This window comes from Bacillus sp. TH25 (assembly GCF_016650935.1).
Classification (GTDB): Bacteria; Bacillota; Bacilli; order Bacillales; family Bacillaceae_G; genus Bacillus_A; species Bacillus_A mycoides.
The window spans coordinates 57,672-115,342 of sequence record NZ_JAEKEU010000002.1; the positions used below are offsets into that span (position 1 = coordinate 57,672).

The following is a 57,671-nucleotide window of genomic DNA, read 5'->3' on the forward strand; positions in this document are numbered from 1 at the left end:
GTGCACCGAAAAGTGTCTTTTCTTCACGATCCCAAATCATAAATGCGAACATACCACGAAGGTAGTCTACACATTTTTCTTTCATATGTGCATACAATGCAATGATAACTTCTGTATCAGATTGTGTAGCAAAAGTTGCACCTTTTTCAAGTAACATTTCACGTAGTTCTACATAATTGTAAATTTCACCATTAAAAATAATTACATATCGATCATTTTCATAAGTTAGCGGCTGATGTCCTGCCTCTAAGTCAATGATACTTAAACGGCGGAAGCCAAATTGTACATGTTCATCACGAAAATATCCTTCGTCATCTGGACCGCGGTGGAAAATCATCGTGTTCATATTTTCAAATTGATGTTTTTCTGTTTCTGAAAACTCTCTAGGGTTTTCACATAAACATCCTACAAAACCACACATACTTCTTACCCTCTTTCAGTTTTCATTCTGTCTCAATACTACTATATCAACCCTATTTATACTAGCATAATCAACTGAATATGGCGACCAAAAACTATAAAAAACTCACTCCATTTCACATTTTTAACATTTTTTTATGAAAACATGAAAACTAGGCACTCACCTTTCTCCGCTTTTGTCATATGATATTGCAAATTGATTTCTAGGAGGTAATACCATGAGTGAAGAAAAAAAAGATTCTTCTCGCCCACCGGTTCGTAATTATTTAAAACAAATTGATGATTTTTTCGAACAAACACCTCTTCGTGGCGTAATTGCTGATTTAAATCATTTTTTCCAAAAAGGAAACCGTTTATTAACATTCCCAGTAGATTTATACGAAGTTGGTGACGAACTCGTCGTTACAGCCGAACTACCAGGTATACAAAAAGAACAAATTCAAATTGAAATACAAAGCGAATACTTAAAAGTCTCTGTAAAAGAAGATATACTTGAAGAGACGGAAGAAGAACAGACATCTCATAACTATTATCGCCGGGAACGTTCCATTTCAGAAGCGTCACGAATTATTAAGTTACCATATTTAATTAATAAAAAAGCAACGAAAGCTTCTTATCAAAACGGTGTATTAGAAATTCGCGCACCGAAATTACCACAACAGCATGACATATTATCCATAGACTGAATACTAATAAAAGAAGGGTGCTTAGCACCCTTCTTTTTAATCAGCTAATCGCTTCATATCACGGATAATATCTTCGTATGGCGTATTGCTAATGCCGCTATATTTTTTCATTACTTTTCCATTTTGATCGACTAAGAAAAATGATGTACCGTGTATTACTTGCCCATTCTCTGGTTTATCTACAAGCGATTGGAAGTTATCTTTTGAAAACTTTGTAATATCCTCCAGTGAATAACCTGTTAACAAGTTCCAATTACTTGTATCCTCTGTAAACTTTTGAATGAATGCTTTCAAATTTTCTGGTTTATCAAGTTCAGGGTCTACACTAAACGAAACAAACTGAACGTCTAATTTCTCTTCCTTAGCCATTTTCTGTAATTTCGCCATATTAGCAGTCATTGGCGGACAAACCGTTTGACAGCTTGTAAACATGAAATCAGCTACCCAGACTTTCCCTTTTAAATCTTTTGTACCAAACGGCTTTCCTTCTTGATTTGTAAATTGGAAAGTTTCTAAATCCCAGTTTAACGGTTTACGTAATTTTGACCCTGAACTGCTACAACCTGCAAGTACAAAGAGACAAAATACAACCATAAGACCAATTAACTTTTGATAACGCTTCATTATTAAACCTCTCTTCTCTATCCTTAATTTATGTAAGTTATGTATATCATAACAAAAGTAAACACTATGAGAAAATTGTTTACATCATTTGTTCACGAAATCGTACGAATTTACGTATGTTACTTCTTTATTTCAAGCGAATTACTAGACAAAATATATTTTACTACTATTATTTCTCTAACCATTATTTGCGAAACGAAGTTCATTGTTAAATTTGTAAATAAATCCCCCTATTTTTTTACAATTGCTTAAACATTAATCCATGTTAAACACTGTATTCCTTAACAACATTTCGGTACAATACAACTACAACGATTTTAAATGAGGTGATGTTCATGGCAAAGCGCTATGAAAATATGGATAATGCAAGTACAAAAAAATCAATTCGCTCCTTCTTACGTTGGCGTAAAGAGAGAAAGCAAAACAAAAAAGACTTTTCTTTTCTAGTAGAACAATCACCTGTTAAACAAAGTAAATTTCTACTAAATAACTTTGAAAAAACGACTGTCACATGGATTGGTCATTCAACTTTTCTCATTCAAACGAACGGCTTAAATATTTTAACAGATCCAGTATGGGCAAATAAATTAAAGTTAGTTCCACGACTTACTGAGCCAGGGCTCACTATAAAAGAACTACCTAAAATCGATATCGTTCTTATTTCACACGGTCATTACGATCATTTAGACTTTTCATCTCTTCGTCAACTAAATGATGATGCCTTATACCTTGTTCCTATTGGGCTAAAAAAATTATTTACTCGTAAAAAATTCACCAATGTTGAAGAATACAACTGGTGGGAAAGTACAACAATTGATGAAGTCTCTTTTCACTTCGTACCTGCCCAGCACTGGACGAGAAGAACATTATTTGATATGAACACCTCTCACTGGGGAGGGTGGATCATTGATAATATGACTTCTTCAGAAACCATTTATTTTTGTGGTGATAGTGGTTATTTCCAAGGATTTAAAGAGATCGGCAAACGTTTTTCAATCGATATTGCACTTATGCCAATTGGTGCCTATGAACCAGAATGGTTTATGAAAGTGTCTCACGTTTCACCAGAAGAAGCTGTGCAAGCCTATCTAGATATAAAAGCTACACATTTCATTCCCATGCACTACGGTACTTTTGCTTTAGCAGATGAAACACCAAGGGAAGCAGTAACACGACTACGAAATAACTGGAATTTACGAATGCTACCGTGGGAACAGCTACATGTTCTCTTTTTAGGTCAAACTTTCACTTATAGCCCTATTGTCCCAGTTAAAGAACCAGTAAAAATCACAGAAACTTCTCATGTATAATAGTACTAATTTTTGCGAGTAATTTATCATATACTTTAAAAAATTGAAAAGGGTGTTTTCCATGAAAGATTATTTACAGACTCGCTATATAATTAGCGGTAGCGCCTGTATTGCCCTTCTCATTTCTTATTTTCTGTCCTGAAATAATAAAAAAGCTACTTGAAAATTCATTTCAAGTAGCTTTTTTATTACTCTGCTAAATACATAAAACCAATTGCTCCTGGTCCTGTATGAGTACTGATAACTGGTGTTGTATAGAAAATCTCTGATTGAGTGAATCCATTCACTTTTTCAACAGCAGCTTTTACACTTTCTGCTAAAGGAATTGCTTTAGCATGTGGAATCGCAACAGCTTTCACCACTTTTCCAGCAGTATCTTCCTCGAATAGTTTAGCCAACGTTTTTACAATCTGCCCTTGGCTACGTACTTTCGTTACCGGATTATATACGCCGCCTTCTAAACTTGCAATTGGTTTAATATTAAGTAAAGAACCAATAAGTGCCTTACCTTTACCGATGCGTCCACCTTTTACTAAGTTTTCTAATGTATCTACGACAACATATAAACGAGTATTCTTTCTTACTTCATCAATACGTTTTAAAATATCTTCTAGTGAGCATTCTTCTTTTGCCATTTTTGCCGCTTCAATTACTTGATATGCTAAAGCATGTGTAATAAATTGAGAATCAACAACTGTTACTTTTGTATCTGTCATTGATGCAGCGCTATTCGCTGTTGCGACAGTACCGCTCATTCCACCTGTCATATGAATGGAAAGTACTTCACTTCCATCTTCGCCTAGCTTGTCATACATTTCTACAAATGTACCCATAGCCGGTTGTGATGTTTTTGGTAATTCTTCTGATTTAATCATTTCTTCAATAAATTCATCCGGTTGCAAATCTACACGATCTAAGTATGTTTGTCCATTTACAGAAATAGATAATGGTAAAACATGAATATCATACTTCTCAATTATATCTTTTGATAAATCTGCCGTTGAATCTGTTACAATTTTAATTTTTTGCATATTATATTCTTCCCTTTCCAATACGCTCTCCCTGTTATTATACTAGCATTCCCGATGCTTTCAACAATTTCGAATGAATTTCACCAAATTAATTATATTTTTATACCTAAAATAAAAAAGACAGAGCCTATCTAACTCTGTCCCTGCTGTGTATTATGCATTCTTTTCAAGAGTATTTGTCTTATATACATTTGAATAATCATTCCACTTCAAACAACTTTGTAAATATTCACGGAAAGAGTACGAGAATCTTGGGTTTTTATGTTTTTGAATTTTCGCAATAAACAATTGAAGACGAGACTGAATTAGAAACGCTAATGGATGCTGTGTTTGTAGGACAGGGATTTCAAATATTTTAATACAATTCCCTGTTGCATGAGTGAAATAAAAACTTTTCGTAATCACAATATCAATCCTCTTTTTCGTTGGATTTTTGAACTTCCTCCACTTTATTCTTTAACACGTTTTTTAGTGTAGGTTTCCTATGAATACTAAAATATCCTTAAGCTGCCCCATTTAGAAGTTAATACTTCATTTATATCCACCTAATTCGAACCCTGTCCTATATATCCTTTGAGACGGGAGTCTTATTATCCATATATAGCTTGATAACTTCAGTATAAACTTATAAAAATGAAAAGTTTGTCTAAATTTTGGAGATTCTATAATTTTTTCCTTCTATATATTGTATACAATTATAGCTAGAGTATAACAAATAAATTAAAAAGTGCCTTTATAACGAGGCACTTTTCGACTGTATTTCTTCTCTTTTCTGTTTTCGTTTACTAACTATCTTTGATAAAGCGATACTGATTTCATAAATACAAATAAGCGGTACCGCTACTAAACTATGTGATAAAAAATCTGGCGGCGATATACATGATGCAATTATAATCAACACGACATAAGCATATCTTCTTATTTTCTGAAGAAATTCTGCCGTTAGAAGACCTATACTCGTTAAAAACATAACAACTACAGGTAATTCAAATATAACAGCAAACGGAACTGTTAAATTTAATACGAAATGAAAATATTTTTCCGTTGTAAACATCGTATTAAACATCTCATTACCAATTGTAGTTAGGAAATGAAATAAAAATGGCATGACGATAAAATAACCGAAAGATAGGCCTGCTATAAATAATATAGACAATACCGGTATATACATTAATGTCATTTTTTGTTCATTGGGATGTAAACCTGGTTTTACAAATAACCAAATTTGTATCGCAGCAAAAGGAATTGTACAAACGATAGCAAATACTGTAGCAATCGAGAAAAAAATCCACAACACATCACTTGGACCGAGAACAGTTAATTTCATTGGTAAATCTTTTACAAGCCAAAAATAAATATCCTTCGTAAAAGTAAATCCAATAATTAAAAATAATACAAAGGATAATACTGTATATATTACTCGTTTGCGAAGCTCAACAATATGTTCTACTACGCTCATTTCCCGATCTTCCATCTCGTTCACCACACTTTATTTATCCATTCCGAGAAAAACTTCAGCATATTCTTTTATTTATTTATTTATTTTTTTCTTTCTCTTGAAATGCCTCATCAGTCAATTCTTTTGTTGATTTTTTAAATTCTTTTAACGTTTCCCCTAAAGCTTTCCCAATTTCCGGTAACTTTTTTGGGCCAAATAAAATTAACACTGCTACTAAAATTAAAATTAACCCTGGAAAGCCAATATTTGAAAACATTTCCCCATCCCCTTCATAAGTAGATTCCTTGTCCTACTATTCCATAAGTTCATTTTGTCAAAAAATTTCGTAAACGTCAATGTATCCGTTGTCTTTTATCAAAAAAATTCGAAAATATAATCAATTGAATATCATTTTCTATTCCTTTTGTATATGATATGGTTAAGGAAAATATAACTTATCTCAATACAGTGAAAGGAATTAACATTATGACGCAAAAAATTAAAAGAATGACCCAATTTGTAAAAGAAGAAATTGCGAATGCAATTACCCATGGTATCGGTGCCATTTTAAGCATCCCTGCCTTAATCATATTAATTATTCATGCTTCCAAACATGGCACAGCATCTGCTGTTGTTGGTTTTACCGTTTATGGCGTAAGCATGTTCCTTCTATACTTATTTTCTACACTGCTACATAGTATCCATCATCCAAAAGTAGAAAAGTTATTTACCATTTTAGATCACTCCGCCATATATTTATTAATTGCCGGCACGTATACACCATTTCTACTCATTACACTGCGTGGCCCGCTCGGTTGGACTTTACTCGCAATTATTTGGACCCTTGCGATTGGTGGGATTATTTTCAAAATCTTCTTTGTTCGTCGCTTTATTAAAACATCAACATTATGTTATATCATTATGGGTTGGCTCATCATCGTTGCCATTAAACCCCTTTATGAAAATTTAACCGGTCACGGCTTCTCACTACTATTAATAGGCGGCATTTTGTATTCTGTCGGAGCTATATTCTTCCTTTGGGAAAAGCTTCCGTTCAATCATGCCATTTGGCATCTCTTCGTACTAGGCGGTAGTACAATGATGTTTTTCTGCGTACTGTTTTATGTCTTACCCGCAGCATAAAAAAAGTTTCAGCTTGTTTAAGCTGAAACTTTTTTTATTACTTATGTAATTGAGATGCAATAATATCTTTTGTATGCTGGGTTAACTCTTTAGCATCCATACTTGCATATTCTTCAGGTGTAATTGGCTTAGAAATCGTTACTGTTGCATGAGCTGGTTTCATACGATTTCCATTCGCTTCAAACATTTTATATGTACCATCTAACGTTACAGGTAAGATTGCTACACCAGATTTTACTGCTAGGTGAAAACTACCCGCTTTAAACTCTCCAATTTCGCCACCCTTACTTCTCGTTCCTTCAGGGAAAATTACGATAGAATGTCCATTCTTTAATAGTTCAATTCCATCTTTAATTGCCTTAAGAGATTGACGGCGATCGCTGCGGTCCATGAACACACAATTCATTAGTTCCATCCATGTTGGTACAACCGGAAACTTTTTAATTTCCGCTTTTGAAACGAATCCAATTGGCTTATTTAAGTAACCTAGTAAAACAGGAATATCCATATTACTTTGATGATTACTTACAACTAGCACCGGCTTGTCTTTTGGAACATTTTCAAGTCCCTTTACTTCTACAGTCGATCCAGTTACACCCACCATTTTCTTACCAAACCAGTTTGTTGTTTTATACACAACACTATCTTTTTCTTGCGGTGACATCGCATTTGCTTTTCTTTTTATACGCCACAACCTTGGTGTAATCGCAATTACGATTAAAATTAAATAAAAGATTTTAAAAAACGTTTGAATCATATAGAACCCCCACCTATTATCATTCCGACCTTCATTATACTAGACAAACGAAGGAAAAAGAAGAAAAAATGTCCAAACAACAAGTGTTTGGACATTTTGAAGTTTTCTATATTAGAAACGTTTTGCTAATTCGCGTGCATTTACAATTGCTGCTTCTTTAATGTCTTGTGCTTTTTCAGGATTTGCATTCATTCCTTCAACTGCAATATATTCAGTGTCTGATACACCCATGAATCCTAATACCGCATTTAAGTGATTGCGACCGAAGTCCATAGATGCGTATGCTCCTTCAGAGTAAACGCCGCCTGTAGCTTGAATATGAAGTGCTTTTTTGCCTTCTAGTAAGCCAACTGGACCATTTTCAGTATATTTGAATGTTTTACCTGCGATTGATAAGTTATCTAAGTATGCTTTCACTACTGCTGGGTAGCTGAAGTTCCACATTGGAGTCACGAATACATAACGATCTGCATGCATAAATGTTTCTAAGTTATTGTTCATTGCTGCAACTTTTTGTTGCTGATTTTCACTTAAAGTTTCGAATCCTTCGCCTGCTGCAAATTTCCCCCAAGCAGCGAATACGTCTGCATCGATTGCTGGTACAGTTGTATTGAATAAATCAATTGTTACAACTTCGTCTTGTGGATGTTCGTTTTTATATGCTTCGATGAAAGCTTCTCCTACTGCCATACCGAAAGAACCTTCTGCTGAATTTGGATTTGCTGTAATAAATAGTACTTTTGTCATTGTATTAGCTCCCTTTTATACATTTTATCTTTAATTTGAGATTTATAATTTTAAAGTAAATAACTTACCTTATGTAAGTATAATACAAAAAGTTATGTTTGATGTCAATAAAAAATAGCTACTTTTTTTCGTAAGTTAATGATTTATTTTGTTCCTTTAAAAATTCAGTATATAGATATTTAGAATTCCTCATGCAAAAAGGCTATCTCTATACACTATAGAGATAGCCTTTTATTACATATTATTTTTGAAAAACATGTTTCACTTTTTCAGCTGGAATGTTACTTCCGCCTCTACCTTTTACATCTTCAATCATCATTGTAATGACCATATCTGGTGAATTTAAATCAAATGCAGCGAACCAGCCTAGTTCTTTTCCTTCGGCCTCTTTGGATACTTTTAATTCCGCTGTACCTGTTTTGCCAGCAAGAGTCATACCATCAATTTTAGCAATTTTTCCAGTACCATCTGGATCGTTAATTACTTTCGTTAAAGCCGTTTTCAATATATCTTGATTTTCTTTAGAAATCACGTTTTCTTTCCAAACTTTTGGTTGTTTATCTGTTTTAATAAGATACGGTGACGGAATCTTTCCATCATTTACAATCGGTGCATACGTTAAAGCTAAATGAAGAGGAGTCATTAAGACTTGTCCTTGTCCATATCCTGTATCTGCCATTTGAATATCATTTTTTATGCCATCATTTGCGATTTTAGAAGCTGGGAATCCGTATTCAATTGGTAATTTCTCATCAAATCCGAATTTTTTCGCCTCAGCCATAAATTTATCTTTTCCAATTTTCAAAGCTTCTTGTGCGAAATAAATATTATCCGAGTATTTCATTGCCTTATCAAAATCAATCGGATTCGCATCTTTTACACGTGTTACGTAATAATTGCCCCAAGAAGAATCTTTCGTCCATTTCAGTCCTTCAATTTTCAATTCTTCTTTTGGATCGATTGTTTTCGTTTCAAGACCAATTGCACCTGTAATTGGCTTAAATACAGAACCTGGTACCGATAATTGTGTAAATCGATTCGTCATCGGTTTTTTCGGATCATTATTCCAAGCCTCGCGTTGTGCTTTTGATGTTCCTCGTGCAATTAAATTAGGATTATAAGCTGGACTACTTACAAGGGCAATTGTTTCTCCACTTTTCGGATTAATTGCCGCACTTGAACCAGCTTCTCCCTTCATTTCATTATACGTTTTTTCTTGAACAACACTATCGATAGTTAAAGTTACATTTTCTCCATCAACAGCATCTGTTTTCGCTAAATTTTTAGTTTCTTTTCCTTGTGCATCTTCCATGAAGACACGGCCACCTTTTTTCCCGCGTAGCTGTTCTTCCAATACTTGCTCTAATCCAGCCTTACCAACTGGTTCATCGGCTTGATAGCCTTTCTTTTGAAGCGTTTTTAAATCTTCTGCATTTACTTTTCCGATATAACCAGTAAGATGCGCTGCTGCTTCCCCTAACGGATATGTACGAACATTTACAGGTTTTGCTGCAACACCAGGTAAATCGATGTACGTATTTTGCGTTGCTCCCTCAGGCAAAATTCCAATTGGTACGAGATACCCTGGTTTTACCCATTTCGCAGCTAGTTTTTGATCAATCTCTTCTACAGACATATTTAACAACTTCGCTACTGCTTCTTTCGTTTGCGGAGCAGTTTCATCTAATTTTTCTGGAATAATTCCAATCTCAGAAGCTTTCCCATTCGTCGCAAGACCTTTTCCATTACGATCGTATATTTCACCACGTTTTGGTTGTGTTGTTTGCATACGCACTTTACTATCTTTTGTCATGCCAGGGAAAATGAAATCAGGTGTCCAATCTATTTTCCAAGATTCTTTATCTCCATCTTTTTCTTTCACCATTTTTGCTTCATGACCAAAAGTGATTTTACCACCAACTGTATCCATGCTTACTTTAAAAGGAACAGGGCCTTCATCTTTTTTATCTTCTTTGACTTCCCCTGTTTCTACCTTTAAGTCTTTCACTTCAATACCAGAATAAATTTTTTCATATTTCTCAGTAAACTCTTTCTTTGAAATATCTTTTTTTGCATTTTCTGATAATTGATCGTACATATCTGCAAATTTTTGTTTATTCCATGCTTTTACATATGTATCAAACGCTTCTTGTGGTTTTTCTTCTTTACCACATCCAACTAACATGAATGTTAAGCAAAGAAAAAGAATCCCCCATATTTTTCTCAACTGATTCTCCTCCTCTTTCTATATGAATACTTTTGAAAATTTTAGCATTTTTTACATGCTACCTTTCATTATAGCACTATTGAATATCCTCTATAAACTTACATTTATAAATACAAATAAAAAAATTGATGCGAATACTCACATCAATTTTTATTATTATTGTTGTTTCTCGTATACATGGTAATAATACGTATACGGATTTTTTTCATCCGTTAAACCTTTTTCTACAAAAATCTCTTTCCAATTTGTCATATCCATTTCTGGGAAGAATGTGTCCCCTTCAAATGCGTGGTGGATTTTTGTTATATATAACTTGTCTACATAAGGTAAAAAGAGATCATAAATTTGCGCTCCGCCAAAAATAAAAATCTCTTCTTCATTTTTACATAGTTCAAACACTTCTTCCGCAGAATGAGCAACTTCACAACCTTCAACATGATAATCACCGTTACGCGTTACAATAATATTACGTCTTCCAGGCAATGGTCTACCAATTGCTTCATAGTTCTTTCTTCCCATTATAAGTGGGTGACCCATCGTCGTTTTCTTCACGTACTGTAGTTCACTCGGTATATGCCAAGGTAATTTATTATCTTTACCAATTACTCTATTTTCGTCCATTGCGACCATAAATGAAACAATCATTTTGTCATCTCCTCTACAATTACACTGCAACCGGTGCTTTAATCGCTGGGTGTGGATCATATCCTTCAATCGTTAAATCTTCCATCTCAAAATCAAACACAGATTTCACATCTGGATTTAATGTAAGTTTAGGGAACGGGCGTGGTTCACGTGCCAACTGCTTTTCGACTTGTTCAAAATGATTCGTATAAATATGTGCATCACCAATTGTATGAACAAACTCTCCTACTTCAAGACCACATTCATGTGCTATTAAATGTGTTAGAAGTGAATAGCTTGCAATGTTAAATGGAATGCCAAGGAATATGTCACCGCTTCTCTGATATAACTGACAAGAAAGCTTTCCATCTGCTACATAAAACTGGAATAGCGTATGACAAGGCGGTAAAGCCATACTTGGTACATCTTCAGGATTCCAAGCAGAAACAATTAGCCGGCGTGAATCTGGTGTTTTCTTAATCATTTCAATTACATCTTTTAATTGATCAAGTGTCTCACCAGCTGTCGTTTTCCAAGCACGCCACTGCTTTCCGTATACGTCTCCTAAATATCCAAATTTCATTGAGAATTCATCGTCTTCTAAAACGTTCTTTTTAAACAATTCCATTTGCTCATCGTATCGCTTCTTAAATTCCTCATCTTGTTGTGAGCGAAGACCGAAATCTGTCATATCAGGGCCAGTATACTCATCGCTTTCTACCCAGCTCTTAAACGCCCATTCATTCCAAATATTATTATTATGTTGCAATAAATAGCGAATGTTTGTATCACCTTTCATAAACCAAAGCAGTTCACTTGCTACTAGGCGAAATGGCACTCTCTTTGTCGTTAATAAAGGAAATCCTTTACTCAGATCAAAACGCATTTGATATCCAAATACAGATACAGTTCCTGTCCCTGTACGATCTTCTTTCTTCGTACCGTGCTCCATTACATGACGGCATAAATTTAAGTATTCATATTCAGCATGTTTCATATGTAAGAAAACCTTCTTTCAATCTTATATGAGATTTATCATAACATGAAAAACAGCGAATTTAATAATCCAAATTAATAAAAATTCTTTCAATATTTCTTACAAAATTATTAACTTTCAATATTAAAAAAGGTTTTCACTTTTCTATTACAGAAAGTATAGTCCGGTAGGACAAAATTTAAATTTGGAGGTTAGAAGTATGTCTAAAATTGAAACTCCTGTTATGACTTCGTTACAAACAACGGTTGAAAAAATGATGAAAGATTTAAAAGTTCCTGGTGCTGCTGTAGCTGTTATAAAAGACGGTGAAGTTATTCTTTCAGAAGGTTTCGGATATCGAAATATAGAAACAAAAGAACCTGTTACACCGAGTACTCGGTTCGCAATTGGTTCCTCAACGAAAGCTTTTGGCACACTTTCATTAAGCTTATTAGCACAGCAAAAAAAGTTTAATTGGGATACTCCTGTCCAGTCTTATTTACCTAACTTCTCTTTATCTGAACTACTTGCTAGCTCACAAGTTACAGGACGAGATTTGGCTTCCCATCGTACTGGGGTAAGTCGTCATGAGGCTCTTTGGTACAGCTCTTCCTTATCTCGAAAAGATCTCGTTGAAAAAATAAGACATTTACCACTTGATGCACCGTTCCGGACTTCATTTCTATATAACAACTTAATGTATGCAACAATTAGTTATATTGTTGAAAACATTACAAATCAAACGTGGGAGCAATACGCTACAGAACATATTTTAGAACCTTTAAATATGAGACATACAAACTTCTCTGTTACAGATTCACAAACTACAAATGATTATGCTTTGCCTTACATTGAAAATGAAGATGAAATAAAAGAAGTTCCATTCCGTAACATCGATACAGTCGGCGCTGCTGGATGTATTAATTCTACAATTGAAGATATGGCAAATTGGGTACTTCTTCACTTAAACGAAGGAAAGTTTGGAGATCATGAATTAATCTCCTCTGAATTATTACAACAACTGTATACACCACATAATTCCATTCCAGATCAACCAGTTTTATCACTTCCTGAATCTCCATTAAATAGTTATGGGCTTGGTTGGTTTATTAGTGCTTATCGTGGTTATAAAATGGTTCATCATGGCGGTAATATCGATGGATTTTCAGCGTTTGTTTCATTTATGCCAAATGAAAATGTAGGTCTTGTTATATTAACGAATGCTGGAGGTACATTACTTCCTATTTATTTAGCAAACCAAATTTACGACGAGCTACTCGGATTAGAATCCATAGACTGGCATAAACGTGCTGTAGAAGATACTGAAAAAATGAAGGAAATGATGAAAGAGGCAACTGAAGCACTACCTGAAGCAACAAAAGGGACTAGCACTTCTCACACATTAGATGACTATACCGGAACTTTTGAGCACCCTGCTTATGGAACACTGAAAATATACAAACAAGATGATTCTTTACATGTACAATTTATGGAGATGGATATTCAATTAGGGCATCATCATTACGACATCTTCTCTGCAAAAGTTGATTTATTCCAAATGAAAATGAGTTTATTATTCGCTTATGAAATGAATGTGAGTGGTGAATTCCCATCTCTTCAATTGCATGTACCTGCAATGTTAAGTACCCAACCTCTTACATTTACTAAGATTGAATAGTTAATTTCATAGAGGGAAGCTTTCGCTTCCCTCTATTTTTCATCATTCTCCCTACTTTCCACTATGCTTTAATATAAAATTCCCCATTTCAATTGCTAAATCTTCACTTTGAGGATAAACACCTACGTTATCTCCATAAGCGTGCCCTAAACCTCGATAAAGGACTGTTTCGGTATCAACTCCTTTGTTAGTTAATTTAGCTGCATAAGCTAAGCATTCTATCATTAAAAAGTCATGCTCTCCTACCGTAATAAATGTACTTGGATAGTCTGGGGATACATCAACATATGGACTTAAATACTTAGAATCAATTTCTTTCGTACCCAGTACTTCTGACATACCTCCAACCATTGAATGCATAATATTAAGCATTTTTTCTAATCCTTTTTTATACTTTGGAGCAATTTCATATTTATCTATACTCCAAGAATAAAACTCATCTTCATAATCACACATATTAATTGTAGGATACAGTAGCAACTGTCCCTTCACGTACTTCCTACCATCTTCCATATCTTTAGTTGTACAATACTGTGTTAAGTTCCCTCCTGCACTATCACCTGCCACAAAGATATTATTCTTATCCCCGCCTAATGTATCAGCATTTTCATAAATCCACTTTAAAGTAGTGTAGCAATCTGTATGCCCAGTTGGAAAAGGATTTTCCGGAGCTAATCGATAATCCACAGAAACGGCTAGTATATCTGTTTTTTCTACTATCAATTTCACAAGTTCTTCTACTACATCTGGTGATCCTGCCATAAATCCACCACCATGAATAAAGTATAACACTGGCGCATTCTCTTGTTTAGAAACACTGTTATAAATTCTTATCGGAATATCATATCCATCTTCCGCTTTCACTGTTTTATGCGTAATATTAACGTCTTTAGTGACAATTGGAACACTCTTAATTCCATTAAATTGTTTTCGCATATTCCTTACTGATTTTTCAGAAGCGTCCATTTTCATCATATTTTTAGGCATAAACCTCATTACATTCATTTGAACCTTCGTGTCCTTGTAAAGACGTGGATCCATCGCTCCTTTTTCATCACAATCTGGTATGTTTTTTACTAAAACTTTCGCCCCCTGTACATTGATGGTTTCTTGTTTTTCTTGCATTTTTTCTAATAAGTCTAAGTCATATTTTCTAGTCATCTAATATTTCTCCCCTCTAAATTCAAACGCTTTCATTATTCAGGATTATATAACTTCCCATTTACTAAATAAAAATACGTTCCATGTACAAAATGTACCATGGAACGTATTTTTATTGTTGTTCATATTTGATTCGATTATTGTCATTTTTTGATATGATATTTTTCTTATACTGTAATGGTGTATATCCGTATTTTTCTTTAAACTGTGAAATAAATGATTTTACATTTGGAAATCCGTGCTTTACTGCTATATCTTGTATAGAATTTGTACTATTAATAATATCTTCATAAGCTTTATAGAGCCTGTATCTCGTTAAAAAAGTGGTAAAATTTGATCCGAACGATTTTTTGAACATACGTGAAAAATGTTCTTCACTTACAAAAAAATGTTTAGCTACATCTTTCAGTTTAAGTTCTTCATCATAATGTTTATAAATATACGTAATCATTTCTTTCTGTTTATTTCCAAGTTGATAATTATTGTCTATGCTCTCTCCATCTTTGCAATATCGCAATAGAATATAAACAATTTCATAAATTAAACTATTAATTTTTATGTAACTTAAATCATCAGAATTTGTGACTAACTCCTTTAATTCATAAAATATTTGCTGGAGGTTAGTTTTCTGAACAACTGATTCTTTTATATTAAATCTATATTTATCAAAATCTCCATTTACCTCTTTAAGAAATTCATAAGAAATAATTAACATCATTACTGCACAACTTGTATTTTTAACTTTTTCGAATTCATGAACATCTCCACTATTCACAAAAATAAATTCGCCAGCGGATACTTTCTTTTTTTGCCCATTCACATACAAGAAAACTTCTCCAAATGCGACTAGGCTAATTTCAATACTTCTATGCCAGTGAGGAGGAATATAATAGTGAAAACCAGTAGGTAACATTGTGTCCTCTATATATTCAACCATTCCTGGAATTCTATCACGTAATTTTATTTCTTCATATTTACCTTGCCTGATTTTCAATAGTCCACCCCCTTTTTATATTATAAAGTAGACGTCAAGGTTTTCATTCCTTCATAAAAAACTACATATATAGTATGTAAAGAGACCGTCTCATGAGTTATTTACAAATAGCAGGTGTGAGATTTCCCACCTGCTATCCTTATTTTTTATTCATCATTTCACTATCAAACCAGATTGGCTTTGATAATTCAAAGTTTTTATGATCCTCTAAAACTATAGTAAGACGTTCTAACGTATCATCTAACATATGCGGTGCTGCTCGTAAGGACCAGACAACTGATGAGAAAACTGTCATGCCAACGTACACCGCATATAATTTCCAGAACTCCTCTGGTATTCTCCCATTAAAGTATCCTTCTATTTGTCCGATTGAATATGGAATACTAATGTCCCTTGCAAATAGTGCTATTTTTACGAAATCATGAAGTGGGTCGCCCCAGTCGTAGCCATTAAAATCAACAACACCTACATATTTCGCATCACGTACAATTATATTTTCTAAATGAAAATCATCGTGTTGAAATCGATTTGGGCGGTTCTTTAAATATTTTTCATTTTCATCTATAAACTTTATGATTTCATCATCATTTTTAATTTGTATTCCGCATGTTTTATATGCCTCTACATATTTTCGATGTTTTTTCATTGCTCTTTCATACCATGGGAGTATATCCTTAGGAGCTTCATGTGTATGCATTTTTGCTAAGTCTTTTCCTGCTGCTATACCAATATCATATTGTTCTCTTGGCGTATATGTAGGCAATAGCTTCTTAGCATCTTCTCCTTCTAAATATGAAAAAATACTATAACATAAATCTTCTTCCTCCAATATACCGAGTTCAATTGGTCTTTGAGCCTGCACGTTACGTTTTACCATTTCATTTAAAATTTGAAACTCTATTTTTTTCCTATCATACTCTTTTATATCACCTGTCCGTAATAAATATTTTTTATCATCACTAGTCGTAATAATATATTTTTTATCAGGTGAGAAACCTTTAGAGATTTCTTCAATATTTGCAGCATCTTTTACTATTTGTATATTGTTTTTCCACGTTGTAATTATCTTCATGTCTATTCTCCTTACATTTCTACATTTGGTGTATACGCTACTTCTATAATAACTCCATTCGGATCGTAAAAAGTAATAGACCCATCTAAATTCGCGACCCAAAATTCAATATGATGAATACCTGCTCGAAGTATATTCATATTAAGGATGTGCTCCATGTACAACTTGTACAATTTCCATCGGCGTATTGACCATAAAATCTGGTTCATCTTTTTCTACTGTTTCAATGACATCATATCCCCAAGATACCCAAATTACATTCACACCAGCCTTTTTACACGCTGCTACGTCTCGCTGTTCATCACCAACGTATAACATATCTTGTTCTGTTAGCTTTTTCGATTTTAAAAACCTTTTTATCATTTTATCTTTACCGAACAAATTTTTAGAGCAATATACTTCTTGAATATTTTCTATACCATTATTGTGTAAAAACGCTCGAATATGTTCTTCTGAGTTCGATGATATAACCGCAATCCCGTAGCCCTTTTTATGTAATTCATCTAATACATCCTTCATCCCATGGAACAAAACGAGATCTTTTATAGCTGGTTGATATAATTTATAAAACTCTAACGCCAATATCGGTAGTTTATACAGTGGTACATCGAGTTGTTTACATCTCTCTGGCATCGTTAATTTACGTAAATGCTCAATTTCTTCTTCCCTTACTGTTTTATACCCATGTTTTTCAGCTAGTTGGTTATAAATTGGTACAAATATATTTTGTGAATCTACTAATGTGCCATCAAAGTCAAAAACGATATATTTTTGCATCCCCATACTCCCTTTTTTCTTTTTTCCTAAACATATGTTATTCAACAACATAAATGTCGTATCCTTTCATAAAGAAAAAAAGAACAAGATTTTCTCTCGTTCTTTTTAAGACAACCATTTCGGCGGTACATTCGTATTCCAATAAATATTTCCTAACTCATGGTGTCCTGAATATCCATCATCAAAACGATGATAGTGGAAATTAAAATAATATCCATCTTGCGGTGGATGATCTCTCCTCACATGAAATCGCAGTAAGTCATTTCCTGATTTCGTGTCATAAACATGAAAAATCTTTTCATTATTTCCGCCAGCCGGTCTTTGGGAAATCGCTAATGATTGCAAAGATTCTTCTGGCACATCATTTGCAAGTTCCGCAATTGCCTCTTCAATTTTAGGTAATACAACATCTTTAAATTCATCTTCAATTACAGGCCCAATTTTAGAGCCGAATTTTTGCATAGATTGCTTCTCTGCTTCTTGCATCGCATAGTTAACAAAAGTATCGGTGGTTAACCTATCATTTGTTTCTTCATATGTATAGGACGTACTCTCCAAATTTTGTTGCCCAGCTGTGCTCGTAGGCTTGTCCGCAGCTTTGGCATTATCAAGTAATATGGAAGGAGGCGTCACTAAACCAAACGTAAATACGGTAATTAATGCGACTAAGGTTTTTCTAAACCAATTTGGCATTTATGTTCCCTCCCCTTTCACTCATTATATTTTATATAACGGTTGTTTCTTCTATTATACAAAATGATTGTAATTTTTGCACTTTACAATTTTGTTAACGTTCACATATTTTTCACTTGAATATGAAATTGTAAGATTTCATACACTATAAATACAACAACAATGAGGGGGCAATCAGATGACTTTAGATGTCGTGTACTCAGCCGCAAGCATACTCCTTTTAGTATATTTTATTTACCAGTGTGTTACAGACTAGAAAAAGAGCCATTTCCGGCTCTTTTTCTATGGTAAAAATACAATCCAACCAATGAATACTATAAAAATAACTCCAATAATTATTGCTGGCAATAAATAAAACTGTGAGAGAATGACTGTTCCGTACATAAATACGACTGGAAGGAGCAAATAACGATCCGCCTTCCACCTTAATAATAGTAATTCTCCTTCATCACAATATAAATGTAGAAACATTTTCTTCGTAAATTCATTCCAATAATCACGCGCATAGCGAGAAATAGCAACTATAGCAAATACAAGAATAATAGCTGTTATCCACTGCGGAGTCACGATAATACTTACAGTACTTATACATACAATTTGAACATAAAACATTAAAGCACTACTTGTACGCAAAAATTCTTTTAAAAAAGCTTCTACAATACGCGAATCAGAATTTTTTCCTAATATCTTTTTAGACCGAGGGAACATCCACGGTTTTTTATTCGAACTACTCGGCTTCGCAGCATGGCCACCAACTTGCATAATCCCTACCGTCCAGCGCATACTTTCTTCTTTTTCTTTCTCAACTTCTTTAAAAAGAAATTTTTATAATTCATCTTTTCTTTTACTAAGACTACAGTAAGTACAGCTACTAGGCCGGTAAATAATATGAAATACAATGGATTTTTAAAAATGAAAAATACACTGATTCCAAAATAGACTAAACTTAAAGAAAATATAACATCTTTTATAATCAATAAAACCCATCGTTTCCCCACACGTACATTTATGAATCTCGTCAACAACGATAGCATAAATCGAAAAACAGTAAAGAACATCCAGAACAGTACGATTTGTATAATTGTCGCTCCCGTACTTTTCATCAATATAGGCAGCATAATGAATACTACAATTGCGTTCGTTATTGCAATCCGAATTAACGTATATATCATGCCAAGCTTCATTAATTTTCGCATATGATTTGGGTACGAAATTAAAAATAAACTATCTGCTTGTTCAAAAAATGAGCGAACTCCTCTTGAAAATGTGACAAAATAAAACGCGAGTAAACCTAACCCAAAATAAATGGTCTCTTCCATCGATAATTCTTTCATCCATAGTGAACGATAATAGATCCCCGCAAATATAAGTGCTGGAATAATAATATATAATGCGACTGTCCAATCTGTTACAGAACGAATCGCTTTCCATTTTCTTTGCAATTCATGACGTAACCTTTTATTAAACTGTTGTTTAATCATGTTGTTCCCGCCTTACAATTGCATCGAAACAATCTAACAGTGTACTTCCTGGCATTTCTGCTAACGATTGGATCGCCTCTAAATGCCCATCTGCTACTAACGTACCTTGCGAAATGAGTAAAAATCTTTCACAAATTCTTTCAGCTGTATCCAGTACGTGCGTACAAAGTAAAATTCCGGCTCCTCGCTCTTTTTCTTTATATAAGTAGTTCAAGAATTCTTTCGTAGCTACTGGATCTAAACCAATAAAAGGCTCATCAATAATATAAAAATCTGGCTCTGTTAAAAATGCTAATATAAGCATCGATTTTTGTTTCATACCTTTTGAAAACTTTGATATGTATTCGTGTATATGTTTTTCCATTCGAAACGTATGTAATAATTCCCTTGCTTTGTCCTCCCAATTTCCCTCTTCATTTCCACGGGCAGCAATTAACAATTCAATATGCTCCCATAAAGTTAAATAATCATAATAAGTGGGATGCTCCGGTACATATGCATATGGATTTTTCTTTTCACCAAACGAGATTTCACCATCCATATTGACAAGCAAACCGAGTATCGACTTAATTGTCGTACTCTTTCCTGCGCCATTTGCACCAATAAGAGCCACTAACTCTCCTTTTTCAATTGCAAATGCAATATCATGAACTATCTTTTCACCAATTTCATATCCGGCTGAGCGGATATTCACCTCTAACATAATACTTACCTTCTTTCCATTTACATTACAATCAAGGAAAATGATAACATATCCCTCTTAATATAGTATTATATCACTTCTGATATATTTATTTCTGTAGCAGGAAAAAGCATATTTCAAGAGAATACTTAATGTTTGTAGATTTTAATTTAAATTGAAAGGACTATAACTATGACAAACATTGAAGCAATATTCATTGATCGTGACGGGACAATTGGCGGTGATACTACAATACATTATCCAGGTTCTTTCACGTTATTTCCTTTTACAAAGGAATCTTTACAAAAGTTAAAAGCTCAAAATATTAAACTATTCTCTTTTACGAATCAACCAGGTATCGCGGATGGAAAAGCAACTGCGAATGATTTTGTGCAAGAATTAAAAAGGTTTGGTTTTGATGATATTTATCTATGTCCTCATAAACATGGTGGCGGATGTGAATGCCGCAAACCGAGCACAGGTATGCTCCTGCAAGCAGCGGAAAAACATGGGCTTGATTTAACAAAATGCGCTGTAATCGGTGATCGCTGGACAGATATTGTTGCTGGGGCAAAAGTAAATGCAACGACTATATTAGTTCAAACTGGTGCTGGATATGATGCTTTACATACGTTCCGAGATAAATGGGCACATATTGAACCAAATTACATCGCAAAAAACTTTGAAGATGCTACAAATTGGATTTTAAATCATCAATAAAAAATTAAATGAGACGTCTTCACTTTGAAAACGTCTCATTTAACTATATATATTTCAAAAAGTTAATTCATAATGGAAATAACGATTATCTCTTAAATATCCATTTTCAGCATATAATCGCTGTGCTGATAAATTATCAATCTCTGTTTGTAATTTTACACCTTTTGCACCATTTTCTAATGCGAATTCTTTTGCGGCCTCTAACAATTTTTTACCTGTTCCGGCTCCGCGCTTCGCCTTTTGTACAAACAGATCATTTAAAATCCATAACTCTTTCATCGAAATAGAAGAAAATGATGGATATAGTTGCGTGAATCCGATATATTCTCCCTCTTCAACTGCCACGAAAATAATGGATTCTTTTCTCTCGATTCGATTTCGTAAAAATACTTTTGCTCCTTCAATATCGGAATCTTGTCGATAAAATACGCGATAGTTATTAAAAACAGATGCTAGTCCATCTAAATCTGCAATTGTTGCCTCATATATTCTCATTTTGTTTTATTCCCCTTCCAATATTGTTTCATAATATCCGTTACCCATTTAGGCTGTAGAATTTCTTCTTTCGGCATAAACTCTTTCATTATCGGCTTTATATCCAATATAGGGGTGCCATCAATAGCATCTAACCCCTCAACAATAATTGATTTACCTTCTCTTTTGATCACCTTTACAATTGTAGCTCCTATGCGATTCGGACGATTTTTCCCGCGCTGTGCAAAAATGCCTACTTTAGGATAATCATTATTATTTCTAGGATGTCTAGCAAAACATTGAATTTGTTCATCAGTTACTTTATGAAAATAAAAGACAACTTCAATATGAGAAAAATCTTCAATCCCTTGTATACTTTCCTCTGTATACATATCAGTTAAAGTAATATAGGATCTTACTTCTCCCCACTCATCATCTTTTATTTCCTTTCTTTCATTATGTACAAATGCGATTGGCTGAACTGAAAACATCCGCATTCCCCCTTAAATGTAACCACTTACATTATAAAATATTTTCTGAATGTTTTCCAGACAAATGAGTTAAGTTTACATAATATAATTACAATCTATTATCTAAAGCGAAATTGACTGCTTCAATCGCATGTATATGCGTTGTATCAAATATCGGAACTGATATGTCTTCCTGCTTTATTAATAACCCTATTTCTGTACACCCTAATATTATTCCTTGCGCCCCTTTTTGCACTAACTCTTCTATAACTCTTTTATAATACTCTCTAGATTGAGATGTTATCTTTCCTAAACATAATTCTTTGTATATTACTTCATTTATTTTTTCTCTATCTTTTCCTAATGGTACTATTACTTTTATATCATTCTCTTCTATACGTGATTTATAGAAATCTTGCTCCATCGTATATTTTGTTCCAAGCAGACCAACCGATTGAATACCTTTTCTATTTATTTCTTTTGCAGTTGCATCCGCAATATGTAATACTGGAATGTTAATATTCTCCTTTATTTTCTCAACTACTTTATGCATTGTATTTGTGCAAATGATTATAAAGTCTGCTCCTCCTTTCTGCAATGAATACGCCGTATTCCCTAATACTTCTCCTGCTCCATCCCAATCTCCGCTAGACTGGAATCGTTCAATCTCTTCAAAATTCACACTATTAATCAGACATTTTGCTGAATGTAATCCACCTAATCTACTTTTTATTTCTTCATTTAAAATTCGATAATATTCTGAAGTTGATTCCCAACTCATACCACCTATAAGACCTATCGTTTTCATAGTAAACACCTACCTAAACTATTTTTATAAAACTAATAACAATATTTTATTATGTATATTATACACAATAAAACAAGACTTTAAATTTATAATATAAAGTCTTGTTTTAACTATTTCCAAGGAAATTTCATTGCAATATTCTGAAATTAAACCCCTGATGTTTTTATAGAATCTTCATATTGATAATTAAAACACTCTCGATACAACTGTTTGATTTCATCATAAGAAGGAACTCGTGGATTATTTCCTGGGCTACCACTTGCAATTGCATCTTTCGCCATTTTAGAAATAGCATTTTCAAATTCAACTTCGTCAATTCCGTATTCTCTTAAATTAGGAATACGAAGATCAAAACAAAGTTTCTTAATTTCAGCAATCGTGTAGTTCGCTACTTCTTCATCAGAATGAGAATACAAATCTTTGTTTAAGCTACGTCCTACTTCTGCTAACCTTTTTATTGCACTCATTTTTGTAAACTCTAAAACTGTAGGTAATAGTATTGCATTCGATATTCCATGTGGTACATGGAATAATGCTCCCACTGGACGGGACATACCATGCACTAATGTAACAGATGCATTTGAAAAAGCAATCCCAGCTTGTAATGAAGCAATCATCATTGCTTCCCTTGCTTCCATATTATCTCCATCTTCATATCCAATACGTAAATATTTCATAATACTTTCAATAGCCGAAAGAGCAAGTACATCTGTAAGTGGTTGTGAAAATTTAGAAATATATGCTTCAATTGCATGGCATAATGCATCTATACCTGTCGCTGCCGTAATATGAGGTGGTACCGAACTTGTTAATATCGGGTCAATAATCGCTACTTGCGGGGTAAAACTCGGATGCTTCATCATCATTTTCACATCTGTTTTTTTATTCGTAATTACTGCTACACTTGTTACTTCTGACCCAGTACCTGAAGTTGTTGGAATTGCAATGAGTGGTAGTGGATCATTTTCTATTTCAACATCTTTTTGGACGTAATATTCAATTGCTCCACCATTAGTATGTAACACCGCTACTGCTTTCGCAGCATCAATACAACTTCCACCACCAATACCGATAATAAGATCACACTTTCCTTCTTTACAAATCATTAACGCTTCTAATACGTGTAAATTTGTAGGCTCAGCATTTACTTTGTTATATGTAATAACAGTAATACCTTTCTTATTTAGCTGTTTTATGCACCTTTCAACATACCCTAATTTCTCCATAATTGTATCAGTAACTATAAAAGCTCTTTTCCCAAACTTCTTTGATTGTTCCCCCAGCTTTTCAATTGAATTTCTTCCATATAGTACAGACTTCGGCATACGAAACTCAGCAACTTCTTGCAAGTACTCCACCCCTTCTTCCCCTTATTAATGTTTTAGTTTATAAAATATCAACTAAATAAATCTTTACAATTCATATAGTATCTATTTTTAATAAATTCCTGTAATAGTATAGAATGCGATAACTAAAAACACAGCAAGCGTTTTCAAAACTGTAATAGCAAATATATCTTTATATGACTGTTTATGTGTTAAACCTGTTACTGTAAGAATAGTAATAATAGCCCCGTTATGTGGTAATGTATCCATTCCTCCTGATGCCATTGATACGATACGGTGCATAACTTCTAATGGAATATCAAATTGATTGGCTGCTGCAATAAATTTATCACCCATCGCACTTAAAACAATCCCCATTCCTCCTGATGCAGAACCTGTAATACCGGCTAAAATATTCGTCGTTACCGCTCCATTCACTAAAGGATTTGTGAACGTTGCAGAAATGCCGTCTCTCATAATTGCAAAGCCTGGAAGTGCTGCAATGACACCACCAAAACCAAATTCTGCTCCTGTATTCATTGTTGCAAGTAGCGCACCACCAATACTTGTATTCAATCCAGCTTGAAATCCTGTTACTACCCGTTTCCAATATAATAAAAGAGTTGTTAAAATTCCTATTATAAGTGCCAATTCTACAGACCATATTCCAACTACCGCACTCAATTCTACTTTTCCAAATGCTTTCATACCAATTGCTGAAAAGTCAAAACCGTTCGGATACCACTTCGGTATCATAATAGTAAACACTTTATTCATTACACCTACTAAAATAAGTGGTATAAAAGCAATAAGTTGTTGTGCCCTCGTAATTTCTAAACTATTTAACAGCGGTATTTCTTTCTGCTCTAATTCCAAAGATGCTGCCATTTCAGTATTCCCATCGTTAAAACCAAAATACCCTTCACCTGCTGCTTTTGCCTTCTTACGCCTACTCTCTAAATATAATAAACCTAACGTGAGAACAAAAATTGCCCCTACAATACCAAGTATCGGTGCAGCATAAATGTCCGTTTTAAAAAATGTTGTAGGTATTACATTTTGAATTTGTGGTGATCCAGGAAGCGCATCCATTGTAAATGTTACTGCTCCAAGGACAATCGTTCCAGGTATTAAGCGCTTTGGAATATTAGCTTGTCGAAAAAGCTTAGCTGCAAACGGAAATATAGCAAATACCACTACATATACACTAACACCACTATACGTTAAAATAGCACCCATTAAAACAATCGCTAAAATCGTACGTTTTTCTCCAACCAACTCTACAATCGTCTTTGCAATAGAATCAGCAATTCCTGACATTTCTACTACTTTCCCAAAAATTGCTCCAAGTAAAAACACCGGGAAATATAGTTTAATAAACCCTACCATTTTCTCCATAAAAATATTAGAAAAGAAAGGTAATACAAAACTAGGTTCTGTCAAAAATACCGCAAATAATGCAAAAATCGGTGCAAATAAAATAACAGAAAACCCTCTATACGCTACAAACATAAGTAAGCTAAGTGCTAATAATATAATAACTAGCTCCAATTATACCCCTCCTTTAAACTGAAAATTCAATCTTTTATTGATAAACTTCTACTAATCTTTCATTTCTGACATCCCTCCTCTAATTCATACAAATTTTTCATACTAAAATGTCTAATTATACATATTCGATTACATATGAAAAATCCCTTTAAACAAAAACGATTTCATCGTCATACGTTATAAAGGGATTGTTAGTCTCTATTTTTATTTTTTTATTAAACCATTTTCTATACAAAAATGGTGTAGTTCTTCTATATCCTTCGCTATATGAGTCGCACTAACTTCAATCAACTCATTTTCACTACCATAGCCATATAAAACACCAATTGAAGCAATTCCATTATGATTTGCACCTATTATATCGTGCTTTCTATCTCCAATCATGACAACTTCCTCTTTATTAAGTCCTTCATTTTGTTGTAAAATATGAGCAATTATTTCTTCCTTTTTTATTCTTGTCCCATCTAAATTACTCCCAACAATCTCTTCAAAAAAAGATGTTAACTGAAAGTGCTCTATTACTTGTTTCGCAAATACAGTAGGCTTTGAAGTTGCTACAAACAAACGATTGCCAGCATCCTTTAATTCTTGCAATAGGATTGGAATTCCATCGTATACTTTATTCTCTAATAAACCACTTCGCTTTAAATATTCCCGAAAATAAAACACCGCTCGTTCTACTTCTATTTCATTCATATTATATCTATCTACAAAAGATTGTTGTATTGGTGGGCCGATAAATGAATCTAACTCACTTATATTCCCTTCTTCAATCCCCATCTTATTTAACGCATATAAAGCAGAATTAATAATTCCTTCTTTCGGATCAGTTAATGTTCCGTCTAAATCAAATAAAAATGTTGTATACATATTTAATCCCCCACTCATCCTACTTTAAATGTAATACTGAAGGTTTTTTACTACTCCACCTCTACTATACTATCATTATTTATCTTTTCAAAAAATTATTTTTTCTATGTTACATAGTTTCAGTTACAAAATACGGATAGATATGATAAAGTAAAAAAGTTACAATTAATTCAATAGAAACTGGTGAAACAAATGTCAATTACGCTAATTTTTATAATGGCTTTCACAATTGTCATCCACGCAGTCGAAACAAGTTCATATAGTATTCGATTAGCTGGTGTTCGTTTAAAAAAGATTGTCGTTGCCTTATCTGTCGTAGGAATGGTATTACTTATTTCAAGAACATCAAATTTACTACAAGCCTTTTTAATTGGCGGGATTGTCGATGAAGCAAAACGAGATGCTTCTATTAATTTAGAGCATACTATACGACTTGTACTATTATCTGCTTCTGTCGGTACATTACTTGCGATTATTCTTTATCCAACTTTGACAAAACTATTTGGATATGTCATTCGAAACTTTGAAACAGACGGTTCATTCATTCGAATGATGAAAACAAATAACATTCAAAAATTAAAGTACACAAAAAAATATGTACGCTTTCCAAAATTAGAAATGGTTCATAGACTGCGTATCGGTGGTATTCCAAAACGTATTATGCTTATTAACATGTTTGCTACCGCAATTTATACAGCGGGTGTTCTTTCAGCCCTTTACGCTTCTTTTCTAAATCCAGATTACGCAACAAATGCAAGTACAGCTTCTGGTCTTGTGAATGGTTTTGCTACTATTTTATTAACAGTATTGCTCGACCCACGCATTGCTCTATTAACAGAGCGAGCTTTACAATCAGAAAATGGTGCTGAATCTATGAGTAAAATGTATGGTTGGCTAATGATATCTAGACTTCTCGGTACTTTACTCGCACAACTGTTGTTCGTACCAGGTGCTTACTGGATTTTATGGATTATTGAACTGATGCATTAATTCACTCTCTAAAAAAGCAGGTGAAATATCAAATGACTATAAAAACAGAGCAAGACATTATTCAAATGATACAAAATGATAAGTGGATGATGGACGTACTACATACAGCTAAATCTCTCAAACTACCTGATTGGTGGATTTGTGCCGGATTTGTTCGTTCTAAAATTTGGGATACATTACATAACTACGAAACAAGAACGGCTACACCAGACGTCGATGTTATTTATTTTGATCCATTACATAAAGATGAGTCATACGAACAATCATTAGAAAAGGAACTGACAAATTTGAATGATTCTATCCCTTGGTCGGTTAAGAATCAAGCTCGTATGCATGTGGTGAATAACATGCCACCATATTCTTCTGCTGTTGATGCTATTTCTAAATTTCCTGAAACAGCAACCGCACTTGGTGTTACATTAGACGCGAAGAATAATGTCATATTAACATCCCCGTGCGGAATTGAAGATGTGCTTTCATTACAAGTGAAACCTACACTTCATTTTCTTGAAACGAAAGAACGAATACATATGTACAAAAAAAGAGTTATGAAAAAGAATTGGCAAAGCAAATGGCCCAACATTACAATCACTTATCCAGAAATTTAAAGAGGGTGCTTCTCATTATTAGAAGCACCCTTTACTTTTTCAATTCAAAAAATGAATGACTGTTTCAGCGAATCGATCCACTTCTTCATAGTGTGGTGTATGACCACTCTCTTCGAATATAATACACTTCCCATTTAGAGCATCTTTATTAAATGTTTCAATTTGTTTTTCACACGTTACTACATCATATTTTCCTACAATTAATAACATTGGATTTTCTACATCTTTTATTTTTGATAATAATGACGTATGAAATGCTCTTTCTGCTTTTAATCTATCAAAATGGATTTCGGAACGCTTTGAAAATTCTTCCCACTCTTCATCACTATATAAACTATAGTCAGTTTTAACCTCCTTATTTTCATAAATCTCCATTCTTTTTTCTTCTAATTCATCGCTTAATCTTATGTAAGCTTCTAGCAACTCTTCTGAACTAGCATTACTAGATGAATAAGCAAAGCACTCTTCTGCCGCTAATTCTTTTCCATACTTTTTTAATAAAATCCCTGTCTTTTGTAGTAAAGCCCTACTTGTTAATGCAAAATCGAAAGTCGGACCTTCAAATATTATTTTCTCTATTGAATTTGGATATGTCGCCGCATATAACAATGCTAAATATCCACCGAAAGAGTGTCCTATTACAGACCATTTCTCAATTTGCAATACTTTTCTTAGTTCTTCACAGTCTTCAACTAAATCATTTAATCCAAAAGGTTCTTCCTCAGTAATTCCTTCTGATCGACAAACTCCTCTTTGATCTATCATAATTACATATAAGGAATCTTTTAATCGTTCCGCTTGATGAAATGAAAAATCATAGCAACTCTCTCCTGGTCCACCGTGCAAATATAATATTGGTTTATTTTTAGGACTTCCATGTGTTTCAACGTATAGCTTTTTTCCTCTAATGTTCATGTATTTCCCAACTTCAATCAAATTAATTTTTATTATCATCACCTTCTTTTTTTACTGAATATTATAACATTTAACCTTAAATAATCCCTATTACATTTAAAAAGACGATAATTATTGCAAGTGGAGCTATAAATCGAAGTAAAAATACCCAGGTAGTAAATACTTTCTTTCCGTAATTTCCACCTACGAAAAATTCTGCTTCTAACACTTTCTTTTCCATTTTGAATGATACGAAAATACTAATAAATAGTGCTCCAAGTGGCATTAATATATTACTAGATAAGAAGTCTACTGCATCAAAAATATTTTTACCAAAGATTGTAATATCACTCCATATGCCAAATGAAAGTACTGATGGAATACCTACTAGGAAAATACAAAAACCGATAATCCATGATAGTTTGTTTCTTCTTTCTTGCTCACCATTTGCTAATGCTGAAACAACCGTCTCTAGTAGAGAAAATGCCGATGTTAATGTGGCAAATGTAAATAGCGCAAGAAATACGGTTAAGAACAATCCGCCGAATGGAATTTGACTAAATACAGATGGTAATACGATAAATAGTAATCCAGGCCCCTCCGTCGGCTCCATTCCTAATGAAAATACTGCTGGAAAAATAGCAAGACCCGCAAATAAAGAAACAAATAAATTTAACCCAACAATCGTAACTGCTGATTTTGGTAAACTTTCTTTTTTATTTAAATAGGAACTATACGTAACCATAATTGATATTCCGATACTAATCGCAAAGAATGATTGGCCCATTGCGAACAAAATACTTTCTGAAGTAATCTTTGAGAAATCTGGTTGTAAGAAAAACTTCACACCTTGCATCGCATTATCAAGTGTTAATGAACGAATAATAAGGGCGACAAATAAAACGAACAATGCTGGTAGCATATATTTACTTGCTTTTTCAATTCCGTTTTGTACACCTTTTGATACAACCCATATCGTAATGAACATAAAAGCGAAATGTCCAGTAATAGCCCAAACCGGATTTCCAATTGTTTCTGTGAATAATGCACTATAATTTTGTCCTGGAGTAATAAGTTGTCCAGTTACTCCTCTGAATAAATAAATTAATACCCATCCGCCTACAACACTATAAAACGAAAGTAGTATAAAACAAGTTCCAACGCCAAGGCGTCCTATCCAGTGCCAGCCTGTATTTGGTGCGATACTTTTAAATGCTCCAACTGCTTGTTTCTGTGTACTGCGTCCAATCATAAATTCAGCTATAAGTAGCGGTAGTCCAATTAATACAGTAAATAATATAAAAATTAAAAAGAATGCTCCTCCCCCGCTCTTCCCAGCAATATAAGGAAACTTCCATATTGCGCCTAGTCCAATTGCTGATCCTGCTGCAGCCATTATAAATCCTAATTTCGAAGTCCATTGCTCCGTCTGTTTCATCTTATTTTCCTCCCATTTAAATCTTTTTATATAAATAAATAAATTTTATATACCTATCCGAATAAACCCTCCATTTCTTTTTCTATAAAATAAAAAATGGCTCAGCATCTCTTTATATAAAGAGACGCTAAGCCATTTGCTTAACGCGGTACCACCCTTATTGATTCCATTATGAATCCACCTTAGTAGTAATCGTTTGATTACAAACCTAATATCGAAGGTTAACCGTTAAGATTTACTAAGAATGTAATTCTGTTCCACCTTACTGCTCCTAGGCGAGTTCAGGATGTCATTTGACTATGTCGCACCAACCCATAGCTCTCTGCACAAATACATGACCTTACTACTCCTATTCAACACATTTTAATATTTAGAATATATTTTCTTTTGAAATTAATATGAAGTATATCGGTTATATTTGTTACTGTCAAGGTATATATTATTTTTTTTGTCGAAAAGGTTTTTTATAAACTTTCAATGTAAAAATAAAAGAACATTAAAAAAGAATCTTCGCGATAATCGCGAAGATTCTTTTTATGGTATAAGACGTGTACAATCTCTCGGAAAAGCACTCGCTTCCCTCACGTTGGATAATTCTAAAAGTCGATACACAACCCTTTCTAATCCTATCCCAAAACCACCATGTGGTGGACAACCGTATCGGAATGTATCTAAATAAGATTGAAATTTCTCTGGATGTAATCCTTTTTCTTTAAAAGATGCGAGTAACATTTCATGATTATGAATACGCTGTGCACCTGAAGTTATTTCTAATCCTTTATATAATAGGTCAAATGAATCCGTTATGGCTTCGTTCTCCTTATTTGGCATTGTATACATCGGTCGCGCTTCTTTCGGATAATGTGTAATAAAGACAAATTCACTATCATATGTTTCCTTCACATATTTCCCTAGTAACTTTTCACCTTCTGTATCTAAATCCCCCATCGGCGATTCTTTCCGGTACTTATTTTTCAAAATTTCTTGAGCTTCTAACAATGTGATTTTAGGTATTTCAGTAATGACAGGCACTTCTATTTGTAATAGTTGTAGTTCTTTTTCGCAGTTTTTTGCTACTTGCTGAAACATATATCGTAAAACATCAGTTTCTAATTGCATCACTTCATGAAAATCATGAATAAATCCAAGCTCTACGTCTAACGATATATATTCATTCAAATGACGGGAGGAGTTGTGATGTTCCGCTCTGTATACAGGTGCAATTTCAAAAACACGCTCGAGCCCTCCTGCTACCATCATTTGTTTATAAAATTGTGGTGATTGAGCTAAATACGCTTCTTTTTGGAAATATGGAAGCTTAAAAACATTTGCTCCTCCTTCTGCCCCTTGCGAGACAATTTTCGGAGTAAATACACGTGTGAAATCGTTCTCTATTAGAAATTCACTAAAGCTTTGAACGAGTGTAGATTTCACTTTAAATATCGCCGCGATTCGCTCATGTCTTAACGATAATACTCGCTCATTCAACAGTTGATCTAGGCCAACTTGTAACTTTTTTTTATTTATTTCAAATGGGAGTGATTCTGCTCCATTTAGTACTTTCACTTCATGTGCAAGTATTTCAACACCTAATTCTGTTTTCGGTGTCTCTACTATTTCTCCAATTATTTGGACCACACTTTCAACATCAACTTTGTATCCGGCTAACTCGTTTTCTAATACACATTGAATAACTCCCGTTCGGTCCCTTAATAATAAAAAACTAACATTCCCTAGATGACGAATCTTTTTTACCCATCCTTGTAGTAATACAACCTTCCCGCCATGTTCCGTACATTCTCGTGTGAGTGAACGCTTCATTATTTGATCCATTACATTTCCCTCCAATAGTTTTATTTTTATTTACATTATTGTTGTCATCGTCGTCATCCACGGTCACTCACCTCCTTTCAAAGAATACAAAAATCCGCCCCTATAAATAGGGACGGATTTTTCCGCGGTACCACCCAAATTGTCATAATGACCATCTTAGCCCTGATAACGGTAGGTACCGTTTGCTTTTACTAATTATCACGTTCAAAGCAACACTCACAGGTGTCTTTCCATCATGCGGTATCGCAATCTTCCCAGCAATCGATTGCTCTCTGTAGACCCTTGCATCATGTACTTTTCCTAATCATCACTTTTTTTATTTACAGAGTATTCTATCTCTTTATTTTATAAAACGCAAGCCCTTTTAGAAAAATATTGCGATTTCTCACTAAACAGACCCCTTCTAAAGATATGTAACATGAACATTGAACTCTATACAATTATCATTTGACAGCTTAGAAATGTTTTATCCTTCTCAAATTCTTTCAATCGAACTTATTTTTTCCATTTTATTACATAAATCGCACGTTTCCCACGCATATTATTATTAAAGTTTTATCGGAGGTGTACATATGAAAAAAACAATTAGTTTCTTTCTCCTACTATTATGCTTAGTTGTAGTTAATGAAGCATATGCCTATTCACCAAAATCTTTACCAATCTCTCAAAATTCTGATCAATGGCAGGTAAATATTGATGAAGTAAAAAGAACGAGTGAAAAATTGTTACAACCAAAAAAAGGTGTATTTCAAACATATCATTTCTCTGTAAAAAATCTTGGGAAAAGTGAAGTGTATAATGTACAAGTTGAAGTTTTTCGGAATGAACCAAATACGAAAACAAAATATGAACTCTTTTCCCTAAAAGAAAGTCGTCTAGCGGGTGGAAAAACTGGATTTGAACACGCTAATTTTCCAGTTTCTACAAAAGCGGATAAGGTTGACGTGATCATTACGTGGCAAGAACATCCTTTCCGCTCCATGAGAAACGGTCAAAAAGTTGAATCTAGAAAATTTAAAGAGCATTTTGTTTTTAAAGAAGCAGTAAAGTGAACTTATCGGTATATGTACATTATTACCGCTACCAATAAATTTTCCAGTACCAGTTCTTAAGCAAATAAAAAAGTCGTAGCTTTTAAACGCCACGACTTTTTATATTAATTCGTACTAATCCCTCTCGCTGCCCAAATGCGATCAATTTCAGTCGCGTGTTGTCCGCCGTATAAAAGAGCATCCGCTTGCTTAATTGCTTTCGCTCCATCACGGAATTTCGCATTTGGCGTTAATGACCAATGTGATTGTAAAATAATTTTTGTTGCTACATCACGTCCAAAAGATTGCGCCATTTCATATTGACCTTGAGCCCAAATTTCCCCATCATTATGCACTTCATTCGTTATATCTTTCGGGTATACTTTATTCGTATCTAATCGGCGTAAGCACGTCGGATCTGAACTAGAATAAGCAGTCGCATCCCATTCTCCAATACATGCTTTCCCGTATCCTGTTGTCGATACTGCATCTTCATAAGTAGCACCTAAGAAGTCTCCAAATCCTTCTCCCATCGCTCCACCTTCTGGTGAACTTCCGAAGCCTGGCACTTGATTATCTTGAATAGAATGACCATATTCATGCGCAATAATGCCAGCATCTTCTGCATCATCTACTCCGCCAGTACCGAAAGTTAAAGCTTTCGTTGATGGAGAATAGAATGAATTATCGTCAGTTGTACCATTTACATTCACTTTAATCGAACGTTTATTAATATTTTGAAAGCCTAATCCTTGAATGTAACGCTGTAATGTATCAATATGATAATATGACATAACATCTTCAAAACTATCATTTGCACGTGTATAGTTAAATTGTAAGTTTGTAGATTTCGTCTTCGCTTTTGAAGAAATCGTAACATACTCACCAATTAAAAATCCTGTACCATCTAAACCTTTTAACGTAACAGTTTTCAATTGATTCGTTAATGCTGTTGAATCTGCATCATTATTATCTTTTAACCCTGCTAAACTTCCACTAGATACGACAGGGTTAGGTAAAAATACTTTTCCTGTTCCTTCTGCTTTTCGGTTTATATCAACTTTTTTAATTAACTTTCCATTTTCCGCATCAATGAATGTTTCCCATGCACCGAATGGATTATTAGAATGGACTACCACTTTATATACAGGAATAGCGACTCCCTCTTCAACAATATATCCGAATTCTTTTTCTGTAGGAGCCCATAAGTTTTGCTCACTTTCTCCTCCAACATACGCCATCGATTTTTGTTCTGCATCTTTTTCACTAATTTTTTTCGTAACTTCCTTCACACCTGTAACAGGCTGATAATCAGAAACCGCAAGTAAGCCTTTTCCCTCTCCGTTAAGGGTAACTGTAATTTGTTTTGAAAATACAGGCGCACCATTGACCACTTGTTGGAACCTAACATATGAAGCTACTGATGTTTCTGTTGTAGAAATATATTGCAAGTCTGAAAGGTCTGCCTTCAATCCATATTCCGTAGCATGTCCTTTTAAATATTCAATTGCTTTTTTCTGTGGTGAATAAGCTTCTAGCTTTACTTGCTGTTGTTTTTCCAGTGCTGAAACCGTAGAGATCGTCCCCATTACTAATGGCACAGTCATTGCCATTGCCACCATTTTTTTGTTTAACATAAAACCACTCCCCCTAATAAATTGAATCCTTTACCCCATTCCTATAAAGCTATTACTGTCCACAAGTAACGAGATAAATTGAATCTACGAGTAATTCTATACGAGCAATTCTATTACCTTCACATTTATGGTGAGTGAAATTTTCTCAATAATTATGTATAAAATGAGAACAATACTTTAGAAATATATTTATTTCCCACTTCGATTAACTATATTTCACCAAAATAATGTATTGAAAAATAGGTTATTTTTTACCTAACGGTAGGTTGAAAAAGACCTTAATGAATGATACACTTTAATTAACCTTTTTTATTGGGAGGATTTATTATGAGTAAAAGTGAAGAAACACTCTCTTCCATAGTCGAAGCAAGTTATCGACTATTTGCCGGTCACGGCATTGCCAAAACGACCTATACAATGATTGCTGAAGAAGTTGGTATTGCCAAGCCATCTATTTATTATTACTTTAAATCTAAAGATGCATTAATTGAAAGTATTTTTAATGAATTATGTGCAGCGATGCAGTTCTCCTCATTCTTTCATACAGAAGAATTTACGAAAGAGAATTTCATTGAGAAATGTGTTGAAATTGGCTTTAAAATGATAGACGAACAACAGAAAGATCCTTATTTTAATCGTGTATTACAAGAATATGTATTAATATCTTCAAGAAACGATATGTACAAAGATCGATTACTAACTGTACAAACAGAATATTTAAACGGATTTGAATCACTCCTAACAAAAGCAAATGAACTTCAACTCATTCAAAATAAAAATCTAGTTTCAAAAGCTCATATGTTAGCATTAGTTCTTGATAATATTGGGAATTTTATGATGTTACATTTAGATATGGATTATAAACAAATATGGATTGAAGCTGTAAATAGCATTTTTGAAAGCAGGGATTGAAGTGAATACAAAAAAGCGCATTATCGGCTTAGATTTTGCTAGAGCGTGGGCAATGTTTGGAATGTTACTAGTTAATTTCATGGTGATAACAGGGGCGGAAGGAAATGGACCTCCTCTGTTAAAAATCTTTATGACACTTTTTGAAGGTAGAGCTTCTGCCTTGTTTGTTATACTTGCTGGGATTGGCATAACTCTAATGACTAAATCATCTGTTGCTAGCCAAGAGAAAATAAAAATCAATACCAGCCGAATATTGATTTGGAAACGATCACTATTCTTATTTATTTTAGGATTATTATTGTATGTAATGGAATGGACGGGTGATATTTTACACTACTACGGCGTTTACCTTTTCATCGCTGCATTACTAATTACTGTACGAAGAACTATACTAATATGGCTTTCTATCATTATTTTACTTGCTGCACAATATCTCCAACTTACTTTCAACGCCTTCGAAGGATGGGGAGGCACAATCCCATTTATAAACTATATAGACTTTTGGACCTTAACAGGTTTTCTTCGCAACTTATTTTTTAATGGCTATCACCCTATTTTCCCATGGTTTTCTTTCTTCTTAATCGGTATGATAATTGGCAGGTTAGATCTTCATAATAGGAAAATTAGACATTGGTTGTTCTTACTGGGTTTAACAGTAACCGTAATTGTAGAGCTATTATCAAAAGGGTTAACACACCTTTTTATCCCATACATTGGTGAAGCAGCCTCTACATTTTTATTTAACACAGGACCCATTTTACCCAATATATTATATGTCGCATCCGCTACAGGATCTGCTATTGCTATATTAATAATTTGCCTCTACATTGCTGAAAAATATGAAAATAATTGGTTTGTTACTTCCATTATACAAACAGGACAATTAACATTAACGCATTATGTAAGTCATGTATTTATCGGTATTGGCGCATTGATTGTATTAAATCGTATGGAACATCAAACACTACTTTTCGTTTTATTATTTGCTACTGCATTTTTCATTTTCAGTATTTTATTTAGCGTATTATGGCGAAGGAACTTTTCTAGAGGACCTATCGAATGGATTATGCGGAAAATAACTGATTAATTTATCTTCATACAAAAAAGGAAGTTGGAATGATTCCAACTTCCTTTTTTCTTTAATTAGCCGCGTTTAATTTAATTCGGATCTTTGTCTCACCTAAAGAAAGTTCATCGTCCTCATTCGTTAAGTGACCAAATGTAAATTGCTTGACGAGTAAGTTTTCTTCTAATAAATCTTTATGATTCGTTAACGTTTGCTGTAGTTCTTCTTCTGTATCAAGAATTACATCCACTCGTAAATTAACTGGTAAATTCAACTGCTTACGATATTCTTGAACTGCACGAATAAATTCACGTGCTACTCCTTCTTGTAACAATTCTTCCGTTACATTCGTATCTAACATTACCGTATATTGACCGTTAGTCGTATTTGAAAATCCTGATTTCGCAACTTTTTCTACTAATACATCTTCAGCTGTTACAACTACTTCTTCTCCTGGTGCTACTTCGTAAACTGCTCTTTCTGTAGATACAAAGTGTTGTACTTCTTCTTTTGATAATTGTTTGAGCCAACCATTTACTGCATTCACACTTTTACCAAACTTCGGCCCAGCCGTTTTAAAATTCAGCTTTAATTGATAGGACGTGTATTTCGTTTCATCGAGTTCAACATGGAACGCTTTTACATTTAGCTCATCCATGATGATATCACGATAAGATTCCCAATCCATATCATTTTCATTATGCGCTAGTAATACAAGTTCTACTAACGGCTGTTTTACTTTTAATGAATGTTGATTACGATTACTTCTTCCAAGTTCAACAACTTGTAAAACAGCATCCATTTCTGCTTCTAACCCAGGCTGGATAAGTGATTCGTTTACAACCGGATAATCTGCTAAATGAACGCTTCTTCCTTCTAAATTCAGATGAATATCCTCAGCTACAAACGGTGTAAATGGTGCAATTAATTTACTAATTGTCACAAGTACTTCATGAAGTGTCTCATACGCAGCTGCTTTTTCAGCATTCATACCAGACTCCCAGAAACGATTACGTGATCGTCTTACGTACCAGTTACTCACTTCATCTACAAGCGCCGCGATTTCACGAGCTGCATTCGTAAATTGATAATCATCAAGTGCTGTTCTCACTTTTTTCGTTGTGCTATGCAATCTTGATAATACCCATTCATCCAATTTCGTTCGCTTTACATCATAGGTTTCATTCGGATTATACTCATCTAAATTTGCATATAAAACGTAGAAGCTATATACATTGACTAACGTATCTACAAATTTAGATTTTGCTTCCAGTACTGTTCTTTCAGAAAAACGCTTCGCATTCCACGGAGCACTGTCAACAAGTAGAGCCCATCTTAAAGCATCTGCACCAAACTGATTTACTAAATCAACTGGATCTAGTGCATTTCCTTTACTTTTAGACATTTTCTGTCCTTCCTCGTCTAGAACATGCCCTAGTGATAACACTCGTTTATAAGGTACTTTTCCTGTATATAGTGCTGATACTGCTAATAAACTATAAAACCAGCCGCGTGTTTGATCAATTCCCTCTGCAATTACATCCGCTGGAAACTGTTCTTCAAATAACTCTTTATTTTCAAATGGATAATGATATTGTGCAAACGGCATGGAACCACTATCAAACCAAACATCGATTACTTCTGGTGTACGATTCATTGTACTTCCGCATTTTTCGCAGCAAACTTGCACTTCATCTACATATGGCTTATGCAATTCTAAATCTTCAGGCGTTTCTTTTGTACTATGCTTTCTTAATTCAGCAATACTTTTCGGTGAAAATTGATGATCGCAGCTTTCACATTCCCACACGTTTAACGGTGTTCCCCAATATCTATTCCGGCTAATATTCCAGTCCACCATGTTTTCTAAAAACTTACCAAAGCGTCCGTGCTTCATATGGTCTGGATACCACGTAACAGAATCATTATTCTGTAAAAATGTTTCTTTAATCTCAGTTGTTCGGATTAACCAGCTTTCTCCTGCATAATAAAGTAATGGTGAATCACAGCGCCAACAGTGCGGATAGCTATGCTCATATTTTTCTTTATGATATAGCAAACCTTCTTTAGCTAAATAACGAACGATATCAACGTCACATTCTTTTACAAACTTTCCTTTTAAGAAGGGTACTGCTTCTGTATACTCACCTTTCTCATCTACAACATGTAAGAACGACAATCCGTCACTTTGAACGACTCTATAATCGTCCTCCCCATATGCTGGAGCGATATGAACGAGTCCTGTACCACTATCTGCAGTTACAAAATCTGCTGCAATTACGTGGTACCCATTTGTAACTTCCTTCATCGGAAACGGTGCTGTATAAGATGTGTTTACTAATTCTTCGCCTGTATGAACGGATAATACTTCATAGTTTTCTTTTAGTACTTCTTGTACACGCTCTTTCGCAACAATGTATACATACCCTTCTTGTTTCGCTTTAACGTATTCCATATTTGGATGTACGGCAAGTGCAACATTCGCTGGAAGTGTCCACGGCGTTGTCGTCCATCCAAGGAAATATTCATTTTCACTATCTTTTACTTTAAACTTAACCGTTGCGCTTAAATCTTTAACCGTTTTGTACCCTTGTGCAACTTCATGTGAACTAAGCGATGTTTGACAGCTTGGACAGTATGGAGAAACTCTATGTCCTTTATATAACAAACCTTTTTCATGAATCGTCCCTAAAATATTCCATACACTTTCGATATATGGATTCTCTAGAGTAACGTATGGATCATCCATATCTACCCAATATCCAATGCTCTCCGTAAATTCACGCCACTGCTTCTCATATGTGAATACACTCTCTTTACACTTTTGAATAAATGGCTCAATGCCGTACTCTTCAATCTCATGCTTACCTGAAATACCAAGTTGCTTTTCAACGCCTAATTCTACAGGTAATCCATGTGTATCCCAGCCAGCTTTTCTTAACACTTTATATCCAGCCATCGTTTTATATCTTGCTACTAAATCTTTAATTGCCCGACCAAGTGCATGGCCGACGTGTGGTAAACCGTTCGCCGTTGGTGGTCCTTCATAAAACACAAACGATTGTGCGCCTTCTCTATTCTGAATTGATTGTTCAAAAATGCCCTGTTCGTTCCACTGCTTACGAATACGTGTTTCTCTCCCTACAGCCGACTCTTTTACATCTACTTTCTTCATCTACAATCACTCCTTTGAATGTTTTAAAAGCACACAAAAAACCCGCCCCTATGAAGTAGGGACGGGTTTACCCGCGTTACCACCCTAATTCTATTAGCTTTTCACTAATAGCACTTAGCAACGTACTAACATACGCGTTCTTTGTAACGGTAGACATCCGTCCGAGCTTACTTTATTCAGCCACGGCTCCTCGGAGATGATTTTCAAATAACGTCTGCACACCGACTTTCAGCAATACACCGGCTCTCTGGATAACAGCTCACTATTTTACTCTTTCTCGTCTTCAGATTTGTATACTTTATTAAAAGTTATTTTATGCCATTAAACAATTAATTGTCAACTAATTCGAAATATATTTTCATTTATACCCTTTTTCTCTATTCTTATACAATTACTTTTCAAATTCTCGCAATCCTGCTAAATCTTCATCTTCCTTTGCAAGTTCAGCGAAAAATCCTGTTTCATCTTCACGAAGCACAATTTCAAGTTCATCTCTTGCCTCTTCATTTCTGTTTAATGATGTTAAATAACAAGCATGATCGTATCTTGCTAGCAAGTCAGTAGCATCAATTGCTAATATTTCACTTGTTATTTTTTCTGCCTTTGTCGTTTGCCCAGCTCTATGATACGAAGATGCTAAAGCAAGAAGAATTGCCGTTTCATTTGGATGATGTACAGACGCGTCTTCTAATAACTGAATCGAGTCCTCAATTCTCTCTTGACTTTGATATATTTCTGCTAAAGCAAGGAATCCTCTACTTACAAATGGTGTTTTCTCAATTAATTGCAAGTAAATTTTTTCGGCTTTTCTTTCTTCGCCTAGCTTACATAATACATTCGCTTGTAAAAGAAGTGTATCATAATCATCCGGTAGCTCGCGAACCATTTGTTTCGTTAATTCAAAAGCATCTCGTAACATATCTTCTTCTTCACACTCAATGAAAAGATTTACAAGTTGCTTCGCTACATCATAATCCCACTTATTTTCTAACGATGTTTGTAAAACCTCTATAGCTTCTTTATTCATCGCCGCATTCTCATAAAATATTGCGAAACGCTGCGCTGCCATACTATTTTTCGGATTTAACTTTAAGGAGATTTCAAATAAATCGATAACAACTGTAATCATTGAAATTTCCTTCGCACGATTTTTCATGCGATAAAATGCTCTTGTAAATATAGATTTTTTCGGTTGCTCATTTTGCTGTCTTTCTACTAATCTTTCGGCAACCGCAGTAGCTGCATACATAAACGCTGTACTTCTTTCTGCTTTTTTCACCTTTAGCGTATGAAGTACGTCTCGTATTTGGGATAATTTTTTATGTTGTTCCATTGCTTTTACGTACACACCAAAAATACGTTCACTTTCCAAATCTTTATGCATTACTTTCAGCGCAACTTCGATTGCTTCTGCACTCTGCTTTTTAACTAGCAATTTCGCATAATGATATAGTACTTCCACATGCGCTTCATCTATTTTCATTGCGCATTCGATATATTCTTTTTCTTTATCTATGTCATTCATCGCGCCAAACACGTATGCAATCGCATCTAAACGCCATGTTTCAGGAACTTCTTCCTCCAATTTTTCTAGTTCAACTAGCAATTCTTCCTGAAGATTCATTTCTACTGAAAGCTGCGCTAAATATTCCATATTTATATGCATTGGTTCTTCTTTCATCGCCTGGACCATATGATTTTGTTCTTTGGAACGATTCTCTTCTTTTTCGTATATTTCAGCAAGCTGCAAATGTACACCTAAGAAGTTCTTATCCATTTCTAAACATGTTTCATACGCATGCTTTGCTTCTTGAAATTGCCCTAACGCCATGAATGTTTCACCGATTCGAAAATACGGCAATGAATCTTGTTTTTTCTTAAGTGCATCATTATACCGTTTTATCGCCTGATCATACTGTCCAATAGATTCATATAAAACACCAGCGTAACAACCGTATTCAATTACTTCCGTTTTCTCTTTTTCTAACGTTCTTAAAAACGCTATGCCTCGTTGCACAAAAGCTGTATCTTTTATTCGATTTACATACTCATCCAACACGCTCGCTATATTAGCGTATACGCTTCGTATACCGTTCTCTAATTTAGAAAGTGCAAGTTTTAACTCTTTTTCATCCTCACCTAATGCCATTTCAGCATCCCATAGCACCATACCAGCATTCATAAGGAAATCTTGATTGTCTTCAAATTGCTTATTAATACTGACAATATAGTTTTTTGCATCCTTATATTGTTCCTTTGCCATATAAACTTGAATTAAACCGAAATGAGAATATACATCTTCATTATTTTCTTCTAAAGAACGCTTATATATAGTTTCCGCTTCTTCAAGTTCATCATTTTGAAAATGAAAATCTCCTAGACGAACATATAAAGACGCCTGATCTTCACAATTTTGAATTCCTTGTAATAGAATTTCCTTCGTATTTTTCTCATCATCCAAATCCGATTCATAGATTTCCGAAAGCTTTGTATATAAATAGGCTGCTGTTTTATCTAATTGAATCGCCACTTTAAGTCCTTTTACCGCCAAATACACTTTCCCTAAATACTGAGCACATCTCGCACGTTCATACCATATGTGCGCTTCATATTTATATTCTTTTAATAAATCATTAAAGAATCCATATGCTTCTTCATATCGTTCTAAATCTATTAAAATTAAACCGTGATTTACAAGTGTAAACCTTTCTGGACTACGTTCTATAGCTGTTAGAGAATACTCTAGCCCCTTTTCGGATTGATCCATATACATGTATGATAATGCTAAGAAACTCCACGCAACTGGTTGATCTGCATCCAATTGTAATGATGAACGAAAACTAGCAATCGATTCTGCATAATTATCTTGCTCAAAAGAATAACGTCCATTTATAAAATGATACAACGCTTGATTGCTTTTCTTCTCCACACTTTGAAGCATCTGTCCTGCTTTTTCCATATCCTGCAGACGAATAAAACACTGTGCACTATGCAATTTCACAAAGTCAGAGCTCGGAAACTTTTTCATTAATTTTTCTATACAAAACTGAATAAAATCTTTATCTACTTCAGCATCTAAATGTTTAATCGTATATAACCAAGTGTTTGGATTTTCACTTGTTTCTTTTAAAAATAGTACTAACTTTTCAATTCCCTCTTTATCTTGCTCACCTAAATGATCTGTAAGAGAAAAGATTGTTTTATAATAAGTGTGTTCTTCCTCATTTAAAAATGAAAGTTGTTCCATTCTATCTTTTGGTATAAACGTAATAGCTAAACAATCTGTATAACGATATTTTTCTTGCAACTTATCATATTCCACAAGAATCGGTTCCAAGAAATTCGGATCTTGAATATAAAAAGCTTGCAGTACATCGTCATAACCAGAAAGCACTTGTACATGGGAAGCGTGCTCAATATCTATACTTAATAAAACGGGAATACCTTGATTGAGTAATCTCTTATAATTTTCCTCATTCCCTTGAAAATAACGATATTCGTAACCTTGCTCTTCAATATATGTAACTGTATCTGAAAACTTAGAACCTGTTACATCAAAAATATGTTGTGCAATTTCATCTTGCGTACGTTTTTCTCCCCATACCCCTAACATCATTTCCAAACTTGTCGGAACACAATAGTTATCCTTTTGTACAACCGGAACTATCGGTAAACGAACCTTTTTTCCATCAGGATTTTTTTCTATATGATGATATAGAGAATTTTTCAAACTCTTTTCACTTTTCAATAGTGCTTGCAAATCGTGAATATTATTCATTTTATAAAATGCTTCTGCACGTAAATGTATAAAATAAGTTGTATATGCATGATGCGGAAGCATATGATTAATTTTATCTATTACCGCTAACATTTCTTCATAGCGCTCTAAATCTAATAAATATTTTACTTTTTCAAAATAGAAATATGGTACTTGAGGAAACTTTGCAATCGCATCATTAATGAGTTGTAACGCTCGCTGCTGTTCACCTTTATATGCATATAATTGCGCCAATAAGTACGTAGCTAACTCTTCACAATCTTTATGCTGCTGACCGAATAAAAGTTGTTCCTCTGCCTTCTCCCACTCACCAGTCTGTATATATAAGTAACCCCATTTATCAAAAACTGAACGCGTACTATGCTTTTCCGCCTTTTGCATATAGGCATAGGCCTCTTCATTTCGCTTCATATCTAGCAAACATCTAACTAACGTAAAGTATGCTTTCGTTAAAACATCCGCATCAGTTTCCTCTTCATTTACCTTTTCCAAAGAATCTTTTAACAATTGTTCAGCATCAAGGATTTTACGCTCATCAATTAATTCATCACAATATAAAGAGAGCGTTCTCATATTTGGGAATTTTTTATAAGTATAACGAATTAAAAAGGAGCTATATTGATGCATCAAACCTTCATCAGCAAGACGAATTAATGTATCAAACTCCTTAGGTGACGAGACGTTAGAAAGCCATTTCTTCACGTATGATAACTTATTCGTTTCTTTTATATGCGCAATTTCATTATTTATCTCATGTAATCCATCTACGAATCTCTTTTCTTTCAAACAAATCTCTAATTGCTTAAAATCTAGCATGCATTCACCTCAAATTATTATTTATACTGCCATTTGCAAGCAGTATTCTAACCTACTTGCTTAGATTTTACACATCATATAGTATGCATTCAACTAAAACCTCATATAATGAACGATATTATTTAATATTATTCAAGTTTATAACTAAATATCTTAAAAACGATACTTTTTCTCGTTATTTTGTTTAATTTGATGAAATAACATGTATTATTCGAAGATGGGTTTTATCTTCTTTTTTGAGGCTTCATTCAGTGGATGAAATTATATTAACGATTTCCTGAATATATATCGTAACTTACAATATATCAACGATTTGATAAGATATATCGATTTACCGGCAAGCCTTGATAATAATGGCAACCTATCCATATTAGAAATGTAGCAATTTTCCTTCTCCCTTACTTTTCTAATATGATATTTACTTCTTTATTTCACCAAATGTAATTTTCATATTCGGAGCATATACTAAAGATGCATGTATATGAAACATTTCAAAAAATCGTAGTTCTGCTTCATATTGAGCGAGTGCATCAGCAAATGTTAAGCCCCGACTCATTAAACGGTCTATAAATTGTTGTTTTTCACCTGGATTACTAGCAATCCCCTCTTCTTTTAGAGAATTATATAATCCTTGCTTATCATTTTGATTTAAATTAGAATCTAAAAAATTCACTTTATCACTTACTCTACATTCAATATTTTTAACACCTAATTCACTTAAATACATTGGTATTTTCATGCCAATATTGCCATCTCTACCACTTCTGTGTACATCTTCTTCAAATAACTTCTGCAAAACACCAAGCTGGATAATTTCCGATTGAATTAATCCGTCTAGCGTGTATGAGGACATATTAGAAATCCAATGTGGTTCAAAACAAATAACATGTCCGCCCTCCTTAATCGAATTTATCATTTTTTGCAACATTGCTTTGGGTGAATTCATATGTAATAAGAAGGCATGACAGATTGCTATATCATATTTATTTTCCAATTCAATTTCTGTAGCATCTCCTTCGATAAATTCTGTTTCATATGGAAGCGAACGAAACAACTCTCTCACTTCAGCTATTAATGCTTCCCCGCTATCAATACCTGTATACTTTGATCCATTTGGAAGTAACGGCAACAAAATTAAACCTAAGTAACCATACCCACAACCGTAATCAACAATATGTACTGGCTCAGAAATCTTCCAAACTGTATTTACTAAAAAACTTAAATAATCATCGTTATAATATAAATCTCTCGTATTTCTTAAATACTCTAGCTTACTATTCCAATCATACTCTTCCAAGTACAACACCTCCTTTTATATACAAAACTAAAGTTCTCCATTCAATAAACGTATTCCTATGTTTCTAATATTTTTAGAGATTTTTAGTTCTAATTATTGCGTTAAATCGTACATGTTCTTTACTCTCCACCTATTTGACAAACTAATTTTTCAAAAAAATAAAAAGGATTACATACCTGAAACGATATATAATCCTTTTCATAAAAAAGAAATACATAGAAGTTTAGATAGTACAATCACAATCTGAGCAATCGGTACAATCTATTACGTCACAATCCAAATTTCTCTTTTTTTGCTTCTTTTTAAATAAAAATATAGTAGCACCATAAATAATACGCAAATAACAAAAGCTATTGTTGCTTCTATATATTTTTCATGAATGATAAAACCAATTCCACTTCCACCTGCTATAAAAATTAGAATTATGTAAATCCAAAACATGTAAGTAGCTACCTCCGTTGATATGTGGTTTAAGATGTAATCCATATAATACTAGATGCAATAAATACTCCCATACCATTACCGCTTAATAAGCCAGTAGTTACTCTTAGCAAATTTGTGCTGCTTCGCCATTTCCACTTTTGGGTGAATCCATCAATTAATAATGGAATTTGAGCAAAAAAGGATAGCATTAATGAGAGACTAAACGAAGGTGTTATTAAAAAGTAAATTGGAAACATACATAAACCAATAAACATACCTGTGCATCGCGCACATAAAGGCATGTATTTTTGTAGTTTAAGAAAACTCCTTTCCGGTAGTCTATGACAAGGAATGTTTAAAATGAAACTTCGAATCAATACGGACCATCCTCTCTACAAATATTTTAATTGATTTCGTAACAAAATTATAGAATTCTTACACTTCGTAGCGTATAACACTTTATAAATAAGAATTTATTCAAAAAAATACAAAAAGACAAATCAGGTTAATGACCGCCTGATTTGCCTCTTTGTTACAAAATTTTTATTTTACATCTCCTCAGGTGCCCCTACCCCAAGTAAACGTAACCCCTCTTTCAATACAACCGTCACAGCGTAAGCTAATGCGAGTCTACTCTCTTTCTCTTCGTTCTCTTCTAATATACGAACATTTCCATAATATTTATTGAACGCTTGTGCTACATCTAATACGTATTTTGAAATAGTAGATGGCTCATTTTTGTTGAAGGCCGCTTCAATTACTTGCGGGAATTTATTAAGTAATTTTACGACACTCCAGCTATAATCGTCTTTTAATGCAAACGTACAAGTTTCAAATTCTACACTGTCTTTTCTTAAAATTGAACAAGCACGCGCATGTGTGTACTGCACATATGGTCCTGTTTCTCCTTCAAATTTCAACATATTTTCTAATGAGAATTCGATATTATGCATACGCTCATTTTTTAAATCGTGGAAGATAACTGCTCCAATACCGACTTGTTTTGCCACTTCTTCTTTTTGTTTTAAATTCGGATTTTTCTCTTCAATATTTTGTTCCGCAAGCGCTACAGCTTCTTCTAGCACTTCTTCTAATAAAATAATTCTGCCCTTACGTGTCGACATTTTCTTACCATCTTTTAATATGAACCCGAACGGTACATGTTCCATACCATCGACCCAGTCATAACCAAGCTTTTTTAATACAGTGAAAAATTGATTGAAATGTAAGCTTTGTTCTGGGCCTACAACATATAACGCTTTATCAAATTCGTATGTGTTTTGACGATACAATGCCGCTGTTAAATCACGCGTTGCGTAAATAGTTGCACCATCTGATTTTCTAATTAAGCATGGCGGCATACCTTCTTTTTCTAAATTAACGACTAATGCGCCTTCTGATTCTTCAAGTAAATCGTGCTCTTCTAAAATCCCAATAAAGTCTTCCATTTTATCGTTATAGAAAGCTTCTCCTTGAAAGTTTGTAAATTCCACACCGAGAAGTTCATAAATACGAGAAAATTCTTTTAAAGACTCATGACGGAACCAATTCCAAAGTTCGACTGCTTCTTCATTTCCTTCTTCTAGTTTTTTAAACCATGATCGTCCTTCTTCTTCTAGTTCTTTGTTCTCTTTTGCTTCTTCATGAAACTGAACATATAACTTAAATAACTCACGTATCGGATCCTCTTTAACTACCTCTTCATTTCCCCATTTTTTATATGCGGTAATTAACTTTCCAAACTGCGTGCCCCAATCGCCAATATAATTGATTCCGACAACTTCATACCCACATTTTTCGGCGATATGTTTCAGCGAATTACCGATCATTGTAGAACGTAAATGCCCCATTGAAAAAGGTTTCGCGATATTAGGAGAGGAATAATCGATAACTACCGTTTTTTCACATCCAAAGTGATTTTGACCGTACTCTTCTTTCTCCGCTAAAATTATTTTTAATACTTCATCACTTACTGTTTCACGATTAAAAAATACATTTACATAAGGACCAACAGCCTCTACTTTCGTAAAGAACGGATCATTTAATTTCTCCGCCAATTCCTTCGCTATAATAGCTGGTGATTTTTTATATTGCTTCGCTAGTGAAAAGCATGGGAACGCTGCATCTCCGAATTCATCTTGTTTTGGTGTTTCGATTAAATCTAAAATTTGATTTTGTGTTAATTCATTCGTAAAAATATTCGATAAACTTTTCGCAAACTGCGTTTTATAATTCATACTATAACCTCCTTATTTTTTAAAACACAAAAAACTCGTCTCTAAAAAAGAGACGAGTTTTAACCCGTGGTACCACCCTTGTTGTTCATTTCGAACCACTTTCCCGTTTATAACGAGGACAGGGGGCCTCGGCTTACTCTACTATTCGTTCAAGAAGCGTCTCCGAAGTGCGCTTCATCTTTTTCTTCTGCACTAGGCTCACACCATCCCTAGCTCGCTTTCCTTCTGAAAAAGATTACTCTCTTCATCACAGACAGTATATTTAATTAATTATTGCTTATTATACATCTTTTCAAACAATTAGCAAGGGTCAATTAAACCAAAGTGAAACTTAGCACTTTTTCTTTTGTATACTTGAAAATTATGTTTTTCAAATCTAGAACTACGGAAATGATCTTTCAGAACGACACGCTTTCTCGCCACACGCTTCGCTTCCGCAATTGTTTCGTCAGTAATATCATGATACAAAGCGAAGTGTTTTAATCCTTTAATTCCATCTGATTCTATGACAGTTTCTTCAAACATCGGATCAAGGTAAACGACATCATAACTATTATCTTCACATTGTGTTAAAAATGCGTAATGCTCCGTTTGTTTTACATCGATTCTTTGCATTGCCTCATCGATTTCAGAAACAGATGAAGACCATGTTTTCAAGCCTTTTCCCATGATGTAAGCCATATATTCATTTCCTTCAAGCCCTGTTACTTTTCCGTTCTCACCAACGATATAACTAGCTACAATACTATCTGATGCCATACCAAGCGTACAATCTAATACTGTCATTCCGCTCTCTAATTTGGCAGCTTGTATAAACGGATCATGTTCTCCGCGCATTAACCTTTTCACACGAAACATCGCTGAGTTTGGATGAAAGAAAAACGACTCTTCCGTACCTTTTGGATAAATGGCTAATCGATTTTTCCCTACGACAAGTACATCTTGTTCATACTGCTCATGCAGTTTATGTACTGGTATGTCATTACGTTTAACGAAAGAAAGATTTAATTCTGCTGCTACCTTGTTTGCATAATCTTTCATTTCTTTATTTGTTCTTCCTGCTGTTGTTACTATCATTTTTTCACCTCTATATAAAGAAAAGAGGGAGATTCACTCTCCCCCTACTTTAGCAATTCTTTTCGAAAGCTTGTTCTAAGTTTGTAATAATTTCGTCCATTGTTGCGCCTTCAATTTCATGACGATGAATGAAGTGAACAACTTCTTTTCCTTTTAGTAATGCCATAGATGGTGAAGATGGAGGAATTTCTCCGAAGTATTCACGCATTTTCGCAGTAGCATCTTTATCTTGACCTGCAAATACAGTTACAAGATGATCAGGTTGTTTTTCAGCACGTACAACTGCTTGACCTGCTGATGGGCGTGCTAAACCAGCTGCACAACCACAAACAGAGTTTACAACTACTAAAGTTGTACCTGTTGCATTCTCAATAAATTCTGTTACAGCTTCTTCTGTAGTTAACTCTTCAAATCCAGAACGCACTAACTCTTGGCGCATTGGAATTACCATTTGACGCATGTATTCTTCATATGCATTTGACATCTTGTAATCTCCCCTTCAACTTTCATTCCAACTTCATCATATCACGCGCTATTAATAGGTGCAAAAGAAAGATAACGATGATTTCATTTTTTTGTAGGGATTTCACAAACCCCTTCACGGCAGTGTCCAACTGGGACAAGTTTTCTATTGTTAGCAATATAATCATATACTTTGCTTCCAAATCCAAGTACGATAGATAGCTTTATAAAAGGAACTGTAAACCAATAAGATGGAACGGCCTTTGCTAATACGTTAATGCTATGAATTCCGTCATACCACTTATTATTTTTTAAAATATACAATCTTTGTTCCATCTTACTTTGTAATTCTTGAGAAAGTTCATACTTCTCAACTACATCTTCATCTCGAAATGAAACAAATTTCATCTTACCCTTTTTATCTAATCTTTTCGTACGTTCTGCAACCGCCGTACACATCGGGCACCAACTATCATAGAAAACAATCATAAACTATTCCCCTTTACGAGACTCCGTCATTTGCTTCCATACTGATCCTTTTGCTTCTTCGCCGCCTTCAATACGTTCTAAAGCTAAACGTGCTTGCATCGCCACTTCAAACTCCGGATCATCTTCTGCTGCTTTTAGTGCCGGAATTGCACTTTCATCACCAAGTTCAAATAAGAACATTGCTGCACGCCAGCGTACTAATTTACTTGAATCTTTCAGAGATTTAATCATAACGAACATCGCTGCTGGATCACCTACGTCTGATAAGCAATCTCCTGCTGTACGACGAACACTTACTGAACGATCTAATAACGCTTTATATAATAACGGCAATACTCCATCACCTTTTACCATACCTAAATAAGCTGTTGCTAGGCGGCGGATAGATACTTTCTCATCATCTAATGCCATTTTCAATACCATCATATCTTCTTCCGTTGGATCCATTTGTTCTAAAGCTGCAAAACGGTTTTTCCAGTCAGAATCTTTCATCATCTCTTCTGTTACTTTATATGGCTCACGCTTTTGAATCGTTACTTCAACAGCACCTGCTTGATCTAATAATTCTTTAACCGTTTCATTTACACGTTCTTCTGAATAAGCAGCAATAATTTCTTCTACTACTTCTTTCCCGATTTCTTCAAAATTACCGTAACGTGTACTTTGCTCTACCCACTTACGCTCTTTCACAACGTTAGGTGCAGACATTTGCACTTTCATAATTGATTCTTTAAAACGATCAGGTAAACCAACACGCTCTTCTGAGGTTCCATCTGTTAACTTCACTTGCATCGGAATTGTAAAGAACATTTGAACAAACACTTTCACTTCTCCAAAATGAGAAAGTTGTTGTTCTTCGCTTTCTTCCACTATTTCTTCACCGAAAACAGCACGAACTTGTTGTAATAAAACTTTCCAGTCATACTTCGCATTTCGCTCCACTGCTAAAAAGTCTGCAACATGATACACACCTTTAATGCCTTCAATCTTCAAAATTTCTTGCACTTGCACTGGTGCTTGTTCTTTATTTTCATTTGTATAATTATTACGCGCTCCTGATGGTAATACTTCATTCAAAATAACTTTCATTGTATTTGGACTTGGCGTCGGTTCAATTGCTTTAATCTTCACGTAAAAAACTCTCCTTTATTGCGTGTTCTTAGCTGTATTGTAACATGTTATCCCTCTATACTCCTACTCGGATGCTTAATTTTACTAATTCCTCTTCTACATTTTTAGAATTTCAATTATTTCTATTTTCACCTAATCGTTCCGGAACTATAGTTAAAAGTCTAATTGACAATAACAAAAAAAGGTATTAATCTTAACTCATAAAATGACCATGGTCATTTTATGAGTTAAGTCACTTAATTGTGGAGGGATAACAAATGAATAATGTCATGATTATAGGTGGTGGTATTGCTGGTCTTTGCGCAGCAATTTCCTTACAAAAAATAGGATTAGATGTAAAAGTATATGACAAAAATATTGAAACTACTGTTGCTGGTGCAGGTATTATCATTGCCCCAAATGCGATGCAAGCACTTGAACCATACGGAATTTCTGAGCAAATAAAAAAATTTGGCAACGAAAGTGACGGTTTTAACCTTGTAGCCGAAAAAGGAACTATATTTAGTAAATTGACCATTCCAGCTTGTTATCCAAAAATGTACTCCATTCATAGAAAAGATTTACATCAATTGCTACTTTCCGAACTACAAGAAGGTACTGTCGAATGGGGAAAAGAGTGCGTAAAAATAGAACAAAATGAAGAAAACGCCTTAAAAATATTATTTCAAGATGGTAGTGAAGCACTCGGCAATATACTCATTGCTGCAGATGGTATTCATTCTGTCGTTCGAAAACAAGTAACACAAAGTGACGGTTATCGTTATGCCGGTTATACGTGTTGGCGCGGCGTAACTCCAGCTCATAGTCTATCTTTAACAAACGATTTTATTGAAACTTGGGGAACAAACGGTAGATTTGGTATCGTCCCTCTCCCAAACAACGAAGTATACTGGTATGCGCTCATAAACGCTAAAGCTAGAGATCCCAAATACAAGGATTACACAACAGCAGATTTGTATAATCATTTCAAAACTTACCATAACCCCATCCCATCTATTTTAAATAACGCCTCTGACATTGATATGATTCATCGTGATATTGTAGACATTATTCCAATGAAACAGTTTTTTGACAAACGCATCGTCTTTATTGGGGATGCTGCCCATGCACTTACACCTAATTTAGGCCAAGGAGCTTGTCAGGCAATTGAAGATGCTATTATTCTTGCTGAATGCATCAAAAATAATGCCCACTATCGCCAAGCATTTATAGAATACGAACAAAAAAGACGAGAAAGAATTGAAAAAATCTCAAACACTGCGTGGAAAGTTGGAAAAATGGCTCAAATAGAAAGTAAACCTTTAACTATACTAAGAAACCAAGCAATGAAACATATTCCGAAATGGATTTCTGATAGGCAAGCACATGAACTATACAGTTTTCATTTATGACAAACTCCAACGAAAAGTATGAACGGAATTCTCTCTATCCTTCTTTCAATTGTATTAAACAGTAAAATTAGGAGGCATGAAATAAGATTTCATTTGAGATACTCTAATAAACAGATATAATTGTTTGTATTAGGAGTCGATTATATGCTTAGAGAAACGAGAAAAAAAGAATTAAAAGAACTTATATTCCTAAAAGCAGTACAGCTCTTTCAAGAACGTGGGTACGAAAATGTAACAGTTCAAGATATTACTACTGCATGCGGGATTGCAAAAGGAACTTTCTTCAACTACTTTCCGAAAAAAGAAAACATATTATTATTTTTAGGTGATTCTCAAATTGAACTATGGAATGAAAGCTTAAAAACATATGAAAATGTGGAACATCCAAAAGAACGAATCAAACTTGTTTTAGGAGACTTACTGGATCGCTTTACTGGACATGGAGAATTAATGAAGCATGCTGTTTTTGAAATTATTAAATCTAACTACTTAGTAGAAAATGAATTAAAAAGTATACAACAGCTACAAGAAAGTTTGTCTTCAATTATTACAGCAGCGAAAGAAACAGGAAAATTAAACAGTCAATGGGATATAAATATTATCACTTCTACTATTATGAGTACTTATTTTTATACACTAATGTCCCACTCGCTATTACACGCTAATGAAACAAGTGCGAAAAATATACTTAATCAACAATTGGATATTGTTTGGGAAGGTATCAATCAAAAATAAAAGAGGGCTCTGCTACAAAGCCCTCTTTTATTTTAATACTCCTTATTTCTTATGCGATGCCCCCTCCCTCCTTCTCTCCAAAAAGGTAATACTCTCAATCACAACTTCAGTTCTATATATTTTCTTTCCTTTCTCATCATCATAATTATTCGTATGAATACGCCCTGTAATCCCAACAAGTGACCCCTTCGTACAATATTCCGTTACATTTTCAGCCGACCTTCTCCAAACAACACAATTTATAAAATCTACTTGTTGTTCACCTAAACTATTTCGAAACCCTCTATTCACCGCAACACATATTCGCGCATAAGCGACACCTTGTTTTGTGAAGTATAATTCTGGCTCCTTTGTCAATCTACCGATTAATACAACTCGATTCATCATAAGTTATACCACCTCACATATTTTTCTTCATTGTAAAGAAAAATGTTTGAAGGGTAAAAAGCGCAAATTAATATGTTTGTAAGTAAAAAGTATTACTTTATATCTTACAAAAGTAAAAAAGAAACCCTACATATTTTAAACATGTAAGGTTTCCAAAAATATTATACTTCACTGCAAGATATGTAATATCCTCCACGAGCCATCTTTATTTTAGCGCGATACATTACATTTTCTAAGTAGAAAGTAATCGGTTTAACTTTACTCTCAAACTTTAATTGTTCATTACATTCAGCCCCATATCCTTCAATAGCTGAACGAATGACTTCTGCTGATGGATATGTTAAAGCGTCATCTAGTTCTATGAAAAAACTTTTAGAATATAGTTTTTTCATAATTCCTTTTTTCTCTTTCATCATATTCCATCCCCCTTCAATTCAAGTCGCCAACATCCATATTTTCAATTTATCTTTAAAAATAAAAAAACCTGCACATTTCATGCAGGTTTTTTCATTAGTCATTTTTCGTAAAGTAAGAAACGAAACGAAGAATTTCTAAGTATAACCATACTAGCGTCATCATTAGACCCATTGCACTGTACCATTCCATATATTTTGGAGCTTGGCTACGTGCACCGCTTTCGATTAAATCGAAATCTAGTAATAAATTTAATGCAGCAACTACAATAACAACCGCACTAATGATCATACCGATTGTTCCACCTTGGTGAATATATGGAACAGTTACACCGAACATGTTTAGTAAGAATACGATTAAATACATAACCATAATCCCCATTGTAGCGGCAATTACACCCGTACGGAATTTATCAGTTACTTTTACTACGCGCGTTGCATATAAAACTAACATCGCAAATAGAATAGAAATTGTTAGTAATACAGCGTTTAAAACGATAGTATCGCCAAATTTCATTGTATAAACCGCTGAAATACTTCCTAATACTACCCCTTCTACCGCTGCATAGATTGGTGCACCAATTGGTGATATGCGCGGGAAGAAGATAGATGCAAATGCAACGATTGCCGCAATAACTAAAGCACCAATTAATACTGGCATTTTCATCGTACCTTGCGTCATCTGTATGTATGAATAGACAGACGTTGCAAGCAGCAAGATAAGCATAATAAACGTTTTGCCTACTGTTCCGCCAATAGTCATCGCAGAAGTATTTGCTCCCTCTTTACGGAATGCCTCTTTTTTCAACATTGGATTAGATGTTCTCATTTTTTCCCTCCTAAAATAGGTTCTACCAATAGTGTAAAGTTTTTCTCTTTACTTTTCAATATATGCAGCTTGTTTTTATTTTAATCCTTCAACGATGTCGGATAGTTCACTCCATCGTTCCATCGTTTTTTCTAGCTCTTCTTCTATCTTCTGCCCTGCTTCAGATAATTCTTGGGCCTTTGTGAAGTCAGATCCAACATTCGTAAGTTCTTCTCCAATTGACTCAAGTTTCTCTTCTAGTTGTGCAATTGTATCTTCAATTGTTTCCCATTCACGCTGCTCATTGTAAGAAAGTTTACGTTTACGTTGTTGTTTCGGAGCCTCTTCTACTACTTTTTTCTCCTTTTGAACTTCTGCTTTCCCAATGAGTTCTCTCGTTTTTTCCATTTCTAAATACTCTGTATAACTACCTAGGAATTCACGCACTTCGCCTTCGCCAGTAAAGATGAACAATTCATCTACTACTTTATCTAAGAAGTAACGGTCATGCGATACAGTTAAAACGACACCTGGGAAATCTTCTAAATAATCTTCTAGCACTGTTAATGTTTGTGTGTCTAAATCATTCGTAGGCTCATCAAGTAATAGTACGTTTGGTTCTCCCATTAAAATACGCAATAAATATAACCTTCTTCTTTCGCCACCAGATAGTTTACCAAGCGTTGTTCCATGTGAATGTGGTAGGAATAAGAAACGTTCTAGCATTTGAGATGCGCCAATTACTTTTCCGTCTGTCGTATGAATAACTTCCGCAATTTCTTTAATGTATTCAATCATACGCTGGTTTAAATTCATCTCTTCATTTTCTTGCGTATAATAGGCAACTTTTACAGTTTGTCCTACTTCAATTTCACCACTATCAGGAGAGAATTTTCCTGCAAGCATATTTAATAGTGATGATTTTCCGCTTCCATTTGCTCCGATGATTCCGATACGATCACCAGGCTTCACAATATGATTAAAGTTATGTAATACTGTTTTATCACCAAATTTTTTCGTTACATCTTTTAATTCAAGTACTTTCTTTCCTAAACGACTTCCACTTAGTGCAATATCAACTGATTGCTTCGCTGCTGGTCCTTCTTGTCCCTTCAGCTCATCAAAACGCTGAATACGCGCCTTTTGTTTCGTAGAACGGGCTTTTGCACCACGGCGAATCCAAGCAAGTTCACGACGATATAAATTTTGGCGTTTTGATTCTTGTGCCGATTCTTGCTCTTCACGAAGTGCTTTCGCTTCTAAAAATGTACTGTAGTTTCCTTCGTAGCTATACAGTTTACCGTTATCTAATTCAAAAATACGGTTTGTCACACGATCTAAAAAATAACGATCATGGGTTACAAGTAATACCGCACCTGTATATCTTGCTAAATATTCTTCTAACCATTCAACTGTCTCATGGTCAAGATGGTTCGTAGGCTCATCCAAAATTAATAAATCAGGTGTTTCAATAAAACATTGCGCCATTGCAATACGCTTTTTTTGTCCACCAGATAGGTTTCCAACAGTTGCTGTAAAATCAGTAATTCCTAATTTCGTTAATAACGATTTTGCATTCGCATTTGCTTCCCATGCACTCATCGCATCCATACGTTGCTGCACTGCAAATAATTGTTCCTGTACTTTTTCATTACTTGGATCTTTTTCGATATTTAATAACGATTGTTCATAATCACGAAGAAGACGAATTAAAGGTGTATCACCATGGAACACTTGCTCTAATACTGTTAGTTTTTCATCAAACTCTGGTTGCTGTGATAAATAACTAATTGTATATCCGCGTGAATGCGTCATATCACCTGTATCAGGAGTTTCTAATCCTGCAATAATTTTTAATAACGTTGATTTACCAGTACCGTTTACACCGATAATTCCGACACGTT

52 protein-coding genes, 3 pseudogenes and 4 other annotated features (2 of these 59 cut by a window edge) are annotated in these 57,671 nt (G+C 34.3%); of the genes and pseudogenes, 12 read left to right on the forward strand and 43 right to left on the reverse strand.

What is annotated here, in order from left to right:
• Positions 1-421: the 5' portion of an asparagine synthase (glutamine-hydrolyzing) gene (gene asnB, locus JFT89_RS00370; RefSeq protein ID WP_002012706.1), read on the reverse strand. It extends 1,481 nt beyond the left edge of the window; only the first 421 of its 1,902 coding nucleotides appear in the window; it begins with the start codon at positions 419-421; the stop codon falls past the left edge of the window.
• Positions 422-638: 217 nt separating this feature from the next.
• Between asnB and JFT89_RS00375 the strand changes: the two genes are divergently transcribed.
• Complete coding sequence (locus JFT89_RS00375) at positions 639-1,106, forward strand: Hsp20/alpha crystallin family protein (RefSeq protein ID WP_002012708.1); 468 nt, start codon at positions 639-641, stop codon at positions 1,104-1,106.
• A 36-nt stretch (positions 1,107-1,142) separates the two neighbouring features.
• Here JFT89_RS00375 and JFT89_RS00380 read toward each other — a convergent pair whose 3' ends face one another.
• A complete protein-coding gene (locus JFT89_RS00380; protein ID WP_002012710.1) occupies positions 1,143-1,730 on the reverse strand; it encodes an SCO family protein in 588 nt (195 codons plus the stop codon).
• 335 nt (positions 1,731-2,065) lie between these two features.
• Here JFT89_RS00380 and JFT89_RS00385 point away from each other — a divergent pair, with 335 nt between their 5' ends.
• Entirely contained in the window at positions 2,066-3,040 is a 975-nt protein-coding gene (locus JFT89_RS00385; protein ID WP_002065197.1) for an MBL fold metallo-hydrolase, read from the forward strand.
• 188 nt (positions 3,041-3,228) lie between these two features.
• Here JFT89_RS00385 and JFT89_RS00390 read toward each other — a convergent pair whose 3' ends face one another.
• The 4 genes from JFT89_RS00390 to JFT89_RS00405 all read right to left on the reverse strand — a co-directional run bounded on the left by JFT89_RS00390 (position 3,229) and on the right by JFT89_RS00405 (position 5,786).
• Positions 3,229-4,071 (reverse strand): DegV family protein, encoded by an 843-nt coding sequence (locus JFT89_RS00390; protein ID WP_033707617.1) that lies wholly within the window; start codon positions 4,069-4,071, stop codon positions 3,229-3,231.
• 153 nt (positions 4,072-4,224) lie between these two features.
• Positions 4,225-4,476 (reverse strand): DUF2535 family protein, encoded by a 252-nt coding sequence (locus tag JFT89_RS00395; protein ID WP_002012715.1) that lies wholly within the window; start codon positions 4,474-4,476, stop codon positions 4,225-4,227.
• Positions 4,477-4,804: 328 nt separating this feature from the next.
• The gene (gene tatC, locus JFT89_RS00400; protein WP_033708120.1) at positions 4,805-5,545 is read right to left on the reverse strand and encodes a twin-arginine translocase subunit TatC; all 741 of its coding nucleotides are present in this window, start codon (positions 5,543-5,545) and stop codon (positions 4,805-4,807) included.
• 61 nt (positions 5,546-5,606) lie between these two features.
• Positions 5,607-5,786 (reverse strand): twin-arginine translocase TatA/TatE family subunit, encoded by a 180-nt coding sequence (locus JFT89_RS00405; protein ID WP_002012719.1) that lies wholly within the window; start codon positions 5,784-5,786, stop codon positions 5,607-5,609.
• A gap of 209 nt (positions 5,787-5,995) precedes the next feature.
• Here JFT89_RS00405 and trhA point away from each other — a divergent pair, with 209 nt between their 5' ends.
• Positions 5,996-6,652 carry a PAQR family membrane homeostasis protein TrhA gene (trhA, locus tag JFT89_RS00410; RefSeq protein ID WP_002085872.1) on the forward strand — a complete coding sequence of 219 codons (657 nt, stop codon included), beginning with the start codon at positions 5,996-5,998 and terminating at the stop codon, positions 6,650-6,652.
• 37 nt (positions 6,653-6,689) lie between these two features.
• Here the strand turns inward: trhA and JFT89_RS00415 are convergent, their stop codons facing one another.
• The 5 genes from JFT89_RS00415 to JFT89_RS00435 all read right to left on the reverse strand — a co-directional run bounded on the left by JFT89_RS00415 (position 6,690) and on the right by JFT89_RS00435 (position 12,004).
• The gene (locus JFT89_RS00415) at positions 6,690-7,409 is read right to left on the reverse strand and encodes a lysophospholipid acyltransferase family protein (protein WP_002065190.1); all 720 of its coding nucleotides are present in this window, start codon (positions 7,407-7,409) and stop codon (positions 6,690-6,692) included.
• Positions 7,410-7,520: 111 nt separating this feature from the next.
• On the reverse strand, positions 7,521-8,156 hold the full coding sequence (locus tag JFT89_RS00420; protein ID WP_002012622.1) for an FMN-dependent NADH-azoreductase: 636 nt from the start codon (positions 8,154-8,156) through the stop codon (positions 7,521-7,523).
• Positions 8,157-8,397: 241 nt separating this feature from the next.
• Positions 8,398-10,383, reverse strand: coding sequence for a penicillin-binding protein 3 (gene pbpC, locus JFT89_RS00425; protein WP_016094129.1), 1,986 nt, complete (start codon positions 10,381-10,383; stop codon positions 8,398-8,400).
• Positions 10,384-10,539: 156 nt separating this feature from the next.
• Positions 10,540-11,028: a dihydrofolate reductase gene (locus tag JFT89_RS00430; protein WP_201039336.1), complete on the reverse strand. Its 489-nt coding sequence runs from the start codon at positions 11,026-11,028 to the stop codon at positions 10,540-10,542.
• A 19-nt stretch (positions 11,029-11,047) separates the two neighbouring features.
• Entirely contained in the window at positions 11,048-12,004 is a 957-nt protein-coding gene (locus JFT89_RS00435; RefSeq protein ID WP_016094130.1) for a thymidylate synthase, read from the reverse strand.
• Positions 12,005-12,203: 199 nt separating this feature from the next.
• Between JFT89_RS00435 and JFT89_RS00440 the strand changes: the two genes are divergently transcribed.
• Positions 12,204-13,661: a serine hydrolase gene (locus tag JFT89_RS00440; RefSeq protein ID WP_002065182.1), complete on the forward strand. Its 1,458-nt coding sequence runs from the start codon at positions 12,204-12,206 to the stop codon at positions 13,659-13,661.
• 51 nt (positions 13,662-13,712) lie between these two features.
• On the opposite strand, the gene JFT89_RS00445 is transcribed toward JFT89_RS00440, so the two are convergent.
• The 8 genes and pseudogenes from JFT89_RS00445 to JFT89_RS00480 all read right to left on the reverse strand — a co-directional run bounded on the left by JFT89_RS00445 (position 13,713) and on the right by JFT89_RS00480 (position 20,542).
• Positions 13,713-14,822, reverse strand: coding sequence for an alpha/beta hydrolase (locus JFT89_RS00445; protein ID WP_201039337.1), 1,110 nt, complete (start codon positions 14,820-14,822; stop codon positions 13,713-13,715).
• Positions 14,823-14,934: 112 nt separating this feature from the next.
• Positions 14,935-15,816, reverse strand: coding sequence for an AraC family transcriptional regulator (locus JFT89_RS00450; protein ID WP_201039338.1), 882 nt, complete (start codon positions 15,814-15,816; stop codon positions 14,935-14,937).
• A 139-nt stretch (positions 15,817-15,955) separates the two neighbouring features.
• Positions 15,956-16,888, reverse strand: coding sequence for an aminoglycoside phosphotransferase family protein (locus tag JFT89_RS00455; protein ID WP_201039339.1), 933 nt, complete (start codon positions 16,886-16,888; stop codon positions 15,956-15,958).
• A 29-nt stretch (positions 16,889-16,917) separates the two neighbouring features.
• Positions 16,918-17,028 (reverse strand): annotated as a pseudogene (locus tag JFT89_RS00460) (aminoglycoside phosphotransferase); the annotation flags it as partial.
• A 1-nt stretch (position 17,029) separates the two neighbouring features.
• Complete coding sequence (locus JFT89_RS00465) at positions 17,030-17,665, reverse strand: HAD family hydrolase (RefSeq protein ID WP_201039341.1); 636 nt, start codon at positions 17,663-17,665, stop codon at positions 17,030-17,032.
• A gap of 105 nt (positions 17,666-17,770) precedes the next feature.
• Positions 17,771-18,358 (reverse strand): YpjP family protein, encoded by a 588-nt coding sequence (locus JFT89_RS00470; protein ID WP_002031682.1) that lies wholly within the window; start codon positions 18,356-18,358, stop codon positions 17,771-17,773.
• 282 nt (positions 18,359-18,640) lie between these two features.
• Positions 18,641-19,839: pseudogene (locus tag JFT89_RS00475) on the reverse strand (ABC transporter permease).
• Complete coding sequence (locus JFT89_RS00480; RefSeq protein ID WP_201039342.1) at positions 19,832-20,542, reverse strand: ABC transporter ATP-binding protein; 711 nt, start codon at positions 20,540-20,542, stop codon at positions 19,832-19,834. The pseudogene JFT89_RS00475 and the gene JFT89_RS00480 overlap by 8 nt, the downstream one beginning before the upstream one ends.
• Positions 20,543-20,713: 171 nt before the next feature.
• Between JFT89_RS00480 and JFT89_RS00485 the strand changes: the two genes are divergently transcribed.
• On the forward strand, positions 20,714-21,241 hold the full coding sequence (locus JFT89_RS00485; RefSeq protein ID WP_002065170.1) for an HAD-IIIA family hydrolase: 528 nt from the start codon (positions 20,714-20,716) through the stop codon (positions 21,239-21,241).
• A gap of 54 nt (positions 21,242-21,295) precedes the next feature.
• Here the strand turns inward: JFT89_RS00485 and JFT89_RS00490 are convergent, their stop codons facing one another.
• The 6 genes from JFT89_RS00490 to JFT89_RS00515 all read right to left on the reverse strand — a co-directional run bounded on the left by JFT89_RS00490 (position 21,296) and on the right by JFT89_RS00515 (position 26,739).
• Complete coding sequence (locus tag JFT89_RS00490; protein WP_016094139.1) at positions 21,296-21,736, reverse strand: GNAT family N-acetyltransferase; 441 nt, start codon at positions 21,734-21,736, stop codon at positions 21,296-21,298.
• Positions 21,733-22,206 (reverse strand): SAM-dependent methyltransferase, encoded by a 474-nt coding sequence (locus tag JFT89_RS00495; protein ID WP_002065166.1) that lies wholly within the window; start codon positions 22,204-22,206, stop codon positions 21,733-21,735. Before JFT89_RS00495 ends, JFT89_RS00490 begins: the two co-directional genes overlap by 4 nt.
• An 88-nt stretch (positions 22,207-22,294) precedes the next feature.
• Positions 22,295-22,993 (reverse strand): aspartate/glutamate racemase family protein, encoded by a 699-nt coding sequence (locus JFT89_RS00500; protein ID WP_002065165.1) that lies wholly within the window; start codon positions 22,991-22,993, stop codon positions 22,295-22,297.
• 146 nt (positions 22,994-23,139) lie between these two features.
• Positions 23,140-24,342, reverse strand: coding sequence for an iron-containing alcohol dehydrogenase (locus JFT89_RS00505; protein ID WP_033707615.1), 1,203 nt, complete (start codon positions 24,340-24,342; stop codon positions 23,140-23,142).
• A gap of 87 nt (positions 24,343-24,429) precedes the next feature.
• On the reverse strand, positions 24,430-25,869 hold the full coding sequence (locus JFT89_RS00510) for a GntP family permease (protein WP_002065163.1): 1,440 nt from the start codon (positions 25,867-25,869) through the stop codon (positions 24,430-24,432).
• A gap of 204 nt (positions 25,870-26,073) precedes the next feature.
• A complete protein-coding gene (locus tag JFT89_RS00515; protein WP_033706728.1) occupies positions 26,074-26,739 on the reverse strand; it encodes an HAD family hydrolase in 666 nt (221 codons plus the stop codon).
• Positions 26,740-26,931: 192 nt separating this feature from the next.
• Here JFT89_RS00515 and JFT89_RS00520 point away from each other — a divergent pair, with 192 nt between their 5' ends.
• Together JFT89_RS00520 and JFT89_RS00525 are read left to right on the forward strand one after the other, a co-directional pair.
• Positions 26,932-27,729: a lipid II flippase Amj family protein gene (locus JFT89_RS00520; RefSeq protein ID WP_033706727.1), complete on the forward strand. Its 798-nt coding sequence runs from the start codon at positions 26,932-26,934 to the stop codon at positions 27,727-27,729.
• 32 nt (positions 27,730-27,761) lie between these two features.
• Positions 27,762-28,337 (forward strand): nucleotidyltransferase family protein, encoded by a 576-nt coding sequence (locus tag JFT89_RS00525; protein ID WP_002065159.1) that lies wholly within the window; start codon positions 27,762-27,764, stop codon positions 28,335-28,337.
• 39 nt (positions 28,338-28,376) lie between these two features.
• Here JFT89_RS00525 and JFT89_RS00530 read toward each other — a convergent pair whose 3' ends face one another.
• The 3 genes from JFT89_RS00530 to aspS all read right to left on the reverse strand — a co-directional run bounded on the left by JFT89_RS00530 (position 28,377) and on the right by aspS (position 32,502).
• Positions 28,377-29,291 carry an alpha/beta fold hydrolase gene (locus tag JFT89_RS00530; RefSeq protein ID WP_201039343.1) on the reverse strand — a complete coding sequence of 305 codons (915 nt, stop codon included), beginning with the start codon at positions 29,289-29,291 and terminating at the stop codon, positions 28,377-28,379.
• Positions 29,292-29,328: 37 nt separating this feature from the next.
• Positions 29,329-30,669 (reverse strand): sodium-dependent transporter, encoded by a 1,341-nt coding sequence (locus JFT89_RS00535; RefSeq protein WP_002065157.1) that lies wholly within the window; start codon positions 30,667-30,669, stop codon positions 29,329-29,331.
• A 117-nt stretch (positions 30,670-30,786) separates the two neighbouring features.
• Positions 30,787-31,035: a binding site (T-box leader), on the reverse strand.
• A gap of 168 nt (positions 31,036-31,203) precedes the next feature.
• Positions 31,204-32,502 carry an aspartate--tRNA(Asn) ligase gene (aspS, locus tag JFT89_RS00540; protein ID WP_016094143.1) on the reverse strand — a complete coding sequence of 433 codons (1,299 nt, stop codon included), beginning with the start codon at positions 32,500-32,502 and terminating at the stop codon, positions 31,204-31,206.
• 105 nt (positions 32,503-32,607) lie between these two features.
• Positions 32,608-32,819 (reverse strand) — a binding site (T-box leader).
• Between the two features lie 255 nt (positions 32,820-33,074).
• On the opposite strand from aspS, the gene JFT89_RS00545 reads away from it, so the two are divergent.
• Positions 33,075-33,554, forward strand: a complete 480-nt coding sequence (locus JFT89_RS00545; protein ID WP_002065155.1) for a hypothetical protein — start codon at positions 33,075-33,077, stop codon at positions 33,552-33,554.
• Between the two features lie 104 nt (positions 33,555-33,658).
• On the opposite strand, the gene JFT89_RS00550 is transcribed toward JFT89_RS00545, so the two are convergent.
• On the reverse strand, positions 33,659-35,170 hold the full coding sequence (locus JFT89_RS00550) for a M36 family metallopeptidase (RefSeq protein ID WP_002085916.1): 1,512 nt from the start codon (positions 35,168-35,170) through the stop codon (positions 33,659-33,661).
• Positions 35,171-35,497: 327 nt separating this feature from the next.
• On the opposite strand from JFT89_RS00550, the gene JFT89_RS00555 reads away from it, so the two are divergent.
• Both JFT89_RS00555 and JFT89_RS00560 read left to right on the forward strand, forming a co-directional pair.
• The gene (locus JFT89_RS00555; protein ID WP_201039344.1) at positions 35,498-36,082 is read left to right on the forward strand and encodes a TetR/AcrR family transcriptional regulator; all 585 of its coding nucleotides are present in this window, start codon (positions 35,498-35,500) and stop codon (positions 36,080-36,082) included.
• Position 36,083: 1 nt separating this feature from the next.
• A complete protein-coding gene (locus JFT89_RS00560; RefSeq protein ID WP_002065151.1) occupies positions 36,084-37,169 on the forward strand; it encodes a DUF418 domain-containing protein in 1,086 nt (361 codons plus the stop codon).
• A gap of 52 nt (positions 37,170-37,221) precedes the next feature.
• Here JFT89_RS00560 and ileS read toward each other — a convergent pair whose 3' ends face one another.
• The 10 genes and pseudogenes from ileS to JFT89_RS00610 form a co-directional block, all read right to left on the reverse strand.
• Entirely contained in the window at positions 37,222-40,323 is a 3,102-nt protein-coding gene (ileS, locus tag JFT89_RS00565) for an isoleucine--tRNA ligase (RefSeq protein WP_201039345.1), read from the reverse strand.
• A gap of 54 nt (positions 40,324-40,377) precedes the next feature.
• Positions 40,378-40,616 (reverse strand) — a binding site (T-box leader).
• A 98-nt stretch (positions 40,617-40,714) separates the two neighbouring features.
• The gene (locus tag JFT89_RS00570) at positions 40,715-44,917 is read right to left on the reverse strand and encodes a tetratricopeptide repeat protein (protein WP_201039346.1); all 4,203 of its coding nucleotides are present in this window, start codon (positions 44,915-44,917) and stop codon (positions 40,715-40,717) included.
• Positions 44,918-45,335: 418 nt separating this feature from the next.
• Complete coding sequence (locus tag JFT89_RS00575) at positions 45,336-46,214, reverse strand: class I SAM-dependent methyltransferase (RefSeq protein WP_002065145.1); 879 nt, start codon at positions 46,212-46,214, stop codon at positions 45,336-45,338.
• Positions 46,215-46,437: 223 nt separating this feature from the next.
• Positions 46,438-46,655: pseudogene (locus JFT89_RS00580) on the reverse strand (hypothetical protein).
• Between the two features lie 29 nt (positions 46,656-46,684).
• Entirely contained in the window at positions 46,685-47,014 is a 330-nt protein-coding gene (locus tag JFT89_RS00585) for a DUF2085 domain-containing protein (RefSeq protein WP_016094146.1), read from the reverse strand.
• 171 nt (positions 47,015-47,185) lie between these two features.
• Positions 47,186-48,874, reverse strand: a complete 1,689-nt coding sequence (gene argS, locus JFT89_RS00590; RefSeq protein WP_201039347.1) for an arginine--tRNA ligase — start codon at positions 48,872-48,874, stop codon at positions 47,186-47,188.
• Between the two features lie 45 nt (positions 48,875-48,919).
• Positions 48,920-49,134: a binding site (T-box leader), on the reverse strand.
• A gap of 40 nt (positions 49,135-49,174) precedes the next feature.
• Entirely contained in the window at positions 49,175-49,951 is a 777-nt protein-coding gene (locus JFT89_RS00595) for a class I SAM-dependent methyltransferase (protein WP_016094148.1), read from the reverse strand.
• 49 nt (positions 49,952-50,000) lie between these two features.
• The gene (locus JFT89_RS00600; protein ID WP_002065140.1) at positions 50,001-50,435 is read right to left on the reverse strand and encodes a BrxA/BrxB family bacilliredoxin; all 435 of its coding nucleotides are present in this window, start codon (positions 50,433-50,435) and stop codon (positions 50,001-50,003) included.
• An 83-nt stretch (positions 50,436-50,518) separates the two neighbouring features.
• A complete protein-coding gene (locus JFT89_RS00605; RefSeq protein ID WP_016094149.1) occupies positions 50,519-50,902 on the reverse strand; it encodes a thiol-disulfide oxidoreductase DCC family protein in 384 nt (127 codons plus the stop codon).
• 3 nt (positions 50,903-50,905) lie between these two features.
• Positions 50,906-52,033, reverse strand: a complete 1,128-nt coding sequence (locus tag JFT89_RS00610; RefSeq protein WP_016094150.1) for a conserved virulence factor C family protein — start codon at positions 52,031-52,033, stop codon at positions 50,906-50,908.
• Between the two features lie 257 nt (positions 52,034-52,290).
• On the opposite strand from JFT89_RS00610, the gene JFT89_RS00615 reads away from it, so the two are divergent.
• Positions 52,291-53,424, forward strand: a complete 1,134-nt coding sequence (locus JFT89_RS00615; RefSeq protein WP_002065137.1) for an FAD-dependent oxidoreductase — start codon at positions 52,291-52,293, stop codon at positions 53,422-53,424.
• Between the two features lie 144 nt (positions 53,425-53,568).
• The gene (locus JFT89_RS00620) at positions 53,569-54,159 is read left to right on the forward strand and encodes a TetR/AcrR family transcriptional regulator (RefSeq protein WP_016094151.1); all 591 of its coding nucleotides are present in this window, start codon (positions 53,569-53,571) and stop codon (positions 54,157-54,159) included.
• A 42-nt stretch (positions 54,160-54,201) separates the two neighbouring features.
• Here JFT89_RS00620 and JFT89_RS00625 read toward each other — a convergent pair whose 3' ends face one another.
• The 4 genes from JFT89_RS00625 to JFT89_RS00640 form a co-directional block, all read right to left on the reverse strand.
• The gene (locus tag JFT89_RS00625) at positions 54,202-54,546 is read right to left on the reverse strand and encodes a single-stranded DNA-binding protein (protein WP_016094152.1); all 345 of its coding nucleotides are present in this window, start codon (positions 54,544-54,546) and stop codon (positions 54,202-54,204) included.
• A gap of 161 nt (positions 54,547-54,707) precedes the next feature.
• Positions 54,708-54,962 (reverse strand): DUF4318 domain-containing protein, encoded by a 255-nt coding sequence (locus JFT89_RS00630; protein ID WP_002065133.1) that lies wholly within the window; start codon positions 54,960-54,962, stop codon positions 54,708-54,710.
• 94 nt (positions 54,963-55,056) lie between these two features.
• Positions 55,057-55,788: a Bax inhibitor-1/YccA family protein gene (locus JFT89_RS00635; protein ID WP_016094153.1), complete on the reverse strand. Its 732-nt coding sequence runs from the start codon at positions 55,786-55,788 to the stop codon at positions 55,057-55,059.
• A 75-nt stretch (positions 55,789-55,863) separates the two neighbouring features.
• On the reverse strand, positions 55,864-57,671 hold the 3' portion of the coding sequence (locus tag JFT89_RS00640) for an ABC-F family ATP-binding cassette domain-containing protein (RefSeq protein ID WP_201039348.1). The gene runs 88 nt beyond the window's last position; 1,808 of the gene's 1,896 nt are visible here — the last part of the coding sequence; its start codon lies beyond the right edge, outside the window; the stop codon is at positions 55,864-55,866.

Excerpts from the sequence above, each read along its gene's own strand:
- JFT89_RS00435 (WP_016094130.1), bottom strand. The coding sequence starts at position 12,004 with ATGAAACATGCTGAATATGAATACTTAAATTTATGCCGTCATGTAATG.
- JFT89_RS00420 (WP_002012622.1), bottom strand. The coding sequence starts at position 8,156 with ATGACAAAAGTACTATTTATTACAGCAAATCCAAATTCAGCAGAAGGT.
- JFT89_RS00525 (WP_002065159.1), top strand. The coding sequence starts at position 27,762 with ATGACTATAAAAACAGAGCAAGACATTATTCAAATGATACAAAATGAT.
- JFT89_RS00470 (WP_002031682.1), bottom strand. The coding sequence starts at position 18,358 with ATGCCAAATTGGTTTAGAAAAACCTTAGTCGCATTAATTACCGTATTT.
- JFT89_RS00390 (WP_033707617.1), bottom strand. The coding sequence starts at position 4,071 with ATGCAAAAAATTAAAATTGTAACAGATTCAACGGCAGATTTATCAAAA.
- JFT89_RS00595 (WP_016094148.1), bottom strand. The coding sequence starts at position 49,951 with ATGATAGTAACAACAGCAGGAAGAACAAATAAAGAAATGAAAGATTAT.
- JFT89_RS00530 (WP_201039343.1), bottom strand. The coding sequence starts at position 29,291 with ATGATAATAAAAATTAATTTGATTGAAGTTGGGAAATACATGAACATT.
- JFT89_RS00375 (WP_002012708.1), top strand. The coding sequence starts at position 639 with ATGAGTGAAGAAAAAAAAGATTCTTCTCGCCCACCGGTTCGTAATTAT.
- JFT89_RS00495 (WP_002065166.1), bottom strand. The coding sequence starts at position 22,206 with ATGTTTTCAGTTCAGCCAATCGCATTTGTACATAATGAAAGAAAGGAA.
- JFT89_RS00485 (WP_002065170.1), top strand. The coding sequence starts at position 20,714 with ATGACAAACATTGAAGCAATATTCATTGATCGTGACGGGACAATTGGC.
- JFT89_RS00415 (WP_002065190.1), bottom strand. The coding sequence starts at position 7,409 with ATGATTCAAACGTTTTTTAAAATCTTTTATTTAATTTTAATCGTAATT.
- JFT89_RS00500 (WP_002065165.1), bottom strand. The coding sequence starts at position 22,993 with ATGAAAACGATAGGTCTTATAGGTGGTATGAGTTGGGAATCAACTTCA.
- JFT89_RS00545 (WP_002065155.1), top strand. The coding sequence starts at position 33,075 with ATGAAAAAAACAATTAGTTTCTTTCTCCTACTATTATGCTTAGTTGTA.
- trhA (WP_002085872.1), top strand. The coding sequence starts at position 5,996 with ATGACGCAAAAAATTAAAAGAATGACCCAATTTGTAAAAGAAGAAATT.
- JFT89_RS00620 (WP_016094151.1), top strand. The coding sequence starts at position 53,569 with ATGCTTAGAGAAACGAGAAAAAAAGAATTAAAAGAACTTATATTCCTA.
- JFT89_RS00635 (WP_016094153.1), bottom strand. The coding sequence starts at position 55,788 with ATGAGAACATCTAATCCAATGTTGAAAAAAGAGGCATTCCGTAAAGAG.
- JFT89_RS00385 (WP_002065197.1), top strand. The coding sequence starts at position 2,066 with ATGGCAAAGCGCTATGAAAATATGGATAATGCAAGTACAAAAAAATCA.
- JFT89_RS00465 (WP_201039341.1), bottom strand. The coding sequence starts at position 17,665 with ATGCAAAAATATATCGTTTTTGACTTTGATGGCACATTAGTAGATTCA.
- JFT89_RS00570 (WP_201039346.1), bottom strand. The coding sequence starts at position 44,917 with ATGCTAGATTTTAAGCAATTAGAGATTTGTTTGAAAGAAAAGAGATTC.
- JFT89_RS00490 (WP_016094139.1), bottom strand. The coding sequence starts at position 21,736 with ATGAGAATATATGAGGCAACAATTGCAGATTTAGATGGACTAGCATCT.
- JFT89_RS00515 (WP_033706728.1), bottom strand. The coding sequence starts at position 26,739 with ATGTATACAACATTTTTATTTGATTTAGACGGAACATTAACTGATCCG.
- JFT89_RS00445 (WP_201039337.1), bottom strand. The coding sequence starts at position 14,822 with ATGACTAGAAAATATGACTTAGACTTATTAGAAAAAATGCAAGAAAAA.
- JFT89_RS00440 (WP_002065182.1), top strand. The coding sequence starts at position 12,204 with ATGTCTAAAATTGAAACTCCTGTTATGACTTCGTTACAAACAACGGTT.
- JFT89_RS00430 (WP_201039336.1), bottom strand. The coding sequence starts at position 11,028 with ATGATTGTTTCATTTATGGTCGCAATGGACGAAAATAGAGTAATTGGT.
- JFT89_RS00480 (WP_201039342.1), bottom strand. The coding sequence starts at position 20,542 with ATGTTAGAGGTGAATATCCGCTCAGCCGGATATGAAATTGGTGAAAAG.
- JFT89_RS00380 (WP_002012710.1), bottom strand. The coding sequence starts at position 1,730 with ATGAAGCGTTATCAAAAGTTAATTGGTCTTATGGTTGTATTTTGTCTC.
- ileS (WP_201039345.1), bottom strand. The coding sequence starts at position 40,323 with ATGAAGAAAGTAGATGTAAAAGAGTCGGCTGTAGGGAGAGAAACACGT.
- aspS (WP_016094143.1), bottom strand. The coding sequence starts at position 32,502 with ATGGATCAAATAATGAAGCGTTCACTCACACGAGAATGTACGGAACAT.
- JFT89_RS00615 (WP_002065137.1), top strand. The coding sequence starts at position 52,291 with ATGAATAATGTCATGATTATAGGTGGTGGTATTGCTGGTCTTTGCGCA.
- JFT89_RS00555 (WP_201039344.1), top strand. The coding sequence starts at position 35,498 with ATGAGTAAAAGTGAAGAAACACTCTCTTCCATAGTCGAAGCAAGTTAT.
- JFT89_RS00535 (WP_002065157.1), bottom strand. The coding sequence starts at position 30,669 with ATGAAACAGACGGAGCAATGGACTTCGAAATTAGGATTTATAATGGCT.
- JFT89_RS00405 (WP_002012719.1), bottom strand. The coding sequence starts at position 5,786 with ATGTTTTCAAATATTGGCTTTCCAGGGTTAATTTTAATTTTAGTAGCA.
- tatC (WP_033708120.1), bottom strand. The coding sequence starts at position 5,545 with ATGGAAGATCGGGAAATGAGCGTAGTAGAACATATTGTTGAGCTTCGC.
- JFT89_RS00605 (WP_016094149.1), bottom strand. The coding sequence starts at position 50,902 with ATGATTGTTTTCTATGATAGTTGGTGCCCGATGTGTACGGCGGTTGCA.
- JFT89_RS00625 (WP_016094152.1), bottom strand. The coding sequence starts at position 54,546 with ATGATGAATCGAGTTGTATTAATCGGTAGATTGACAAAGGAGCCAGAA.
- JFT89_RS00520 (WP_033706727.1), top strand. The coding sequence starts at position 26,932 with ATGTCAATTACGCTAATTTTTATAATGGCTTTCACAATTGTCATCCAC.
- argS (WP_201039347.1), bottom strand. The coding sequence starts at position 48,874 with ATGAATTATAAAACGCAGTTTGCGAAAAGTTTATCGAATATTTTTACG.
- JFT89_RS00550 (WP_002085916.1), bottom strand. The coding sequence starts at position 35,170 with ATGTTAAACAAAAAAATGGTGGCAATGGCAATGACTGTGCCATTAGTA.
- JFT89_RS00455 (WP_201039339.1), bottom strand. The coding sequence starts at position 16,888 with ATGAAGATAATTACAACGTGGAAAAACAATATACAAATAGTAAAAGAT.
- JFT89_RS00630 (WP_002065133.1), bottom strand. The coding sequence starts at position 54,962 with ATGATGAAAGAGAAAAAAGGAATTATGAAAAAACTATATTCTAAAAGT.
- JFT89_RS00600 (WP_002065140.1), bottom strand. The coding sequence starts at position 50,435 with ATGTCAAATGCATATGAAGAATACATGCGTCAAATGGTAATTCCAATG.